We start from the raw sequence: 50,896 nt of genomic DNA, 5'->3' as shown, positions 1-50,896 counted from the left end.
CTTAGTTGCTGTTGGGTTAGCGTCTTCTACTGCTTTCTTAACGGCATCTTTTTCTGGTTGAGTTAAGGCTGATGTGTTTTGAACTGGTGTCTTAGCTGCTGGTTCTTGAACGCCCTTAGAATCTGCTGCTTTAACAGTTTGTGCTGGTGTCAATTTAGCTGTTGACCCATTTGAGTAAGTTAATGTTGTTGAACCATCATTTCCAACTACTACTGTTGTCGCATCTGGGTTCTTTGTTCTTACTGCTGCTTCTACAGCTTGTTTTTCTGGTGTAGTTAAGGCTGACGTATTCTTAACTGGTGTTACTGTAGGTGCAGTTGGTTCAATTGTGAATACTGAGTTTGCTGGAATAACATCTGTACTTCCATCTTTGTAGGTCACTTTAACATTAGTACCATCTAAGGTAACACTTCCAATCTTGTCACTGAACGTTGGATTGGCATCTTTAACAGCTTTTTCAATAGCACTCGCTTCTGGAACAGTGTTTGATGTAATTGGTGTTGATGGCGCTTGTGCGTTATATTTGAACGTTTGCGGTTTCCAAACAAAACGGATACGGCCAGGTGCGCCTGTATCTCCTGCAGCCCCTACGTTATCATAGTTTGTATTTCCTGCTAAATCTTCAGCATAAATATAACGAGTCATTCCTGTACCATCTGTGTAAGATCCATTTGGAATATTTGCTGTTAATTTGATGATAGCAGGATTTGCTTCAGTAGCTGTTGTTTCTGAACCAAATCTATTTGCTTTTAAGTATAAAGCACTTTTCGTTTTACCATTTAGGTATCCAGCATCTTCTGTTCCTAAACCTGTACGATTGTCTTGAGCAAATACTAAATATGCTTTAGAAATTTTACCTGAGTTATCAGTGATTTTTAGTTCTATATTATTTTCTTCACCAGAATATAAATAGATAATTTGGTTAGCTTTATCGTCGTATGGAATAGTTACCACAGGACGAACATTCTCTTTTACAATTACAGTTGTAGCATCTGATTTGTTATTTGCAGCATCCGTTGCTGTAACACTAATTTGATCATCAACACTCAAAGCTGGAACTGTGATTGAAAACTCACCATTGTCACCTGCTTTTGCAGAGGCTTTTTGTCCATTTGGAAGCGTTACTTCTACGGTTGAGCCTGCTTCTGCTGTACCTGTAATGGCAGTAGCGCCTGCCTTAACTGGGTTTACAGTTGGAGCTGCTGGTGGTGTTGTATCTGCTGGTTTTGCTTCTACATTAATTTCTTTCCAACCAACAGGACTTGTGTATTTATCTTCTTTAATGTTTGAAACTACCTTAGCCTTACCTGGTTGGATTTGCTCTTTCATTTCAAGGACAATAGTATCAAAGAAACCATCAGTAGAGTATGACTTAACAACTGCTTTTGATTCGTCTTTTGAAGTCCATGCCCCTGGAATTGAATCGCGTTTAATAGCGACTTCACTTCTAGCGTTACCAGCTTTAGGATAATCAAAGTAAGTAATTCCCGCATCATGTGGTACTTTCAAAGTTACTGTTGTAGTTTCTGCAACAAGACTTTGTTTATCAGAAGAAGATTCAGATGGTTGAACAACTGATTCACCAAGTCCAACTTTAACCTCTGTTTCAGCACTTTCTTCACCATTGATCGTTTGGGTAACTGTCAATGTATCTCTTGGAACCAACTGATCTTGCTCAGTGATATTACTGTTTACACCACTTGGAAGAGTTGCAGACCAAGAACCATCCTCAGCAACAGTCACATTATCAACAATTGTTTTACCAGCAGCAGCAATTTTGATTGTTGCGCCTTTTTTACCAATTCCTGAGATGGTATTGTCTGTTGACTTGATACCTGGCTCAGTCATAACACCGCCAACTTGTAATGTTGGAGTGACAGTAGGTCCAGCTGGTGCAAATACATAAGTCAACAACTGCCCACCTGGAGTTAGGGTAACGGTATTGTTTCCTTCGTTATATGAAGGTGCTTTGCTTGCATCGATTCTCTTTAATTTATAACCTTTAGCTTCGACTGCTGCAATTTTGCTGTCTTGGGTGCTAAGGTTAATAACCTCATTTTCATCACCTGGAATCGCACTACTTGCTTCGATTTCATTACCTTTTGCATCAACAAATTTCATGTGGACGATTTGTGGCGCTGTAAACTCAAATTTTTCAATCTGAACGCGTTGCAAGTTAGTACCAGAACCTGTACTTCCTAAGAACGAAAGGGCAAAGGTTGGATTACCAGTAGTCAAGGCACGCTTAGCATCAAATGTCATGATGCTAGTGTTAGCGTTTTTTAAGTTTGTTGTCCAAGTTTGTGAGCCATAAGTTACTGTAAAGTTTTTTTCTTTATCGTATTCAATTTTAAAGTCTACCCATTGGCCACTAGGAGCTGGATTTAGAGCTTTTGCTGCTGAGCTACTTGTCGTTACCTTACCAGCATTATTTGATGAGTAGAATGAACCGAAGGCATTACTTTCCCATGCTCTCCCACCATATTGTGGATCGGCTGATGCATTTTGGTTGGCATTTGGGTTAGAAGTGTTGTGCCATGAGTCTAGTTTGAAACCAAAGGCATTTTTGATAGTACCCATACCAATAGAGGCTCCAGATTGACCAATAGTATTTACCTTACCTGTATGGAAGACGAAACCAACTCCATCACCACCTGGTCGGCCATCTGCATCAGTTTTGCCTTCGTATTTATTACCAATATCGACCTTACCAGTGAAGGTAAAAGGTTGTCCAGAGTCAATTTTAAACCGAAGGTAAGCACTACCAACTTGACCTGATACGTCATCTGTCAACTTAATAGTACCTGTTGATTTATCATAGGATGCAGTTCCGCCTTCTTGGAAGAAACTTTCAAAGTTATCTTTGGTTACGATAGCACGAGCAAGGTTAGTTTCATCAATTGAACGTGTTGTACCTTCAGCAACAGCACGTTTGCTTCTGACTTTAGGAGTTGCTGAAGATTCTGTAGTTGCTTCAGATGTTGTTTCAACTGTTGTCTCAGCTGCTTCAGTAACTTCCTTCACACTTGCCACAGCTTGATTCATGCGTTCAAGGCTTTGGTTGATTTGATCTTGGCTTGCTGAACCGTTCGCAACTAGTGCTTCTGCTTCTGCAATTGCAGCTTCTACCTCAGCTTTAACTGAAGCTTCTTGACCATCCAAGTTTTTAGCTTTAGCTTGTGTCAAAACAGCTTCTAGTTGAGATTTGTCAGCTGAAACGACAGTTGTTGCTGAATTTGCTTCTACTGCTTCAGTCGCAACTGGGCTAGTTGCAGCTGGTGCCGCATAGGTCGTCGCCTCTGCAGTAGGTTCATTTTGTGTTGCTGAATTTGTAGCTTCTGTCTTAGCTTCTACACTGTCAGCGTGAACCGTTGGAGTAGCTAGTGTAGCTCCAACCGCAAAGACTAGCGAACAACCAAACAAGAAATGTTTTCCTTTTTTGATCATACGCCAATTCTTTTGTTCTGCATTTTTACGATTAAAACACATATTTATTTCTCCTTTTGTGTTTATGTAGTATTATAAATACAATTTTATTATAATCTTTTTACTTAAATAAATCAAATTTATTCTTTAGATTTCTTTCAGTTTATTACATTCCAAATATATACATATAAGTTTTTATAATATCTAAATACAGTTTTTCTCTATTTTGTTAGTTTTTTTCTTAAAAACTTGATGTTCTTTTAAAATCAAAAAGAGCAGAAATTTTAACTACACAAACATATATATTTTATGTTTTGTTAGAAACTCTTCCTTATCCTCCTAGAATACGTTGATTAGCTGCTAGAATTCCAAATTTACACACGGACTTAGATATTTCTTAAGCAGCCTGCTAACAAAAAGTGCAATTTTATTTTATAGTGTAATGAAATCAAATCTGAACAAATTGACTAGATAAATCAGATCGATTTTTATCCATGTTTTAGAAGCAACAGTGTACTATTCAATATTCAATCTACTATAACGGAGTATGAAAATATAGTGGATTGAAATAAGATATGAACAAATCGATTAGGAAAGTCAAAATAATTTTTAAAAATGTTTTAGAATTCGTAGCGTACTATTCTAAGTTCAATCTACTATAGAATCCATAGCCTACTATTCTGGATTCAATCCACTGTACAAAAAAGATACATGGTAAAAATAGTATTACAAGAAAAAACGCATACTATCAAGACTTTAAAAGTCTTGATAGTATGCGTTTAATGTTGGAGAGCGCTATTGGCCTTTCTTTTCAAATCAACCTTTGGACTACCCTCGCCATTTTTTACTTTTATTTTACTTCAAATCCTTCTGCGACTGCATCCGCAAAGTTTTCTTCTACGATACTTGCACAGTGGTCACAGATGGTTGCGTGGTAGCAACGTTCTGCTGTACTTGGATCAATACGGCGGCAACGATCACAAACTTCACCTGCAGCGCGTTCAACTGTAAAGGCTACATCTTCAAAGGCTACTGCACCTTCTGGAACTGGTCCTTCTGCGATAGTCAATTCTGAGACGATCAAGAGTTGAGCAACATTACTGTTAACCGCACCAAGAAGGGTTTGTACCACTTCATTTGGATAAACTGTCAAGTGAGCTTCAAGGGATTTACCGATGACTTTGGCATTACGAGCTTCTTCCAAGGCTTTTTGAGCTTGTCCACGGAACTCCATGAAGGCTGCCCATGTATCCAAGATTTCCTCTTGGTTAGCAAAAGTTTGAGCTTCTGGCAATTCTGACAATTGGACAAAGTCTTCAGCTTCAAACTCAAGATATGACCAGATTTCTTCCGCAGTGTGAGGAAGGATTGGAGTCAAAAGTTTGGTGATTTTTACAAGGATATCATAGAAGACAGTTTGCATTTGACGGCGTTCCAATGATTTGGCACCTTCGATGTAAACAACATCTTTGGCAAAATCAAGGTAGAAGGCAGACAAATCAACGTTGATAAAGTTCACTAGGGCTTTATAGATTGTCAAGAATTCAAAGTTTGCATAAGCGTCACGAATGGTCTTAACAAGTTGGTTAAAGCGGATGGTCATGTACTTATCAACTGAACGAAGTTCTTCGTAAGAAACTGTATCCTCAGCTGGATTAAAGTCAGATGTATTGGCAATCAAGAAACGAAGAGTGTTACGGATCTTACGGTAAGTTTCAGAAACTTGGCTCAAGATGTCCATAGAGATACGCACGTCATTGCTTGAGTCAACACTGGTTACCCAGAGACGCAAAATTTCAGCACCAAATTGTTTCTCAACATCGCTTGGAGCAATGGTATTTCCAAGAGATTTAGACATCTTCTCACCTTTACCATCCAACGCAAAACCTTGTGACAAGATTTGTTTGTATGGTGCCACACCATGGTTAGCTACAGATGTGATGAGTGATGAGTTGAACCAACCACGGTATTGGTCAGAACCTTCAAGGTAGAGGTCGGCTGGGTATTTGAGTTCTGGACGGTTAACCACGACCCCATTCCATGATGAACCTGAGTCGAACCAAACGTCCATGATATCTGTTTCTTTCTTGAACTCGCCATTTGGTGAACCTGGATGTGTAAATCCTTCTGGCAAGAGGTCTTTAGCATCACGTTCCCACCAGATGATTGAACCATGCTCTTCAAAAAGTTGAGCTACATGTTCAATCGTTTCAGCTGTCATGATTGGTGTGCCGTCTTCTGCGTAGAAGATTGGAAGAGGAACTCCCCAAGCACGTTGACGAGAGATGACCCAGTCACCACGGTCACGGATCATGTTGTAAAGACGGACTTTACCCCATTCTGAATGGAATTTCACTTTTTCGATTTCATCTAAAATATCTTGACGGAATTTTGATACTGAAGCAAACCATTGTGGAACTGCACGCCAGATGATTGGTTTTTTCGTACGCCAGTCAAATGGGTATGAGTGAGAGATTTCTTCTTGAGCAAGAAGGAGGTTGCCTAGTTTCTCGATAACAGTTGGAACCACCTTGTCATAGAATTGACCTTCGAACTCAGCGCCAGCATTAGCCATCATGATTCCGCGTTCGTTAACTGTCACAGCAACCTCAAGACCATTAGCAATACCAACATTGTAGTCGTCTTCACCGAAACCTGGGGCTGTATGGACAATACCTGTACCAGAGTCAGTTGTAACGTGGTCACCAAGGATAACGAGTTCATCTACTGCAGTATCCCATGGGTGTTCTGTCACGATATGGTTCAATTCTTGACCACGATAAGTCGCCAAAACTTGAACATCAGCCCAGCCAAATTTCTCAGACAAGCTAGTCAACAATTCTGCAGCAACCACAAACTTACGAGTTTCACCAGCAGGTTGAACCAAAACGTAATCAATATCTGCACCAACCGTCAAACCACGAGAAGCTGTGATAGTAAATGGAGTAGTTGTCCAGACAACGATATAAGTATCTGTATCTAGAACACCTTTGCCATCTTTAACCTTATTGGCATAGTACAGTGATGTTGAAACCAAGTCATGATATTCAATCTCCGCTTCAGCAAGAGCTGACTCAGATGACCAAGACCAGTAAACTGGCTTGGCACCACGGTAGATGTAGCCCTTGTTAGCCATCTCACCGAAGACACGGATTTGGGCTGCTTCATAGTCAGGAGTCAAAGTCACATATGGATTTTCCCAGTCACCAGAAACACCCAAACGCTTGAAGTCTTCGCGTTGTTTATCTACTTGAGAAAGAGCGTATTCACGGCAAAGTTTCAAGTACTCAACCAAGTCCATCTCTTTGCGTTTGACACCTTGTTTTGCCAAAACTTGCTCGATTGGCAATCCATGTGTATCCCAACCAGGGATGTATGGCGCATAGAATCCTGACATAGACTTAGAACGAACAATGATATCTTTTGAAATCTTGTTCATAGCATGCCCAACGTGGATATTTCCGTTAGCGTATGGAGGCCCATCATGCAAGACAAAATGCGGTTTCCCTTCATTTAATTCTTGACGACGTTGGTAGAGTTTTGCTTCTTCCCACTCTTTTTGCCATACTGGCTCTTTGGTTGGAAGTCCTGCACGCATAGGGAAATCTGTTTTCCCTAGATTTAAAGTTTCTTTGAGTTTCATGATATCTCCTTTATGATATAGACAAAATAAAAACCACGATTCGCTAAAAAGGACGAAAATCGTGGTACCACCTTTGTTCGGAAAAAGAACTAGTCTTTCTCCCTCTTTTCCCGTAACGTGGGCAACGTCAAATCCTACTAACTTCAGACTTGATAACTTGAGAGGATAATCTAATCAACAGGGATTGTAGGACTTTCACCATCTCCTACTCGCTGGAAATATGTTTGATTAGATTTTGTTCTCAGATTTTACAATTATAAATGTTGAGAAATTGTTATTCTGAATTCTCTTTAGACTCAGAACTCATTTCATTATTTACTAACGAAGATAAGTCAGATAAAGTTGATTCATCCTGTGCTTCCATCAATTCACGATTAGTTGCTTCTATACGTGCTTGGAGCTCAGCAACCTCTTCAGGTGAAAACTGACGAGTCAAATCATTGGCTTCCTCCTCATGAAATGCTGAAATATTTTCCCCCAAAGCCTCTCTAACCACCTCTTTAAAGACTTCATCACTAGTTTGTAAATAAGTTGCTGTTGGACGTAAAATTTCTTCCCAATCAGATGAATCAACGATGGCCAATTGACTTTCAATTGTAGATTTCAAGCGTTGATGGAAGACGCGACTCTTATTCTTCAGTTCTTCTGTCTCAATCGCAACCTTCTTAGCATTATCAGTTGCTTGACGTAAAATTTCATTTGCTTTGTACTTAGCTTCATCAAGCAAACGTTGTGATTCCTGTTCAGCATGATGAATGATATTATGAGAGCGTTCAGTAGCTGCTTGTTTAACTCGCTCAGCAGTATCTTGAGCAATTAACACAGACTGACTCAATGAATCTTTCATCTCATCAAAATAAGACAAACGCTCTTCTAAATTTCTAATTTGTTGCTCTTTATCATGGTTACTTCGAACCAATGTTTCATAGTCTCGAACTACAATATCGAGAAATTCATCAACTTCTTCAGGATCAAAACCTCTAAACTTAGTACTAAAGCTTTTATCCTTAATCTCTAACGATGTAATTGGCATATTTTCCCCTCACTTACTTAATAATAATTGTATTGTCAATTTCTTCTTATCCCTTTTTGTTTGACCATTTTCTCTCAGAACACTAATCCTTCCAAAACGTCTGACACTTACTAAATCACCAATCTTAACTTGATAATCAGATTTTTCAACCAGATGATAATTTACCTGAACATATTTTCTTTCTAACAAATCAGCTGTCTGCGAGCGAGACAATTTCAGAACATTTGACAAGAAAGCATCCAAGCGCATACTCGGAACCAAAACTTCCTTTTCCTGATAATCATTCTCGGCCTCTACCAGATCTTCAAAAGATACGACTTCTAGCTTGACAGGTAGTTTGGCAATCTTTTGAATCCCGTCTTGGAAGAGGGAAGTGAATTTCCGGTCCACAATGATTTGAGCTCTATTTTCCGTTACCAATATATCACCAAACAACTTGCGATCGATTCCCAGACGATTCAGAACAGTTCCTAAAATCTTGGAATGAGTCAATTGGTCAAACTTGCTAGAATAAACAATCTCAAGCAATTCCATTTCAAAATCCGCTAAATTCGTCGGTATGAAATAATCTGGTGCAAGTAGCACACGACTATATTCTGTAGCTACAAAATCATTGCTAGAAAAAACTTGAATCCCATGATTATTTCCCAATGTCTTTAGGATAAAGACCTGATGGGGATTGATAAAGGGAGTTAAGATGGGAGCGTAGTGCTCTTCAACCTGCCTAAGCCACTCCAAACCTTTATCAATAAAAGGAATATCCTCGACTGAAAAATGCTGATAGATATCTTTTCTCATGCTAGTATTAAAAGAAAACGGATCAGATAGTTTCCAAGTAAATGAACTAAAACGACAGCCACCCAAACTGAAAAATCTAAACCACCAATACTTAGCGGCAGACGTCTCAAGGGTTGAAGAATCGGTTTGACTAAATTAGTCAACAAACGACCTGCTCTAGTCTCATAGGCATTTGGAAACCAGGATAAGAGAGCAAACGCTACAAGTATCATAGAATAGATATCTGTAGCGTTTTGAATAAAGCGAACTAGAAATATCATTATCTCACTCGTTTTCTCTTCATATCGAAATCAAACTCTTCACCATGAGTTCCCTCTGGCAAACGAATATCTTCGATGTTAACTACAACTCCTACTGGTGTCAAAAGGTACATGGTATTTGCAACCTTTCTTAATTCACCAGCAAGTACATGACGAGCTCCATCTAAATAGTCTAGACAACGACGCGCTTGTACTTCAGTCATGTATTGGAAATCGATTAAAATACTTTCATTACCTGCTAGTAAATCAACGATATCCGTTGCATCTTCGTAGCGACGAGGATAACGAACATCAATGGTTACCTTTTCTGTACTACGATGACTCTTCATCGCTAATTCTTGCTGACGAGCATGAAGGCGCGTAATATTTTTTTCCTTTGAATTCACTTGTGAAGGCTGAGGAAGTTGTTGAGCTTGTGGAAGTTCTTCCATGGGGGCAGAAACTGATGTTAGCGTTTTTTCAGGCTTTAATTCAGCAACGTTTGGTGCCATTTCTTCTCCATCTTCAGTGAAATAATCTATAAACTTTTCAAATTTATTTTTTAGTGACATGGTTATTTCCTACTTAAAAAATGCTGTGCCGATTCGAACGAAAGTTGAACCACATTGAATCGCTTCTTTGAAGTCACGACTCATTCCCATACTGAGTTCTGTCATCGGCATATTTGGGAGATATTTCCCCTGAATGGTTTTTTGCAATTCTTGCGTTTCTTTAAATATCTCTAGTAATTCTTGACTAGTTGCATCAAATGGAGCCATGGTCATCAGTCCCACATACTCAATCTGGTCTAATTCTGAAAGTTCTGGTAAGAGGGCTAACAATTCTTCTTTCGAAAAACCGTGCTTGCTCTCTTCCTTAGAAATATTTACTTGCAAAAAGCACTTAATCTTGTGGTCTGCTCGTTTTTGAATTTCCTGAGCTAGCTTTAAGGAATCTAAAGCATGAAAATAATCCACATAAGAAATCACTTCCTTGACTTTACGTCTCTGTAAGGTTCCAATCAAATGCCAGGTAAGATTCTTATCACTTAAAGCATGATACTTGTCAAGAAATTTATCAACACGGTTCTCACCAATGTGTTGCACTCCTTGCGAAACCAAAGCTGAGGCTGTTTCAACATCTACATATTTGGTCACCGCAATCACAGAAACCGAGTCGTTTTCACGACCAGCTTCCTGAACTGCATTCGATATCTGTTGAAAAACAAGGTTCGTATTTTCTTTTAAATTCATCTTCATTAACGATTTTTAAAGAATGGTGGTGTTTCCAACTCATCTTCATCCGTAGCTGCTGGAACTTCAAAACGTTCCACTGGAGAAACAACTGGCTCTCCTTGACGAACGATAGCATCGCGTCTCAAGTCCCAGTCACCAAAAGCTGATGTCTTTGGAGCTTCTTGACGGCGATAACTTGGAGTTGGAATTTCTGCTGTATCAGCCATATCAAAATTACGATCAAAAGTTTGCGCATGACTAGTTCGAGCAGGTTCGCGGTGTGTTTCTTGGCGCGGTTGAGGAGTTACAACTTTCTCAACTTTATCCTGACGTACTCCTGTCGCAACAACCGTCACGCGGATTTCGTCTTTCATTGTCTCATCAATAGATGTTCCAAGCCAGATGTTAACTCCATGCCCAGCTGCTTGGTTAACAATCTCTGATGCTTCTTCAGCTTCAATCAAAGTCAAGTCCAAACCACCAGTTACGTTAACGATAACATCCTCAGCACCATCGATAGTTGTTTCAAGAAGTGGTGAGTAGATTGCTTTACGAGCAGCTTCTACAACACGTTCTTCACCGCTACCGATACCAATTCCCATAAGGGCGTTACCTTTATTGGCCATAACAGTCTTAACGTCTGCAAAGTCCAAGTTGATCAAACCAGGATTTGTAATCAAATCTGTAATCCCTTGTACACCTTGACGAAGAACGTTATCTGCTTCACTCAACGCTTCAAGAAGTGGAGTCTTCTTGTCAACGATTTCTAGCAAGTTGTTGTTTGAGATAATCAAGAGTGTATCAACATGCTCACGAAGTTCGTTAATCCCTTCGATAGCAAATTGTCCACGTTTGCTTCCTTCAAAACCAAATGGACGAGTGACAACACCTACTGTCAAAGCTCCAAGACTTTTTGCAATACGAGCGATAACTGGTGCAGCACCTGTACCAGAGCCTCCACCCATACCAGCAGTGATGAAGACCATATCAGCACCGCTGATTGCTTCTGTCAATACTTCTTCGCTTTCTTCCGCAGCTTTACGGCCAACTTCAGGTTGACCTCCTGCACCAAGTCCGCGAGTCAATTTAGGACCGAGCTGGATAACTGTCTCAGCTTTTGTACTGCTCAAAGCCTGTACATCTGTGTTGGCTGCGATAAATTCAACGCCAGAAACGCCTTCGTCAACCATACGGTTGATGGCATTTCCACCACCACCGCCGACACCGATTACTTTAATTACTGCACCTTGTGCTGCTGCTGTATCAAATGAAAATGTCATATTTATATTCCTCTATTTTATTCGTCAAACATGCTTCCAATCAAGCTACGGAAACGATCCGTTAATTTACCTTTGCTCTTTTCTTCTGATTGAAGAGGAGCTACTGGTTCAACAGATTGGTTTGTTTCAGGCTCAGGTGTTGTCACTGTATTAAATACTGGTCGTGGAGAAACAGGTGAAACAGGTTGAGCTGAACTTCTAAAGTCAAGTGGCTGGTGGCTTAAAGCATGTTCACCTCGAATTGCTCGCTGAGCTAGAACATTCACTTCAGTAAGGCTTCCAGCGAATTCTGACAAGCTAATGACATGGGCAAAAGCAGGATTGCGAATCCCAACTTGATTTGGTACGAATAACTTAACACGGACTCCAAATACTTCTTGGGCCAATTCAACGACACCTGGAAGGAGGGCATTTCCACCAATCAAAGCAATACCTCCTGGCAAGTCTAATAGGTGACGTCTTTCCAAATCTTGCTTAATTTGCTCAAAAATGTGCTTAAGTCTTGCCGAAATAATCTCAGCCAAGTATTCTTCAGTCACTTCAACTGGTTCAACTTCACCGATCACTTCAACTTGGAAAGTTTCCTTACTAGCTAGCGGTGGATAAGCTTCACCATAGTTCAATTTTAGACCTTCTGCAATTTTCTTAGAAGTCTTGAGAACTTTTGAAATGTCTTTTGTAACATAATCGCCACCCTCTTGGTTGACATTTGTATATTGAAGTTCTTGGTTGCGAATAGTGGCAACCGTCGTTTGGCCACCACCCATGTCGATAACAGTCGCACCAAACTCACGTTCACCTTCATTCAAGACAGAGTGAACCATTGCAAGAGGTGAAATAATCACGTTATCAACTTGAATGCCTACACGCTCTACAGTTTTACGAAGATTATGGAGAATCGTACGTGGGCCAGTGTACAAGAGACCGCGCATTTCCAAACGCACACCCATCATTCCACGAGGATCACGAATTCCTTGGAATCCATCTACGACAAATTCCTCTGGAATAAAGGTGATAACTTCACGGTCTGGAGTCATACTTTTAGTCAAAGCTGATTTAACCACATTTTCAACATCTTGATCTGTAATTTCTCTTGTATCTGATGTCACCGGAATCATGCCTTGAGTTGGCTCAACTTGTAGCAAATTAGCTGGCAAACCAACATTTACAGACTTGATTGAAATTCCTGCTTTTTCTTCTGCTTGAGAAATTGCAGACTTAATAGCAGTCGCTGCTGCTTCAATGTCAACGATAATCCCATCTTTGACACCTTTACTTTTGGCATTGCTTACGCCAATTACATTCACTTCACCATTTACAAGCTCTGCAACCAACACTTTAATAGAGCTAGTTCCAATATCTAAGCCTGTAAAAAAACCATTCCTAGTCATTACACTGCGTCCTCTCTATCTTACCAGTTTCACACTTCTATTTTTAATAGCTACACCAAGGCATAACTACTCACAGAATATTATAACACAAAAAATACATTCGTGCTCGAATTTTCTAACATTTAACCAAGCTTTTTCTTGAATTTTTATAATTATCCGACGATTTCATCGGTGGGTAAATAAAAAGAAAACGGCTGGGCAAACGCCCCCTTAAAATAAGAAAACGCATAATATCAGATGTTCAAAAAACTTGATACTATGCGTTTTATAACGGAAAGATTTACTCAATTTTATCTTCAAATTGAGTTTTTAGCTCCTCCGCCTTTTTATAAAATCACTGGAAAATTGGTCCTATTTCCTGCGACTGTCCAAAAGAAAATTCTATAAATTTATTTCCTAGTGCGAGTGTCTATCACACATAGTTCGGATTCTCTAATAAAACCATTTCATCCTTTAGCATGAGTAATAAGTCACTAATCCTGAAATAGCTCTAGTTCAAAATATACTTTATAGCAATATTTCAGCATTTATTTTTTAAGGTCTTGCTTATAAAATTCTTTCAAGGCATCTTGCCAAGTTGGAATGACAAATCCAGTAGCTTTAGCTTTAGAAAGGCTCATTGTTGAGTTTAGCGGACGTTTAGCTTTGGCAGGGAATTGGCTTGAGTCTACTGGCTTGACTTCGACATCTGTATCCTTCAAAATTTCAATTGCAAAGTCGTACCAAGTTGTGTCTTCCGTCGCATCATTTGACAAATGATAATAACCAAATTCCTTGCGGTTTTCAGCTAGGTAGGTCATGAACTCAGCCAAGGTACGAGTCCAAGTCGGACGACCGTGCTGGTCATTTACAACTGTTAAAGTCTTATGATTTTTCGCAAGATTTTGCATGGTAAAAACGAAGTTTTTGCCATAATTTCCAAAAACCCAGGCAGTACGGATAATATAGAAGTTTGAAACGTGTTTTTCTACAAGCTCCTCTCCCATACGCTTAGTACGACCATATTCCGTTTGAGGATCTGGTTTGTCATCCACTTCCCACTCTTGTCCAACTGGTTTCTTACCGTCAAATACATAATCTGTAGAGATGTAGACTAGAGTTGCACCATGCTTTTCGGATGCTTTGGCGACATTTTCTGTCCCCGTAACATTGATGGCAAAGTCCAGTTCTTTTCCTTCATCCTCAGCTGCATCAACAGCTGTGTAGGCTGCACAATGGTAAACTAAAGTCGGTTTCACCTCTTCAAAAACTTTCTCCACCATTGCTGCATCGGTAATATCCATCTCAGCCACATCAATGTTGAAAGTGAATAGTAAATCATCGGTTTATCATAAACCGGTATCAGTTGTTTTGATGCAGCTCGAGTCAAAGGATATAAACGTGTCCCCGAACCACCCGCGAGAATAATTCCTTTCATAGTAGAGTACCTTTATTTGTTGTTGTACAATAATTAAATTGTTAAAAATGCAAGTTTCAGTAACCAAACTCATCCGTTACTACACTAAGTGCACGTTCAATAACCACATGCATGTCGTAGTATTTATAGTCTGCTAGACGCCCACAAAAGATAACCTTATCATTTTTGGCTGCTTCTTCTTGGTACTTAGCAAATATAGCATTATTTTTGTCGTCATTAATCGGATAGTATGGCTCATCCCCACGTTTCCAATCTGCTGGGTATTCGCGAGTAATGACTGTCTTCGGTTGTGTACCATACTCGAAGTGCTTATGCTCAATGATACGAGTAAAAGGAATCTCACGCTCTGTGTAGTTGACCACTGCATTTCCTTGATGGTTTTCCTCATCCAAGACTTCATGTTCAAAGCGAAGACTGCGATACTCCAACTCACCATGTTTGTAATCAAAGTACTGGTCAATCATTCCTGTAAAGACAACTTTTTCAGCTGAAGCTTCAAGTTCTTCACGATTAGCAAAGAAGTCAACACCAAGTTCTACTTCTACATCACCTAGCATGTTTTCAATGATGACGTTGTACCCACCGATTGGAATTCCTTGGTAACGGTCATTAAAGTAGTTATTATCAAAAGTCAATCGAACTGGAAGACGTTTGATGATAAATGGCGGAAGGTCTGTTGCAGAACGGCCCCATTGTTTTTCAGTGTATCCCTTGATCAACTTTTCGTAGATATCTGGACCAATCAACTTGATAGCTTGTTCTTCAAGGTTTTTAGGCTCAACATCTTTCATGTCAGCCGTTTGCTCGGCAATCTTATCCTTAACTTCTTGCGGAGTCTTGGTTCCCCACATAGCGTAGAATGTATTCATATTAAAGGGAAGATTGTATAGACTGTCCTTGTAGTTGGCTACTGGTGAGTTGATATAGTTATTAAACTCAGCAAACTGGTTGACATAGTCCCAAACTTTTTTGTTTGAAGTATGGAAAATGTGAGCACCGTACTTGTGAACGTTGATACCTTCAACATTTTCACAATAGATGTTTCCACCAATGTGATCACGCTTGTCAATCACTTTTACTTTTTTGCCACGTTTTGTGGCTTCGTGTGCAAAGATTGCCCCTGACAAACCTGCACCAACGATAAGATAATCGTACATTTTTTCTCCTTTTTATAATTTAATGATTCGATTAAGATAAGGAACTTTCATTAACATTCTAATAACAATGAAACTTACACACAATGTAAATATAGAAAATAGTAAGTATGCCCCTACAAAACTAAAACCAAATAGTTTTTCCCACATCTTCATAACATAAGTGTGTACTATGAAAACCCCCATAGTTTGATTAGAAAGAGAAACAATCCATTTACTCTTATCTCCATTCAAATCAAGTGTGAATACTGTCAAGAAGATACCTAAAGTTACAATCTTTACAAATAGAATATCATAAAAATATTCAGCAAAAAGATTATGATAAATAGTTTTCGCTAGGAAAAACAATATTATCGGTGAAATCAAAAACAAAAGTAGGCTAATTATTTTCATCCAATTCTTAAACTTTGATTTGAGACTACACACATTAAATTGCGCTATAAAACCACCTAAAATATAATAGAAAAACCAGGTCCATAATCTGAAAGTTTGTACAACATATGTTTGTATTGGCATTTGAAGTAGAATATTTGATAACTCAAAAATCAATCCAATAGCGACCAATAAAGATAAAATGTATAAATATCTTCTTTTTGAATTTAGAAATTTTTTCAAAATCGGCAAACATAAATAGATAAGTATTAGTGCGCCGAAAAACCAAAACTGAAAGAAATAACCTTTTTGTAGCAAAGAACCTACAACTTTTTTGATTGGATTAGTTGTGAAATCCCGCTTAAAAAACCATACGATAAATGTCCATGATGACACTGTTATTAGAATCCATTTTACTTTCTGGAGTATGTAGGGATAAGTTATCTCTCTCTTTCTTAACAATAAATAACCATTAACCATTAAAAATAGGGGAATAGAGTAGGTACCTAAATAATATAAATATGCCAAAAGATTCCATGAGCCAGTCTCTTTAAATCCGCCCATTGTTGTATGAAGTAAAACAACTCCAACACAGGCAAGTACTTTTATTAAATCTAGGTTGATATTTCGAATTTTTCTCATTCTAGTTTTTCCTAATAAGTTGTTTTAGTTCTTTCACATTTATCACTTTCAGAGATAAAATTGCAAAAAGATAGATGATTCCACCAAGAACTGCAAATATTATAACATTTAAGGTTGGTGAAAAATGAATAACTGTTTTTGAACCTAACAAAAGGCCATACATGATAGCCGATGCGAGTACAATTTTTGCCATTGATCCAATAATAGGAACTTCTTTTAGATGTCCGCGGGTAAAGTACAATTGAATTGCCCACACTAACGCTTCTGTTAAAACAGAAACAATAGCTGCTCCGATATAGCCAAGTTTAGGAAGGAATAGCAAGTTCAAGCCTACACTGATTATTGCGGGAGCCGTTGTTGAAATCATGAATTCTTTATTTTGGTTATGAGGTATCAGTATCTGAATTCCCATTATATTAGTCCAACCGATGAAGAACATACGGAAGATCATAATAGCAATGGCATAACGTGCATCTTGAAAATCTTGACCAAGGAAAAATTGAACAAAATCATCATTTACAATTAACATCCCCGCCATTATTGGAAAAATGACTAAATTATAAATGAGGAAGGACATTTCATGCATCTTATTGACTGCTTTGCTGTCACCTGTCGCTAATAGATGCGAAACACGTGGCAACATAACACTTCCCAGAGATGTTACTAAGGTCAGAAGAATATTTACTAATTTTAAAGCCTGATCATAGATCCCTACATCTTTTGTAGAAGCCAATGCTCCAAGCATAGTACGATCTAGCGTCACGTACAAAGAAATAGCCACTTGGGGAAGGAATAATAATATGATAGGTTTCAAATGATGCCTAGCATAATCTATATCAAAATGAGGTCTACCTATAAACTCTCGAGCTGGTAACCACATACTGAGTTGCCCCAAGAGTTCAAAAATGGTTAGCAAAAAGACATAGAGATAAAGATCATTTGCAGACTTGACAAACAGGAAGATGGAGGTGACTCCAACTAGTTTAACAGTGATATTTCGAACTGTAATCTTTCGAAAATCCTCTAAACCTTGAAACAACCAAGAAATATCTAAGCCTTTAGAAACCAAACTCAATCCTAGAATATAGGCAACTGGATTTTGCATAAAGGGAAGTGTCAAACAAAGAACAACATACAATGATAAAGAAAGAAATGTTGCACCTAATTGCAGAGAATAGATTCCCCAAAAGTTTTTTCCAATTTCCTTGCGATTCCCCGAAATGACCTTGGTCCCATAGTTGGCAACCCCTAAAGTCGCTAAGAGGATAAAATAAGTAACAATGGAGTTAAAATAACCATAAGTCCCTAGATCATCCGATGAAAAAACCCGTGTTACATAGGGAGTCGTAATAATCGGGAGAATAATCACCAACAATTGATAAGAAAGATTGTAGGCGTAATTTTTTAAGATTTTCATTTCAAAGAGAGACTCCTACTTCGTTTTTATTAAATATATTCTATTTTACAAAATAAAAATAGATCATTAGAAATTTCAAACTACATATTTTAAAGTAGTCTCTAAAAATTCTTTTTTCTAAAGAAAAAAGAATTTTTTGGCTTTTAAATTTTTACATTTTGAGGTGTTTAGAAAAATCATCATGTTCCAAATTCTTGATGCAAAAACAGGTACACTTAAAAATGAAAATCTCTTATAATTTTTGCGATAATCAACGAAAAATCAACTTAAGTATCCTCAATAATATCTAATAATACAACCTCTGCCAAGAATAGATATTCTTTGATCCCTTATAAGTGAATATAGAAAAAATATATATTGTTTTTAAAACTGTTGATATACATAATTTTTTTCAATTATAATCCATAGAAATGACTTTTTTTATCTCATCTTCATTATATATAACATATCCTAAAAACAAAATCGCTGGATTATACATTATATCTATTAATTGAGGGTCAAACATAGAATGTAGTGACAAAAATACAATCATCATTGTATAATATGTATTTCTACTGAGATTCTTTGATCCAATAATATAATATCCAACTAATATTAAAAGTAAAATTATTGTTCCAAATCTAAATAAAATATTTAGATATGACGAATCTACATAATTATATGTTAACTCTGAAAACATATTTTGTTCAAAAATCCATCTTATTTTTTGTCCAAAAAACGTTATGTCAAAGTTATTGAAAGCAGCACTTCCAAGTCGTAATCTACCTGTTAATATTAAATTTAGCTGTTCCAAAATTGGTAGTCTATACCTATAACTCCATGACAAAACTCCAGCTATAATTGCTGAAAATAGCATACTGTACTTATTCAAAAAAAGACTATATGTTTTTATCTTAAATACCTTTAAAAACAAACAAACAATAATAGCAGCTGTAGAGTAATAAAATACTGCTCTCGTATCAGTTAAAGAATATAGATATAAATTTATGAGAAATAAAGCTATTAGTTCTACATATTTAATAATATGTTTTCTTAAATATAAATAGAAAATTGTCACATGGAAAAAGTAATTCGAGCTAAATGTTGAATATGTATACCCTAGAGCATATCGTATTTTCCCACCTGTTCTAACTCCTGAATTTATAACTTCCCCTACTATATTTAGTCTATAGCATATTGATAGAAAAATCATTAATGCTATAATCTCTATAAGCCAAATTTTTATAACCTTATTTATATCTATATTATTCATATTTAACATTAGTGCTACTATAGGCATTAAAATGAAAAAACTATCTGAATTATACGATACTGCTACTACTATCATCGAAATAACTATCGAAAAGATAATGAACTTTTTAGTATGTGGTTCTAAAATATATTTTAATAATAAAAAGATACATGCTAGAATTATTAAAATTTTTATCAATTCACTAAATAGAGGGTATTCATTTACAAAGGCCGTTTGCCCTAGATATTTTGAACCAACTATAATAATAAAAGATATGTAAAAAAGTAACTGATATATATTTACTTTTATACTCATGCTGGATGCTCCTATATCCCGTACTTGCTTAACCTATTTAATTTAAAACTAACTATTGGATATATTATAAATGAATATCTTCTATTATGTATTTCATTAAAATATAATAAGTAGCTTGTCTTCATACGAGAATCATAGGTGTATTCTAGTTTATATTTTCTAATATAATCTGTAGTTTCCTTTAATAATCGCTCTCTATCATCTGACAAGAACGCCAATAGATATCTCGTGTTCAGTAAACCTTTTAAAAGAGAGTGAACTAGATCTTTAAAATATACATCTCCCAATGTGCTATAGAATTCCAATATGCTTTCTGTAACTTTTCTACTATGTTCAATATTTTTCATTCTATTTTCTATAGTCATACTTTGATCAGGTCTACCTAAGAAATACTGATATACATCTAAATCCCAGTACTCCCAATCGTTAATATATTTCAAAGGAAATACTATATACTGAATATCTACATAAAAGATTTTTTCTGTCAATTTGATATTATTTTCTTTTAGGATACATGTTTTATATGTAACACTATGCATTGGAAAAATTTTGGGAATTTTATTATTTTTATAATAATCTTCAACATTGATTACCTTTTCTGATTCCACTCTATTTTCATAAGTAAATTGCTTGCTAAAATTCGTAACAACCATATCTACATCAGTTTTTTCTAATCTTTTTAAGTATTCTTCAAAATCTGATTTTTTTACCCAATCATCTCCATCTACTATCTTAAAATACTTTCCTTTAGCTTCCTCTATGCCTTTATTTACTGCTGAACCATGTCCACCATTACTCTTGTTTATTACTCTTATATTTAAACAATCTATTTTTTCTATTAATTCTGTTACTACTTGTAGAGTATTATCTGTACTTCCATCATTAATAATCAATACTTCAAACAAACTCTTCAACTTATCCTCTACATTGAGAAAAGACTCTATATTTCTCTCTATATATTTTTCTATATTATATGTTGGAACAACAATACTTAAAATCATTACTCCCCTCCTTATTTTTTAATTATTTATTTGTTGGTTAGATATTTTTTTAGAACAAAGGCATATAATTTAGGACTGATACTGAATAATATATGCTTTATTTTATGGTTTTTTGTAATTTTACTATTAAAAATTACCATGAGTAAATCTTTTCTATATTCTAAAGATTTAGCTTTTACTTCTTTAAACATTGCAGATTCAATCATAGAGTTTACTACTTGAAAACCTCCAGTAAACATTCTTGTTTTCAAAGCAATAGATAATTCTCTATTATCTGGAAAATCTTCTTCCAAATATCTATAATTTTTTTCTATAGCTCTGTAAAAATCTTCTAATTTTGATGTATATTTACTCTTCGTTGTACTTCCAATACGTTGATAATAATTATAATAATATTGATTCGACACAACTACCTTCTTAGCATCCATTAAATGCTTATAAGCTATAGCTAGATCTTCAAAAAGTTGATCTGGGAAAGGCCACTTTTCTAATATTTCCCTTCTATATAATTTTCCACATGGTGTAGCCCCCAAGAGTCTTCCGTAATACATTTCTTCTATCAATCTCTCTTTATTTAAGAAAACTATTTTTTCATCCTTGATTGAACAGACATTGCTATCCTGAGTGTGATCTCTTACAACTCTTAATGGAGTTACTACTAAATCTGAATCATATTGTTCAGCTAATTCTACAAGATATTCTACTGCATTATTATCATAATAATCATCTGCATCTAAAAATAAAATCCAGTCAGAAGTTGAATGTTTTAATCCAATATTCCTAGCTCTTCCTTGTCCGCCATTCTCAACTGAAATTATTTTAATTCTATTATCTTTCTTAGAATATTCTTCACATATAGCAAGAGAATTATCTTCGGAGCCATCATTTACTAGAATAATTTCTAAATTTTTATAGCTTTGTTTTAGAATACCCCCTATACTATATTTTAAATATTTTTCAACATTATATACTGGAACTATTACTGAAACTTTTTCCATTACTCCTCCTGCTAATATTTCTACTAAGATGATTAGGTTATTGTATATATTCTATGATGTTCTTTTGATTTTACTTCTATCTAAAATTTTATATGTACTCTCTAATCCTTCCTTAGCTTCAAACATACCTACCCATCCTAACTTTTCCAATTTTGTACTATCTAAGCTAGAATTATCCATAGGATTTTTTTGTTTTTCTTCTAATTCATTTGGTAATTCAAATAGCAACTTTACTCCAGCTACTTCAGCTATTATTGATGCCATCTCTCTTATTGAAATAATGGATTTTTTATTTGAAATATTGTATGCATCACCAGACTGGCCTTGCAAAAGAACTGTCAATATTGCACTTGCACAGTCCAAACTATGACAATATGATCGTAGTTGTTCTCCTTTGCTTTTCATTACTAAGTTTTGTCCTCTGATTGCATCATACATAAAAGCAGATGAAATCCTTTTATCTGTTATTTTTAAGCTAGGACCATAAATATGACCTGGACGAACAATTTTTATAGCTACGCCATATTGTTCAGAATAACTTTTACATAATGTCTCTGTTGCTCGTTTTGAACTTGAATAGGAAGCTCTCACATCTAAAATATTTACATATCCATACTCATCTTCTTGATATGGGGTATGATTCTCTTTTTTTCCATACACTTCACTAGATGAAACATAAACTACAGACTTTACTGATTTTTTCAAGGCATAATCTAGTAAATTTTTCATACCTAAAAAATTACTAAGCATTGTATCTACAGGATTACTGATATATAAATCTGGACTTGCATTACTGGCTCCGTGAATTATATAATCAACAGAGAAATTAAAATCAATATCTTTATTAGCATCATAAGGAACATAAACAATATTTTCATTATCTACATAATTTCCAAATCGTTTTTTTAGTCCTTCTTCATTCCTTGCACAAGCATAAATTTTAACTCCGAATTGGTGATTCTTATTCAGTATAATCAATTGATCAATAATAGTCGAACAAATAAGGCCTGTTGATCCCGTGATAAGAATTGATTTATCCTTTAAAGTCTCAACACCAACTATATTTTTTATAGATTTGTCTACATAATCCTTATATAGACTTATGTCAAATAAGTTCACAGTTTAATCCTTAATCCAATTTTCTTTTTTAGATTTGAGAAGGGCTTTAAAAATTTCGAGATCATCTAACGTGGTTATTTTTAAATTTTTTTCAGACCCCATAGAAAAATACGTCTCTTTTCCGAACATCTTCATTAATTCACAGGAAGCTGCAACCTCAGTTATTCCTTTTTCTATAGCTCTGTTATGAAGTTCCAGTATATCATCTAAATTATAAATATGTGGTGTCTGCGTTCTCCTCAATAACTCTCTTTTTAAAGAGCTAATAGAATGATTTTCAGTCTCGTTGTCTAATACAAAAGTAACCTCAACACAAGGAATTGCAGCCACTGCATTTCCATACCTACTATAAGTTGAAAATGCATCATCAATAATTTCGTTGCTTACCATCGGTCGATTACCATCATGAATTAAAACAGTCACTTGCCTATCTATATTATTTTTCTTTATTTCATTAAGACCATTATAGATAGATAACTGACCAGTTTCTCCACCATTTACTATATACTTTAATTTCGTAATATTAAACTGTCTAGCATATGTTTTCAACATTTCTTCCCAGCCTTTTAATACTACTACACATATTTCATCAATGTTTGGATGATTTTGAAATTTTTCTAGCGTATGAATAATGAGAGGCCTATTGTCAACATGTATAAATTGTTTCGGTATATCTTGTTTTATTCGGCTTCCTATTCCTGACGCTGTCAATAGTGCGATTTTCATAACAACCCTCCTTAGTTAATTCCAATTTTTTCTAACAATCTTTTACTATTATTTCCATCTCTATATTTATTTACTTTTTCATTAAATTCCCTTCGTTCTTCTTTAAATTTATCCACATTATGTGTAATTTCATTTATGAAATTACACATATCATCTAAGGATTTTATTTTATTTCCCTTTAGGTAGTCCATAGGTTTCTCTACTATAAATCCTCTATTTTTATTGTAATCATCAAAGTCTCTTATACAAAAAGCTATTGGTTTATCTAACAAATAATAATCGTAAAAAACTGAAGAATAATCTGTTATTAATGCTTTACTGTCTCTTAATAATTCATATAATTTTATGTTCTTTTTCCTACTATTTTCTTCTGATAGTATCTGAATATTACTATAGCTAGGCATTTTAGCAGGAAGGGTTTGAAGCGGGTGAAGCTTCACTATCATATTTAGATTGTCTTCTTTTAGGAGATTATTCACTTTTTTTAATTCTTCGAACGAATAATCTCCTATCAAAATTTCTTCCGAATTTGTATCACTATATCCTAATTTCTCAGATTGCCTAAATGTTGGCAACCAGACAATGTAATTAGAAGTAACTTTTTTTTCTCCATTAAAAAAAACATCTGTTCTACTTTGACCACAGATTTTAACAACTTCGATATCACAAGAATGAACTTTTGTAGCTAGTTCTTTAAACATCTCGCTTGTAACAATTACGTCTGTGTAGTATTTTTCTTTTTTTACAATTTTTTTCTGGTATTTATCAATATCTTTAAAAAACATACCATGCCACATCTGGACTACACGTTGATTAAAAGGAATAATAGGAATTTTCCCAAAAGAGTAAAATACGAAGCTACTTGTAAAGTATTTTAATATCCCATTAATTCCATTTATAAAATATACATTTTTTAGATTCTTATATTTCAAATTTAAATTATGATAGTCTGTACAAGAACAGTATATCTTATACTTTGTATAATATTCATTGTCTATCAAGTGTTCAAATAGAGATAATGAATTATCAGAGAGTTCTTTGGGGGAATATATAAGTATTTGTTTTTCTTTTTTTATATATTTATTAATAACAGAAAATACTTTAAATATTGTTTTTTGAGCAAATAAACGGAATGATTTCTTTAAATTCATCACAAGCTACCTATTATTTCTTCCAATTTCCTACAAAACTCCTTATTATTACTATTTATTGTTACTTCTGATTTATCGTTTCTTAAATTTGTAAGTAGTTTTTTTATATCATTAATTACAATAATTGGATAATACTGCTTTACTTTATTACAGAATTCTAACTGATGGTCATTCACATGTTCTCCAAATTTTTTTTGTCTTGGAACAACTATAGGAACTTTACCTTTAGCAATAACCCCCATAAACGTTGCTGGTCCACCATGAGTAATAATAATATCCGATTCCTCAATCATTTGATTCATTTTTTCATAAGAAATTATCTTTTCCCACTCACAATATTTCGGAACATAATTGGAATATCCTGTTTGAATAAATACTTCATCTTGAATAAGATTTTCTTTTTTCAGACGATCAACTTCTTTGATCAAACGATCAAATTGTTGTTCGTGTGTACCTACAGTCACAAAAATCATTAGAATATTCCTCCTAGGTTAATTGCTTTTGGGTATACTTTTTTCATTTCTTCCCATTGGACAATGAACCTGTCAGTTACTGGATAAACGAGTTTCCCTGTCATTGTCGGAGCATCAATTCTATCAAACACTTCTATATAGACTGTCTTTGAACCAAACAACTTTCCAATGTAAAAGAAAGGAACAGCGACAGCAGCACCAGAGGAAATAATTACATCTGGTCGCTCTTTTTTTATTATTTTAAAAGCAAGAAATGTATTTTTTATTAAATTTTTGATATTACGATTGGTTGGATAATAACAGGGGTATAAAACTTCCTCAGAGAGTACACTCCTAGCGTCCTCCTTATCAAAAGTAACCCAAAATCTTTCTCTATCCTTCCAGAAAGGTTTTAACAAATATAAATGAGCTAAATGACCTCCACTAGATCCAACTAGACATACTTTCATTCCTTACTTCGCTCCATCTCTCATCAACACAACTTTTACAGTTTTTAACAATATTTCGAAATCTTTCCAGATCGTCCAACCATCGATATAAGCCACATCAAGCTTTACAACATCATCGAAGTTTGTGATTGCACTGCGACCACTAATTTGCCACAAGCCTGTAATTCCAGGTTTGAAGCTTAGACGACGTTTTTGCTCAGGTGTGTACTTTTCGTACTCATCTACCGTTGGCGGGCGAGTGCCGACTAGACTCATATCCCCAATCAACACATTCCAAAATTGTGGCAATTCATCCAAGCTTGTCTTTCGAATAAAGTGTCCAATCTTAGTGATACGTGGATCGTTATCCATCTTAAACATCCCACCTTGCATCGTGTTTTGCTCCATCAATTGTTCCTTGATAGTTTCTGCATCAATACGCATTGAACGGAACTTATAGAAGGTAAAGTGACGACCGTTTTTCCCGATACGAGTCTGAGAAAAGATTGCAGGTCCCCCATCTTTACGAATCAAGGGAACTAAAAATAGACTAGCAATTCCACAAAGGATCAATCCAACAATGGCCCCACAAATGTCGAGAATGCGTTTAGCAATCACATGGCTCGACTTGTAAAAATTTGTAGAAAATGTCACTACGTTTAAGCCCGCCATCTCATGGATTTGTTTATCTCGACCTAAATTTTTATCGAAAGCATTTAAGTTAACTGTTACATCGATTCCCATTGTTTCAAACTGAGAAATAACAGCTCCAATATCATAGTCCTCACTTGGAAGATTGACAAAGACTTCATCCACCACTTCATGTGTCGCATAACTCAGTAATTGCTCCTTTGGTACCACAATCACCTTTTCATGAGTGAACTCTGGCATGTCTAAAACGCTTACTGCAACCAATTTCCCTTGAACATCATTAGCTGTTAATAATCGATCCAATACTTTTTCGGTACGTGACATCGCCGTAATCAATAAAATATTACGACTTCCCTTCAAATTATGTTTGAAGATTCTCCAATATCTCTTCACAAAGAAACTGAGTAGATAATTCAAAACACTGTACAAGGAAAGCAAGTATACCATCCCTCGCCTTGAAATTACAAACTTTTCCTTCAAGAAAAAACTTGAAAAACTGATCAGCAGAGCATAAAAGATAATATATTTAATTGTTTCTACTAACTCCACATACTGACCACGTTTAAAAAAATCCTTACCGTATCCACTGATGTAGAAGGCAACAAAGTGAAGAAAAAACAGAACAAATACTGTATTTAAAACAATGTCAGTTTCTGAAATTGCAATCAGTACATAAGCTAATAAACTAACAAGTATACTCTGCAAGAGGGCCAGAGTTATATTGTAGAGGCCTCTTCCTTCCATACTGAACTCCCTATCTTATTTTTTTCTTTTACCATAAGAACCGTAAGTTCCATAAGATCCATATTTTTCTCGTTTAACATCAAATTTATTTAAAATCACACCCAAAAACGGAACCCCTGTTTGTTCTAGCTGAACTTTAGCTTTTTGAATGTCTCTTCTTTTTGTTCTGCCAGCTTCTGTAACCAAAATGGATGCATCGCATTTTTGCACAATAATTGCTGCATCAATTACAACTCCGATTGGGGCTGTATCAACAATAATATAATCAAAATATTTCCGTAGTGTTTCAATCATCAATTCAAAATTGGTACTTTGAAGAAGAGCCGTTGGATTTGGAGAAACTGCTCCTGACTGGACCATAAATAAATTTTCAACGTTGGTCTCACAAAGGCCATTTGACAAGTCCTGAGTGCCAGCTAGATAATCTGTCAAACCAGTAATTTTTTCTCTTGACTTGAATACTCCAGACATAACTGAATTTCGGATATCAGCATCAATCAGGAGTGTCTTGTAGCCTGCACGCGCAAAAGCCAAGGCAATATTTGTAGAAGTTGTCGATTTTCCTTCGCTTGGTTCAACAGAGGAAATCGTTATAACCTTTAAGTTATCTCCACTCAACTGTATATTGGTACGTAAAGCATTGTAATATTCTTCTGCTTTTTTGACAGAATCAAGTTTTTGTTTTGTTAATTCTAACTTCGCCATAAGTTCTCCCTTACTTTAATTTATCAAGATCTGGAATGACTCCAAGGAGTGAGATTTTCATAACATCTTCGATATCTTCTGGACGTTTGACACGGTCATCGAGTAGTTCAAACAACAAGACCACTACAATCACTAATCCTGCACCAGCACCGATTCCCATCAAGGTATTGCGACGAATATTTGGTGAAGACGGTCCAGTTGCTGGACGTGCTTCCTCCAAGGTAGTTACGTCAGAAACACGGGTGACCGCAATAATCTTTTGTGCCGCAACATCTCGAAGAGCATTTGCAATTCGACTTGCTTCGTCAGGTTTGTGATCACTAACTGAAATAGATACGATACGTGTGTCTGCGGGAACCGTTACTTGAATCTTCTTAGCTAATACTTTCGCATTAATGTTTAAGTCAAGATCAGCAACTACTTTCTCTAGGACATCTTGAGAAAGAATGATCTCACGATAGTCCTTAACCAGATAAGTTCCTGCTTGTAGATCTTGATTTGTCAATCCCGGTTTATCACTTTGATTTCGATTAACTACATAGATCCGAGTTGTACTTCTATACTCAGGTTTAACAACAAAACTACTATATGCAAATGCAGCAGCTCCTGCTACGATGGCTACAAGAAGGATTAGCAGTTTCTTTTTCCATAGTGCCTTTAATAACTGAATAACATTGATTTCAATAGTATCTTTTTCTTTCATTATAACTCCTAAATAATTTGATCTTTAATGACTTTTTCGGGATTTAATATAAAGAGTTCCCGAGCCTTATCTTGGCCATACTTTTTACTCACTATTTCGTAGGCTTCCTTCATATAAGGAGGGCGACCATCTAGATTATGCATATCACTAGCAACTATATGAACCAAATCCCTATCTAAGAAATAGCGAGCTCGTTTTTTCATAAATTTATAAGTATCACCAAACAATTTTGGTTTAAGGATACTCGAACTGTTGATCTGTGTATAACATCCCATGTTGATGAGGTCTCGCACTCTTTTTTCATTATTTTCCAAAGCAGCGTATCGCTCTATATGAGCTATTACAGGTGTTATCCCCAACATGAGAACATTCGTTAGTGCATTATGAATGTCTCGGTAAGGGGTATTCATACTGAATTCTATCAAGGCATAACGGGTGCCATTTAGTTGTGGAATCTGCTGATTCTCTAATTTGTTTAAAGCATCACTGCTGTAATAAATCTCTGCTCCATACAAGATGGTTAAATCAGGAGCAACCTCTTTAGCTAACTCCTTGACAACTTTAAAATTTCTTAATATGTCCTCTTCTGGTGTTTCAAACATTCCCTTTCGACGATGGGAAGTCGAAACGATGGTACGGATTCCTTGAGCATAGGCCTCCTTCAGAAGTGCTATACTTTCTGCCTTATCCTTAGGACCATCATCTACATCAAAAACTATGTGTGAATGGATATCAATCATCTTATTTTCCTTCCATGATATCTTTAATTTCTGTTTTGAGTGTCTCTAAGCTATTTGGATCTACCTCTAGCATATAAAGGCTGCTGTCAGGCATGGCATAGGAAGGAAGATCCATACGACCAGTTCCCTTTAGATCTCGAGTGATGACAGTATATTTTCCTCCACTTACTAGTTGGGCGTTCACTAAACTAACCATTGTTTCAGGAGGCATATTAGTTTGGACAGAATCCTGTAAGCTTTGCATAATATCATCAAAATTTTTCAATGCTTCTGCCGAAGTTAGTTTCTGGACAATTGCAGAAATGACTTTCTGTTGATTACGCCCACGATCACCATCACCGTTTGCTAATGAATAACGCTCGCGTACAAAACCTAGGGCCTGCTCAGAGTCTAGATGAACATTTCCAACAGGAAAATGGTAATTGCCATGAAGCGAGGTGAACTCTTGGTCATTATAAACATCGACACCACCTAAGAGATCAATTAATTTTAAGAAGGAAGTGAAGTTGAGTCGTGCATAGTAATTTAGGTCAATTCCATAAAGATTTTCCAAAGTATGAATCGAAGCATCCACACCATAAATACCTGCATGGGTCAATTTATCATTTTGGTTATTGCCTCCATCAGCTATGGGCACGTAAGCATCACGAGGGGTCGTTGTCAAGAGAATTTTCTTGGTTTCTTGATTAACCGTCATGATGATATTCACATCCGAACGAGAAACAGAGCTAATCGGTCCGTATGTGTCAATCCCACTAATATAGATATTAAAAGCCTTGTTTTGAGAAGACTTAGGTGCCTCAACAGTTTTGGTTAGTTCTTTGGTATAAATTTTCTTGATTTTTTTGGCGTGATCCGGATACTCTTGTTCAATCAGATTTTCAAAGACACTATTCAAAACAATTGCCTTGGTCTCTCCAGCTAAGAGACTCTTATAAGCCGCAAGGTAAGAAGAACTATCCTCAACCTTTAGGTCTTTATTCTGACTTGTCTTAATATCATCAAGCAGTTTTTTGATATTCTCCGCATCTGTTTTTGTCGGAGCTGTCACACTGGATAGTTGGGATACATTACCAATCTCACTATCCGCCAAAACTGCAACACTGATAGAGTAACTAGAATAGTTAGATGTTGCATTTAAATGATTGGCCAAACTAACGAACTGATGAACTCCAACCAAAGCTAGTGAGCTGGCTACAATAGATAGCAAGAGCATGATTAAAGTAAACTTCTTAGCTTTTCTATTTGATATTAAAAATAAAGCTACTAGCGCAATGAACACCATAATAGCTGCTAGAATAAGATTGAAATAACTAACGGCTAAGATATGATATCTGAATATTAAAAACAGCAAAAAACAAGTGAGCACTATATATAGAAACAACAAAATAATATTGAAATTTTGCTGAAACTTGCTCGTTTTATTTTCTTTTAAACGTCTCCCCACCTTACACCTCTATTAATTATTTTATTTCTATTATATCACAAAGTAACACCGGATGCTATCAACACCTGAATTGCAACCGTTTTATTTTACCTTAAAACCAAAATTATTATATTTCAATCATTAAATACCTCATATCTTTTTTTGAAAGAAGACTTCCAACAAAAATACCAGGAGATAGAAATCGATTGACAAGTTCTCAATACCATACTCTCACACCCTAAAACTTTCAATAATTCCCAAGAAAGTTGAAGGTTGCAACTAGAGAAACTCAAGTTTTTACAAAAATATCCTTTTAGAGTCTCGAAAACAAAAACAACCCGCTATCGCAGTAAAGATTTATCGTTAATAAAAAGCAAGAGGCAGGGTAAAAGTCTTCAAAATAAAAAAAAACACATAGTATTAAGTGTTCAAAAACTTTATACTATGCATTTTATAATTGAAAGCTTTACTCAATTTCATTTTCAAATTGAGTTTTTACTCAACCTATCTTCTTAAACTTATTTCACGTGACTTTCAAAGTCTTTTTGACTCTTTTCGACAGAATTTTTACGTTCTTGTTCCCATTTAGCCTTAGCTTCAGCAAATTGAGAGCTTGTAACGATATCTGTCTGCAATCTCATGTACTTGTAGTTGCTTCCAGTTCCTTTGATCCCAACCAGTGAGTAAGCACGTGTAAATGGTATCACGCGTGTCACCGAAGCTCCACCACCGTTTGACACAACTGGGATTAGAAGGGAACTATCAATCAACCAAGCTTGTGCATCGGCGTAGTTTTCATAGCGTTTAGCTACGTCTGTATTTTCTGCATCTGCTGTCTTTAATCTTTGAGTAAATTGGTCCAAACCTAGACTAGTAATCTTACCAGTGTCCTTGCTTGGATCAAGTCCCAAAATTTTGAGATAGAATCCATCTTCAGAGTTGAAAGGATTGAGGTAAGTTGATGGATCTTGGTAGTCAGCTGACCATCCATCCAAGTTCAAATCATAGTCATGATCTGCCGGTGTTGGTGCTTGAGCTGTTGCATTTGTATAATCATCTGTCGACAATTGGATAACATCAACCACTACATTTTCAGAACCAAGTGTTGATTCGATTGATTGTTTGATAGAGTTTGTTCCTGAAAGCAAGGTCTTGTTTACTTGATCTACAGGCAAGTCCAAATGAATTGGGAAGGTCACACCTTGGGCTTCTAATTCTTTTTTAGCTTCTGCAAACTGGGCTTGTGCTTTTTCTTTATTGAAATAACCATCTTGAGCATCTTCAAGATTCATATTTGACCATTGTGTACCATAGTTGACCAATTTTGAAGCAACTGTTTCACCAAAAGTCTTGTCTCCAACTTGTACGAAAGTTGGTGGTACAAGCGAGTTACGAAGAGTGTTTTTAGCTGCTTCTTCACCGTTTGATTGAGCTGAGTAGGCTGTACGATCAATGGCGAAGTTAATTGCCTGACGGAAGTTTTTATTCGAAACTGCAGCTTGAGTTGCTTGTTTTTGCTCATTGCTTGTTTTTGCAGTATGGTTATAAGCACCACGGTTGACGTTAAAGTTATAGTACCAAGATGTTGCATCTTGCAAGCTATAAACGATATTGTCCTTGTACTTTTCCTTGGTCTTAGCGAAGTTTGAGCTATTTGGATAAACACCTGCAGATGAGTAAGCACCACTTTCAAAGTTACGGATTGTCAAGTCTTGGTCTGAACCATCAAAGTAGGCCAATTTTACCTTTTCAATCGTTACTTTTTCTTGGTCATAGTAATGTGGGTTTTTCACATATTCGATAGAAGACTTAGATGTAAAATCTTTTAACAAATATGGTCCGCTATAAAGAATGCTATCTGGTTTCAGGGTTCCGAAGTCTTTACCTTTAGAAGCAAGGAATTCTTCGTTTACAGGGAACAAGATACTGTTAGTTGTCTTAGAGTTCCAGAATGACTCTGGACGAGTCAAGGTATATTGCACAGTATAGTCATCTAAGGCTTTGACACCAACATTTGAAAAGTCAGTATTTGCACCTGTCACATAATCGTCCAATCCCTTGATAGAGTTCTGAATCAAGTCTAGGGCTTGACCCTTGTTATCAGCAGCGTACTTGATACCAGTTACAAAGTCTTGTGCTTTAAGGGGAGCGTATTCTTCACCGTCAGCTGTAAACCACTTGGCATCTTGGCGAAGTTTGTAGGTATAAGTTAAACCATCCTTAGAAACACTCCAATCTTCTGCAAGGGCAGGAATAAGGTTTCCGTAGTTATCATTTTCAAGCAAACCATCAACCAAGTTGGTTACAATGGCAGTGTTATCACCAGCGTAGTCCAAGAGATAGTTGAAGGTTGTCGGATCCGCACCAAAGGTCGACGAGTATGTTTTACCGTCTGATGCTGACTGGCCACATGCTGCCAATAGGACCGCAGCAGCAAGTGTCAAACCTGCTCCTAATAAGCGTTTTTTCATGCTCATGATTCATTTCTCCTTATATGTTAGGTTTTATAACATGGCTATATTTTAACAAATTTTGTCCAAAAAGTAAAGTTATATACTTATTTGACATCTCATTGGAAATCAAAAAATAAAGAAATCCCGCTTAAAAACAGGATTTCTTTATTCATTACAAAAGACTATTTAACGTGATTTGCTAATTCTTTTTGGTATTTGGCATTTGTTTCAATTTTCTCTTTTTGCCATTTCTTGAGAGCTTCTTCGTATTCTTTAGTGGTTACAATATCATTTTGCAACTCTAAACCTTTAAATACAAATGGATCACCCTTGATACCAACTTGAGAGTAAGCTTTTGTGAATGGCACTGTACGGCTAACTGTCGGAGAACCACCTGAAGAAGCTACAGGGATAAGAAGTGAGCTATCTGAAACCCAAGCTTGTGCTTTGGCATATTTTTCATAGCGTTTGTTAAGATCGCTTGTTTCTGATGCTGCATCATCCAAGAGTTTCTTGTACTCATCAAGTCCAACTTGAGCCATGACTTCTGGATCTTTACCTTTTGTGATACCCAAGTGTTTAAGGGCAGAACCCTTCTTAGCATCTAAGATATTGAGGTAGGTTGCTGGGTCTTGATAGTCTGGCCCCCAACCAGTTCCGTTCAAGTCGTAGTCTTTTTGAGAAGGCACTTTGGCTTGAGATGTGATGCTCATTTTCTCATTGTCAGTCATTTGAAGTACGTCGATAACAACATTTTCACTTCCAAGTGCTGCTTCGACAGACTGTTTGAGGGAGTTGGTCTGCTGTACAGCAATGACATCTGTCTGTTCAACTGGAATATCCAAATGGATTGGGAAGCTTACACCTTTAGCTTGCAATTCTGATTTTGCTTTTTCAAAGGCAGCTTTTGCTTTTGTTGGATTGTAAAGGGTATCTTTACCATCTGTCAAAGCTACATCCTTCCACTGGTCTCCGTATGTTACCAATTGTTCTTGAGCCAATTCACCGAAGGTCTTTTCACCAACTTGAACATAGTCATAAGGCACAAGGCTAGTACGGATAATCTTGTCTGCACCTTCTTCACCATTCATCTGTGCAGAGTAGGCGTGACGGTCTAGAGCAAAGTTGATAGCTTGACGGAAGTTTTTATTGAGAAGCGCTTCTTTAGTTGATGTTTTTTGGGCATCATCTGTCTTAGCTGTTTTATTGTAAGACTGACGATTTACGTTGAAAGTAAAGTAATAGCTTGTCGCTTCTTGCGGGCTATAAACAATCTTATCGCCGTATTCTTTCTTAGTTGAATCAAAACTTGAACTAGTTGGGAAGAGACGAGCTGTCGTATATGAGCCTGACGCAAAGCTACGAATCAATGATTCTTGGTCAGAACCATCGTAGAAGGTAAGCTTGACGTGATCAATTTTAACATTGTCTTTGTCCCAATAATTCGGGTTCTTTTCGTACTCGATCACGGATTTTGAAGTGAAGTTCTTCAAAATATATGGACCATTGTAGAGAATACCTGAAGGCGCTGCCGCACCGTAATCTTTCCCTTGAGAATTTAAGAATTCTTCATTAACTGGGAGCATGGTTGCTGTTGTTACCTTAGAATTCCAGAAGCTTTCTGGTTTGTTCAAGGTATACTCAACTGTATAATCGTCAACTGCTTTGACACCAACTGTTGAGAAGTCATTGCTTTCACCACTGACGTATTCTGCCAAACCTTTGATAGAGTCTTGGATAAGAGTTAGGCCATCTGATTTACCATCTGCAGCATGCTTCAAACCAGTCACAAAGTCTTGGGCCTTGACTTCAGCATACTCTTCTCCTTCAGAAGTATACCATTTGACACCTTTACGTAGCTTGTATGTGTAAGTCAAACCATCTTGTGAAACAGACCAGTCTTCAGCAAGCGATGGAATCAGGTTTCCATATTTGTCATTTTCCAAGAGTCCGTCGACCAGGTTGGCGATGACATCTGATGTTGAACTTTTACTAGTAACGCTATAGTCCAATGTTGTTGGATCAATGGCATATACATACGAAAATGTTGTTGGAGCATCTGCTTTTTTCTCAGTCTTACCACAAGCCGCTAAAAGAAGAGCTGCGCTCATCGTTATCCCTGCTACTGCGAGCCACTTTTTCGATTTCATCGGTATTCTCCTTTAAAATACTATTTTCACCATTATACCCTATTTTTATATAAAAGCAAGGGTTTACAGGGTATTTTTTAGAAAATTCAAACAAATATTTTTTAAAGAATTTTCTACACTTATTTTAGTAAAAATCCCAAGCGCCATGCGACACTTGAGATGGTAATTTTAAGCAACTAATTCGACACAGAAGGCATCCCAAGGAGCTAATGTTAATTGTTCTAAGGTAGCTTTGACATCTGTATTTGCAATCAAGACAGATGTGATTGATTCTTCAACTGCGAACTCTTGCTTTTGGTTGGACAAGTTAGCCACAACTAGGAACCGACGGTCACCATCTTTACGGATGTAAGCAAAGACTTTTTCAGCCGTTTCAAGGAGTTCAAAATCAGCTCTCACCAACCAGCTATTTTCCTTACGAATGTTTACCAATTTTTGATAAGTATAGAAAATAGAATCTGGGTTTTCCAGTGCTTCCTGAACGTTGATTGCTTCGTAGTTTGGATTAACAGCCAACCAAGGTTGTCCGTCTGAGAAACCAGCATTTTTTGTCTCATCCCACTGCATTGGAGTACGCGCATTGTCACGCCCAATCACACGAATGCTATCCATGATTGTTTCCATTGAAACACCTTTTTCAAGAGCTTCACGCGCATAGTTGAGGGATTCAATATCCTCTACTTGATCTAGCTTTTCAAATGGGAAATTGGTCATCCCAATCTCCTCCCCTTGGTAAATATAAGGAGTCCCTCTCATGAGATGAAGCAAGATTGCATACGCTTTAGCAGATTTTTCTCGGTATTCTCGGTCATTTCCCCAGATAGAAACAATACGAGGGAGGTCATGGTTGTTCCAGAAGAGGGAATTCCAGCCATCTTCAACTCCCAACTCTGTCTGCCATTTGTTGAAAATCTCTTTTAACTTCCCAACATTTAGCTCTTTTTGGTACTGCCACTTAGGTTTGCCCTCCTGATACTGAAGACAGATATGTTCAAACTGGAAAACCATAGACAATTCTTGTCCTTTAGGATCTGAATAGAGTTTAGCGATCTCTGGTGTTGCTCCCCAAGTTTCCCCTACTGTCAAGAGCTCTTTGTCGCCGAAAGTAGCCTGATTCATTTCCTTGAGATAGGGATGAAGCATAGGACCATTGTTGACAATTTTCTGATCAGGAATCTTCCCAATCATGTCAATAACGTCCATACGGAATCCACCAATCCCTTTATCAATCCAGAAATTCATCATCTCATAGATTTTTTGGCGTAGTTCTTCATTTTCCCAGTTAAGGTCTGGTTGCTTCTTGCTGAAAAAGTGCAGGTAATATTGACCTGACTTTTCATCATATTGCCAGGCAGATCCACTGAAAATTGACTCCAATTCGTTAGGTTCATCACGCCAGATATAGTAGTCTCGCTCAGGACTATCAGGATTTTCACAAGCTTCGATAAACCAAGCGTGCTCATCTGATGTATGATTGACCACCAAATCCATAATGATTCGGATATCTCGTTTTTTAGCCTCAGCAATCAGCACATCCATATCTTCCATGGTTCCAAAGATAGCCGCGATATCTTGATAATTGGCAATATCATAACCATTGTCATCCATGGGGCTATCATAGACTGGAGAAAGCCAGATCGCTGTAATCCCTAACTTAGCTAGATAGTCTAGCTTACTGGTAATCCCAGGCAAATCACCAATCCCATCTCCATTGCTATCCTTAAAACTTTTTGGATAGACCTGATAAACAACGGCATTGTGCCACCATTTTTCTTGCATCTTTGTACCTCTATTTAAAATTGACTTTACTCCATCATAGACCTTTTATCAAAATTATGCAAGCGTTTGCTTTATCTTTTTTTCTCACTTTTGCGACTCTCTAGTTTCTAATCTTCCATTTTTTTTATATAATAGAGCTCAGAGGTAAAAAAATGAAAAAACAAGCTTTTAGTTCTGAACAATATTTGAATCTACAACGCGACCATATCTTGGAGCGCATCAACCAATTTGACGGCAAACTCTACTTGGAGTTTGGTGGCAAAATGTTAGAAGATTTCCACGCTGCTCGTGTCCTTCCTGGATATGAACCAGATAACAAAATCAAACTCTTACAAGAATTGAAGGAGCAAGTTGAGGTTGTTATCGCTATTAACGCTAGCAATATCGAGCACTCAAAAGCTCGTGGAGACTTGGGCATTTCTTATGACCAAGAAGTGCTTCGTTTGATCGATAAATTCAATGAACTCGGTATCTTTGTTGGTTCAGTTGTCATTACTCAATATGCAGGCCAACCGGCAGCTGATGCTTTCCGTAATCAATTAGAGAAAAATGGTATCGACTCTTATCTCCACTACCCTATCAAGGGGTATCCGACAGATATGGATCACATCATTTCTCCTGAAGGTATGGGGAAAAACGACTATATCAAAACGAGTCGTAACTTGATTGTCGTGACTGCTCCTGGGCCTGGTTCAGGTAAGTTGGCAACTTGTATGTCTAACATGTACCACGACCAAATCAATGGTATCAAGTCTGGTTATGCCAAATTTGAAACCTTCCCAGTTTGGAATCTCCCACTTCATCACCCAGTCAACTTGGCTTATGAAGCTGCTACAGCAGACCTAGATGATGTCAACATGATTGACCCATTCCATCTCCAAACTTATGGAGAAACCACAGTCAACTACAACCGCGACATTGAAATTTTCCCTGTTCTTAAGCGTATGCTGGAACGTATCTTAGGTGAGTCTCCTTATGCATCTCCAACTGACATGGGTGTAAATATGGTTGGTTTTGCAATCACTGATAACGACGCTGCCATTGAAGCATCTAAACAGGAAATTATCCGTCGCTATTACCAGACAGTTCTTGACTTCAAAGCTGAGAAGGTTGGAGAAACTGCTGTGAAGAAGATTGAGCTTCTCATGAATGACCTAGGTATCACACCAGCTGATAGAAAGGTTGCTGTTGCCGCACGTCAAAAAGCAGAAGAAACAGGCGGACCTGCTCTAGCTCTTGAATTACCTTCTGGTGAAATCGTTACTGGTAAGAACTCAGAACTCTTTGGTCCAACAGCCGCTGCTTTGATCAATGCAATCAAGAAATCAGCTAACATCAATGCTGAAACAAAATTAATTGAACCAGAAGTGGTGAAACCAATTCAAGGTTTGAAAATCAATCACTTGGGTAGCCGTAACCCTCGACTCCACTCAAATGAAATCCTTATCGCACTTGCAATCACAGCTATGCAGAATCCTGATGCAGATCGTGCCATGAAAGAACTCGGAAACCTCAAAGGAAGCGAAGCTCACTCTACGATTATCCTAACAGACGAAGATAAAAATGTTCTTCGCAAACTAGGAATCAATGTAACCTTTGATCCTTACTACCAATACGATCGTTTATATCGCAAGTAAAATACGACACTCACTCCTCTAAGAGTTGGATCCTTATCGTCCAGCTCTTAGAGGTTTTTTATAGCTTTCCAGCCTTTCACAAGCATATCTTTCAAAAAGAATTCTAGTTTTAATAGAAACTGGGATAACACTTAATTTTAGATTTATAATGGATTGAATTAAGATATGAACAAAGAGATTGGGAAAGTCAACTTAATTTCTAGAAGTTTTTTTAGAATCCGTAGTGTACTATTCTAGATTCAACCAACTATATTTCTAATGAATCCTTAAAAGGAGTGATACTCAATGAAAATCAAAGAGCAAACTAGCCACAGGTTGCTCAAAGCTATTCTGTGAGATATCTACCTAAACACCTTAGTTTGGTCATTAATTTTCATTAAATATACAAAAAAGTGAACAAGATAGCATTCTGATTTCCAGAAAACTATTTAGTTCACTTTTGCTTATGATTTAAACTTTGGGTTTATTCTACCGTTACTGATTTAGCAAGGTTACGTGGTTTATCCACATCAAGGCCACGGTGGAGTGTTGCAAAGTAAGCGACCAATTGCGTCGGTACGACCATTGAAATCGGTGAGAGGTAAGGGTGGACGGTCGTAAGCACGATGTCGTCTGTCTCTTTAACAACATTTTCTTCTGCAATGGTGAGGACCTTAGCTCCACGTGCTGCCACTTCTTGGATATTTCCGCGAGTGTGGTTGGCAAGAACTGGGTCTGATAAGAGAGCCAAAACAGGTGTTCCTTCTTCAATCAATGCGATCGTTCCGTGCTTGAGCTCTCCAGCCGCAAAACCTTCACATTGGATGTACGAAATCTCTTTGAGCTTGAGACTGGCTTCCATGGCTACGTAGTAATCTTGACCACGTCCGATGTAAAAGGCGTTGCGTGTTGTTTCAAGAAGCTCACGGACTTTTGCGTCGATCGTTTCTTTCTCTGAAAGAGTTGATTCGATAGACTGAGCCACGATAGACAATTCATGAACCAAGTCAAAGGCTTTGGCTTTTTCATTGCCATTTGCTTCACCAACCGCTTTTGCGAGGAAGGCAAGGGATGCGATTTGGGCTGTATAGGCCTTGGTTGAAGCAACGGCAATTTCAGGACCTGCGTGAAGCAACATAGTATGGTTGGCTTCACGTGACAAAGTTGATCCTGGCATGTTCGTTACTGTCAAGCTTGGAATTCCCATTTCATTGGCCTTAACCAAAACCTGACGGCTATCAGCTGTTTCACCAGATTGGCTGATAAAGATGAAGAGTGGTTTCTTGCTGAGAAGCGGCATACCATACCCCCACTCAGAGGAGATACCAAGTTCAACTGGCGTATCTGTCAATTCTTCCAACATCTTCTTAGAAGCAAATCCTGCGTGATAAGAAGTCCCAGCTGCGAGAATGTAGATGCGGTCTGCATCTTGAACAGCCTTGATGATAGCTGGATCAACCACTACTTGACCAGCCTCATCTGTGTAGGCTTGGATCAACTTACGCATCACCGTTGGTTGCTCATCGATTTCCTTGAGCATGTAGTAAGGATATGTCCCCTTACCGATATCTGACAAGTCAAGTTCTGCAGTATAGCTAGCACGTTCACGGCTGTTACCATCATAGTCCTGCACTTCAACGCTATCAGCTTTTACGATAACCAACTCTTGGTCATGGATTTCCATATATTGATTGGTCTCACGAATCATAGCCATAGCATCTGAGCAGACCATGTTGTAACCATCTCCAAGACCGATCAAGAGAGGTGATTTGTTCTTGGCCACGTAGATGACATCTGGATTTTCAGAGTCGATCAAGGCAAAGGCATAAGAACCACGAATGATGTGAAGAGCCTTTTTGAAGGCTTCAAGAACTGACAAGCCATCTTCTTCCACAAATTTTCCAATCAAGTGAACGGCGATTTCAGTATCTGTTTGCCCCTTAAAGTGGTGACCTGCAAGGTATTCTTCCTTGATTTCAAGATAGTTTTCAATCACACCATTGTGGACCAAGACAAAACGTCCTGTCTCAGAGCGGTGGGGGTGAGCATTGTCTTCTGTTGGTTTCCCATGAGTCGCCCAACGAGTATGTCCGATACCAGTTGTTCCCTCAACACCAGCAGTTTTAGCAGATAATTCTGCGATACGACCAACTGCTTTTACCAAATGGTTTTCAGCACCACCTAGAACAAAAATTCCAGCCGAATCATAGCCACGGTATTCGAGTTTTTCAAGTCCTTGAATCAAAATATCAGTTGCATTTGTGTTTCCAACAACACCAACAATTCCACACATAGTATATACGACACAGGCTAGCTGTGCTTTCCCCTTAAAATTGGTATAGTCTAATTCTTCTTTTATAGAATCAGCAAAAACAGTATATACTTGTTTCTTTTACTTGTCAAGAGTAAAAATTGGTATAGCGTGATTCTACTGATTCTTTATACTAAAAATCTATCATATTTCACCTAAAGCAAGTATTTAAAAAGGGCTCTATCGCCCTTAATAACTACTATTTTGTAGCAAGCTTGTCTGCTTCTACTACTTCTTGAAAGGTTTTTTGATAATTCACTTTAATCGTCATTGTCATGTGAGAGTCCTCGTTTCTTTTTGATGAATCTAGTATAAAATCCCTTCCTAAAACATAGCTTATATTTTCCTTAGAAAAAACTAAAAGTAACTTCTGATTCAATAAAAACGAAAGAGCAAACTAGAAAGCTAGTCACAGCTTTCTCAAAGCACTGTTTTCAGTTTATCAGATAGACTAAGACCTTGTTTGAAGTGATGTTTAAGGTTATACATTCAGTAAATCGAATTAACATAAGCATTTTTCTAAATCCCTTAGCTGCGAATCCCATACAAAAAGAGCGTTACCGCTCTTTTACTTAGTATTTAGGAGAAGGTGCTTGCTCCTGTTGTTTTTTGGTAATTTACTTTAATCGTCATTGTCATGTGAGAGCCCTCGTTTCTTTTTGATGACTCGAATATAGGCAATAACCCTAAAAGCAAACTTAAGATTTTCTTAGAGAAAGCTTATACTCAATGAAAATCAAAGAGCAAACCAGGAAACTAGCCGCAGGCTGCTCAAAACACCGTTTTGAGGTTGTGGATAGAACTGACGAAGTCAGTAACACATATACGGCAAGGCGACGTTAACGTGGTTTGAAGAGATTTTTGAAGAGTATTAATCTAAATGTTCTTTCTTCTCTAGATTCAGGGCAACCACATGCCACTCTGGATCCTCTTGCCAGTTAGACAGTGAGCTGATATAACTAGCTACCTTACGTGCTTCTTCAAGGATTGGGAAGTCCTCGATAATATCAGCCACTTGAAACTCTGGTAGACCTGACTGTCTAGTTCCAAAAATCTCACCCGAACCTCGCATTTTCAAATCTTCTTCTGCAAGGACAAATCCATTAGTCGTTTCCGTCATGATGCGCATGCGGTCTTTTCCAGAGTCAGTCTTAGGATTGGCAACGAGAACTGCATAGGACTGCTTCTCCCCACGACCGACACGACCTCTGAGCTGATGAAGCTGACTAAGTCCGAAACGGTCAGCATCCATGATAATCATAACCGTCGCATTTGGCACATTGACCCCAACTTCTATAACCGTTGTAGAGACCAGAATATCAGTCTTTCTATCTTTGAACTCCTGCATAATCTGGTCTTTTTCATCGCTCTTCATCTTCCCATGCAAGAGAGCAACTTTTGCTTTTTCTGAAAAATGAGCCGTCAACTCTTCCGATAAAGCGATAGCATTTTTCAAATCCAAGGCTTCAGATTCTTCAATCAAAGGAGAAATAACATAGGCTTGAGACCCTTTTTGAATTTCTCCTTCCAACCAAGTCAAAACCTGTGGCAGTTGCTCATGCTTGATCCAGCGAGTTACGATTGGTTTGCGCCCAGCAGGCATCTGGTCAATAATGGAAACATCCATATCTCCAAAGGCGGTGATGGCTAAGGTTCGTGGAATCGGAGTCGCCGTCATCATGAGGACATCTGGATTTTCTCCTTTTTCACGTAAAATACGTCTTTGTCCCACACCAAATCGGTGTTGTTCATCGATGATAATCAAACCAAGTCGAGCGTATTCCACCCCATCCTGTATAAGAGCATGGGTACCGACGATCACATCAACCTCGCCCTTAGCAATCGTTTCCAAAACCGTGCGTTTTTCTGCAGCTTTCAGTGAACCTGTTAGGAGGGCTAGTTTCAAATCTGGAAAGAGACTCTCTAAACTTTCAAAATGCTGCTCTGCAAGGATCTCTGTCGGAACCATTAGAGCTGCCTGATAACCAGCCGTTATAGCCGCGTACATCGCTAGCCCCGCAACCACTGTCTTCCCACTACCAACATCCCCTTGTAAGAGTCGATTCATGTGATGGTCCGACTTCATATCTGATAGGATTTCTTGCAGGCTTTTTTCTTGAGCTTGTGTCAAAGCAAAGGGTAACTTTTCTTTAACCGCAGTTAGTTTTTCCTGGGACCAATTCAGAACCAGACCACTTCCGTGAATCTTATTCTCAGACTTGAGGGTCTGTAATTGCATTTGGAAATAGAAAAGTTCCTCAAACTTGATTCGACGGAGAGCCTGCTTGTATTCTGCCAAATTCTTAGGAAAATGCATGGCACGAACAGCCTGACAGCGAGACATGAGTTTGTATTTATCTAGCAAGGACTGAGGGAGATTTTCCTCTATCAAGAGATCTAGCCCCTGATCAAAGGCGGTTTTAATGACCTTAACAAGGCTTGCTTGACTAACTCCTTGTGCGAGACGATAGACAGGTTGAAGGTCGTCCTCCACTTGGGCTAAAACCTTCATCCCTGTGAGACTAGCCTTGGCGCGATCCCACTTACCAAAAACGGCTAGAGTCGCTCCTAGCTCAATCTTGTCAGCCAGGTAGGGTTGGTTAAAGAAGTTCACTGAAAACACAACTTCTCCCTGCTTGAGGCTAAAGCGTAGGCGATTGCGCTTAAAACCATAATACTGAACACTAGCTGGTGTTACTACCTGACCAGATAGGACAGCCTTTTCACCGTCTTCTAGCTCTAGCACCTGCTTGGTCTTAAAATCTTCATAACGGAAAGGAAAGTAGAGCAAGAGATCTTGCAGGTTTTCAATTCCTAGTTTGGCATATTTCTCTGCTGATTTTGGTCCCACGCCAGGCAAGACATGCAAGGGTTGATGTAAATTCATGCTCTTCTCCTTTCCTTCTTTCTTTTAATGATATTCTCTCGGAACTCGATCACTGAGGAGGCAAACCACCTCATAATTGATAGTTCCTCTGTAGACTGCTACATCTGTTGCAGTAATTTCTTGATCACCGTCTGCACCAATCAAAGTTACCTTGGTACCTAATGGATACAGCTTATGCAAACGAACCGTGATCTGGTCCATAGATACCCGCCCTACGATAGGGCACAATTGTCCATCCACCAGAACTGAGAAATTCTGCATGTCTCTTGTCCAACCATCAGCATAACCGATTGGTAGCGTTGCAATGACTTGCTCACCGTCTGCCTGATAAGTTGCTCCGTAACCCATACAAGCACCAGCCTCTACTGTTTTGATATGAACGATGGCTGTTTCCAAAGTTAAGGCTGGTTTTAGTTCATAAGGCAATTCTAAAACTTGTCCGCTTGGATTGAGACCATACATGGAATCTCCCATGCGAACCGCATTGAAAATCGTTTCTGCATGCCATAGAGTCGTTGCGGAGTTACTCGCATGGACTAGTTCTGGTACTTCTTGCAAGTCAGCTAGGATTCCCTTAAAGCATTCTAACTGTTGATTAAAGTAACTATCCGACTCTTCATCAGCAGTTGCAAAGTGCGTAAAGATTCCCTCAACATTTGCTCCATGTCCCTTGAGTAAAGTTTGAGCTTGTGCTGCCTCGCTTGCACTTCTAAAACCAATTCGTCCCATACCTGAGTCAATTTTAAGGTGAACGGTTAAGCCTGATAAATCTGAATCAGTAGCAAGGAGATTCTCAATCCATTCCAATCCAGCCACTGTCAAGGTAATCGCATACTGCTTAGCCAATGAAAGAGATTCAACCTCAGATACTCCCAAAATGAGAATCTTCTTAGAAATTCCTGCCTGACGAAGCTCGATGGCTTCATCGATATTAGAAACGCAAAAACCATTGACATCATCCTGGATAGCCGTAGCAACAGCTACCGCTCCGTGTCCGTATGCATTGGCTTTCACAACCGCCCATTTTAGGGTATCTTTGGGAATATGCGCACCCATTTGTTGGATATTGTAGCGAATAGCACCCAGATCGATGAGGGCCTTAGTTGGTCTATGTGGACTAGTTTTCATAATCTTCCTCCAAAATAACACTAGCTGTCACAAACTGATCTGTATGGCTGATCGATAGCCACACTTTTCCTGAAAACGGGGATTTACTGAAGTAGGGGGCTCCTCTCTCATTGTTCAAGACTTCCAAGTCCTGAAAACCTAATTTCCCAATTCCCGTTCCCATAGCCTTTGAAAAGGCTTCTTTAGCTGACCAACGACCAGCCAAATACTCGACCTGTCTTCGACCCTTGAGACTGGAAAAGCGCTCCATTTCCTTGTCTGTCAAGACACGCTGGGCAAAACATTTTCTTTTTTCAACTGCATTTTGTATGGAAGCTAATTCTTCGATATCAATTCCGTGTCCAACTATCATTTTCGTCAAAAGGAGTTGAGATACCCCCAACTCCATCCTTTTCACTTATTTTGTTAAGGTAGTATAAATTTCTTCTACCAAGGCAACTGTGTTTTCCCATCCTAGACATGGGTCTGTAATAGAGCAACCAAAGATTTCTGGTTGATTTTGGCGACCATCTGCCAAGTAGGATTCAATCATGAAACCTCGAACTGTTTTCTTAATCTTTTCATTCCAGTCACGGTTGAGCAGTGCTTGGCGAACAATTCGAACTTGCTCCATATATTGTTTCCCTGAATTATCATGGTTGGTATCAATCATGATAAAGGGATTTTCAAGCCCCATAGACTCGTAACGCCCGATAGCATTTAAGAGAGTTTCATAGTAGAAGTTTGGTTCATTCTTCCCATATTCATTCATAGCTCCACGAAGGATAACGTGAGCTAGGGGATTACCTGAAGTCTCAACTTCTTGTCCATGGTAAAGAAATGTTTGCTTGTTTTGTGCAGCATAGATGGCATTAAACATAACAGACAGATTTCCAGAGGTTGGATTTTTCATACCCACTGGTGCATCAATCCCTGAAGCTACAAAACGGTGTTCCTGATCTTCTACTGAACGCGCACCCACTGCATGGTAGCTCACCAAGTCGTCAACCAAGACTAGATTGGATGGATAAAGCATTTCATCTGCTGTGGTTAGTCCAGTTTCTGTAATAACACGATAATGAAGCTGACGAACAGCCTGCAAACCATTAATCAAACTTGGTGCTTTAGAAGTATCTGGCTGATGAACCAAACCCTTGTAGCCATCTCCATTGGTACGTGGCTTAGCTGTGTAAACACGCATGACCATGAAAATCTTATCCGCAACTTTTTTCTGCAAGTCTGCCAAACGACGAGCATATTCAAGCACTGCTTCTTCATTATCAGATGAACAAGGTCCAATGACCAAAAGAATACGGTCATCCTTACCAGATAGAATATCAGCCAGTTCTTGGTCTCGGCTTTCCTTATGTTGCAAGGCTTCTGCAGATAATTGCGTTTCCGCCTTAATCGCTTCAATATCGATTTCTTGACCTTTTTCAATAAATGCCATATTATTCTCCTAGTCTTTGGTAGATTTCGCGTACAAGAGTCTCAGTATTTTCCCATCCTAGACATGGATCGGTGATAGATTTTCCAAAGACCTCTGGTTCATTTTGACGACCGTCTTCTAGATAAGACTCAATCATGAAACCACGGACATATTTTTTAATCTTTTCATTCCAATCGCGGTTAATCAAGGTCTGACGTACGATACGAATCTGATCCATATACTGTTTGCCTGAGTTATCATGGTTGGTATCAATGATGATAAATGGATTTTCAAGGCCCATCTTTTCATACTGGGCAATGGTATCCATCAAATTATCATAGTAGTAGTTAGGAATATTTTTCCCGTATTCATTGAGGGCACCACGGAGAATGGCATGCGATAGAGGATTTCCAGTCGTTTCAACTTCTTTCCCTAGGAAAAGGAAACTTTGTTTGTTTTGAGCTGCATAAATACCGTTGAACATAACATTGAGATTACCAGACGTTGGATTTTTAAAACCTGTCGCAAAATCTGCTCCACTAGCTACAAAACGGTGTTGTTGGTCTTCAACCGAACGAGCTCCAACTGCCATATAAGAAATCAAATCATCTACCAAAGGAAGGTTTTCTGGGTACAACATCTCATCCGCTGTGGTCATTCCTGTTTCAGAAATAACACGGTAGTGCAGGTGACGAACCGCCTTGATCCCATTGATGAGACTAGGTGCTTCTTTGGCATTTGGTTGGTGAATCAAGCCCTTATAGCCATCACCATTAGTACGTGGTTTAGCAGTGTAGACGCGCATCACCATAAAGACGCGGTCTTTTACTTCTTCTTGCAGTTTTGCCAAACGCTTGGCATACTCAAGAACTGCTTCTTCATTGTCAGACGAACACGGACCAATCACTAACAAAATGCGTTGATCTTCACCACGAATAATCGCTTCAAGTTCTTGATCGCGTTGTTGTTTATTGGCAAGTGCTTGTCCTTCTAATTTAGACAAACTACGAACTTCTTCAATATTAATTTTAGGGCTTTTGGCTGTAAATACCATGATTCATCCTCCTTATAAAGCAAACGGATGCCAAGCGAAAATTCACTTTTCACTAGGCATCCGCCTGAAAATTAGTCATTCTTAACGTCGTTTACCGTGACAGTTTTTAAATTTCTTACCAGAACCACATGGACACAAGTCATTACGCTTAACTTTGCTAAGATCCAAATCTGCAGGAAGCTCAGTCTGTTGTGCAGCAATATTACGAGCCGCTGTAGTACTGATATGACGCTCTGCTTGTGGACGCTCTTGTTCATGAATTTGTGCTTTCATCATCAAACGAGTCACATCAAACTCAATGGAACCAATCATATCATTAAACATACGGAAACCTTCTGCTTGATACTCAACGACAGGGTTGTTTTGTGCGTAACCACGAAGGCCAACAGCATTACGCAACTGATCAAGAGCATCGATATGGTCTGTCCACTTGTTGTCTACAACACGTAGGATCAAGACTTTTTGGAATTCTTTAACAGCTTCCTCATCTCGAAGCTTAGCAACTTGGCTATCGTAGACTTTCAAGGCACGTTGATAAAGTTCATCTTTGATTGCTTGGTCTGATAAACCTTCTAGGTCTGAAAGTGAAATTGAATCTTCTGGAAGCAAGTTGTATCTTGCAAAATTCAAGATAGCTTCTAGTTTTTCATCCTGTTTAGCACGCGCATGATTATCAACAACACGATTAATAGTGCGTTTAATCATCGCATGAATCTCAGGAGCCAAGTCACGATCAGCAGTGATGACATCGTAACGTTGTGAGTAAATAATCTCACGTTGCTCACGCATGACATCATCGTATTGAAGGACTTGTTTACGTGTGTCGTAGTTGTTTCCTTCAACACGTTTTTGTGCTGCTTCAACCTGACGTGTCAACATACGAGATTTGATCGCTTCGTCTGACATATTGAGACGTTCAAAGACACCCTTCAAGCGCTCTGAACCGAAACGTTTCATCAAATCATCTTCAAGAGAAAGGTAGAATTGAGATTCCCCTGGATCCCCTTGACGTCCTGAACGTCCACGAAGCTGGTTATCGATACGACGGCTTTCATGACGTTCTGTACCGATGACACAAAGTCCACCAAGTTCACGAACACCTTCACCAAGTTTGATGTCGGTACCACGACCGGCCATGTTGGTCGCAATTGTAACTGCACCACGTTGGCCAGCATTCATGATGATTTGAGCTTCTTTGTAGTGGTTCTTGGCATTCAATACTTCGTGAGGAACACCTGCAGCTACCAATTTTTTAGAAATATAATCACTGGTTTCAACAGCAACTGTACCAACCAAGACAGGTTGACCTTTTTGGTAGCGAGCTTTTACATCTTCAACAACAGCCTTAAATTTAGCTTCAAGACTAGCATAAAGTACGTCTGGATGGTCAATACGTTGAACAGGACGGTTTGTTGGGATAGGAATAACACGAATATTGTAGATTTCGCGGAATTCTTCTTCCTCAGTCTTACCAGTACCTGTCATACCAGACAACTTCTTGTACATACGGAAGAGGTTTTGGTAGGTGATAGAAGCTGAAGTCTTGGTTTCATCTTGGATTGGCACACCTTCTTTAGCTTCAATCGCTTGGTGCAATCCATCAGAATAACGACGACCTTCCATAGTACGACCTGTAAATTGGTCGACAATCAAGATCTCCTGCTCTTCGCTGACCACGTAGTCAATATCGAGAAGCATGATGTAGTTGGCACGAAGGGCATTATCGATAAAGTGAGTCAAGGCTACGTTTTCGATATCGTAGAGATTTTCTAGTTTGAAGTAGCTTTCAGCCTTGTCAATACCAGAATCAGATAGACCAATTGTCTTAGACTGAATATCAATGATATAGTCATCCTTATCCAAAGACTTCACAAAATGGTCAGCCATATGGTAGAGTTGGCTGGTTTCAACTGCATTGGCTCCTGAAACGATCAAAGGAGTACGAGCTTCGTCGATCAAGATTGAGTCAACCTCATCGACCAAGGCGTAGTTGAGTGGACGTTGAACCATATTTTCAGCACGAACGACCATATTATCACGAAGATAATCGAAACCAATCTCTGAGTTTGTTGAATAAGTGATATCACACTCATAAGCTTCTTTTTTCTCCATTGGAGATTTGGCTGCCAAGTTAATCCCTACTGACAAGCCGAGCCATGAGTACAACTCACCCATCTCAGTCGCGTCACGTTCTGATAGGTACTCATTGACCGTAACTACGTGTACACCTTTACCTGAAAGGGCGTTAAGGTATACAGGCATAGTCGCTGTCAATGTTTTCCCCTCACCAGTACGCATCTCAGGAACGTCACCATGGTGAAGAACGATCCCCCCCATAACCTGAACCTTATAAGGGAAAAGACCAAGAACACGCTTAGCTCCCTCGCGTACAACAGCAAACGCCTCATACAAAAGTTGGTCAAGAGTCTCACCATTTTGATAGCGTTGTTTGAATTCTTCTGTTTTTGCTTTCAATTGCTCGTCTGTTAACGCAGCCATTTCATCTTCATATTTGAGGACTTTATCAGCCATCTTTTCTAGGCGGCGGAGTTCCCCTTTATCATTTTCGATGATTGTTTTTAGTAAATTTGCCATTTTTTTCCTTACTTTAAATTCTGAATATTTTAGAATGTTCTTTTTATTGTAGCATATTTGCCCAATTTTTTCAAGAAATATTCCGTTTTCCCTTAGGGCAAAAAAGGGCTAATCATCGAGATTAGTTCCCTTAAAATTCCTATTCCGAGGCTAGTTTTCTTCATTTTTCTTCATTAATGCTTCTAGCTAGTTTATCCATGAAAAAATTGCCATCATTTTCTATTAGGTAAAAGCTTGCCTATTTCTTTCAAGGAAGACTGGATTTCTTCTTTTCCAATCGTAGCTTATTCATAAATTTTAGACAAGCATAGATTTTCCAGTCATTGACTAAGGATAAAAAGACTAAAAGTAGCCAGATCATCCATCTAGCAAGATCCCTTGGTTCTTGTAAAATAAAGTTAAATAAGACTAGCGAAAAAAGAGTGAAGGCTAGACTAAACAAGGCTGCTAGAGGCATATAAAGCCAATAAAAATAGTAAAAGACAGAAAAGTACTTACTTCCTGGCTGTACCTTCCCTTGCCAACGAAAAAGTAAAAGTAGGGTGCCAAAATCAAGAATTTTAATAGTTTTTCCATCTCCTTACCTCTCCAACGCGTTCCTTATTTTATTATAGCAAAAAAGGCTCTATAATTTCTGTAGTGGGTAAAACCACCATAGGAATTATGGAGCCTATTTTGTTGTAGAAAAAAAGTCCCATAAGACCTATAATGAAAAGCGACCAAACCATCATTAGAAAGAATCTTATGGAACAATTAAATTTTATCACAAACTTACTCGGAATTAAAGACAAGAACATCAAAATCTTGGATTATCTTGATGCTGGAACTCATAAAGAAGTCATCGCTAAGCTAGATTATCCTGCTCCTAAGTGTCATCACTGCCTAGGGCAAATGACTAAATATGACTTCCAGAAAGAATCTAAAATCCCCTATCTAGAGTGTGCAGGCTATAAGACACTCATTCGATTGAGAAAACGCCGTTTCCGTTGTAAAGTCTGCGGGAAAATAGCTGTCGCAGAGACTTCCTTAGTCAAAAAGAATCACCAAATCGCGACCA

At 37.8% G+C, this 50,896-nt stretch carries 37 protein-coding genes and 2 pseudogenes; 2 read left to right on the top strand and 37 right to left on the bottom strand.

Features of this window, described 5'->3' with window-relative positions; genetic code table 11:
• The 30 genes and pseudogenes from QM867_RS08430 to QM867_RS08285 form a co-directional block, all read right to left on the bottom strand.
• Window positions 1–3,489, bottom strand: a 3,489-nt coding sequence (locus QM867_RS08430) for a lectin-like domain-containing protein (protein ID WP_414315559.1), incomplete at its 3' end; no start/stop codon positions are given.
• A gap of 787 nt (window positions 3,490–4,276) precedes the next feature.
• Window positions 4,277–7,069, bottom strand: a complete 2,793-nt coding sequence (gene ileS, locus QM867_RS08425; RefSeq protein ID WP_414273804.1) for an isoleucine--tRNA ligase — start codon at window positions 7,067–7,069, stop codon at window positions 4,277–4,279.
• A 274-nt stretch (window positions 7,070–7,343) separates the two neighbouring features.
• Window positions 7,344–8,102: a DivIVA domain-containing protein gene (locus tag QM867_RS08420; RefSeq protein WP_414273803.1), complete on the bottom strand. Its 759-nt coding sequence runs from the start codon at window positions 8,100–8,102 to the stop codon at window positions 7,344–7,346.
• Between the two features lie 9 nt (window positions 8,103–8,111).
• Entirely contained in the window at window positions 8,112–8,900 is a 789-nt protein-coding gene (locus QM867_RS08415) for an RNA-binding protein (protein ID WP_414315558.1), read from the bottom strand.
• The gene (locus QM867_RS08410) at window positions 8,897–9,160 is read right to left on the bottom strand and encodes a YggT family protein (RefSeq protein ID WP_248035607.1); all 264 of its coding nucleotides are present in this window, start codon (window positions 9,158–9,160) and stop codon (window positions 8,897–8,899) included. Before QM867_RS08410 ends, QM867_RS08415 begins: the two co-directional genes overlap by 4 nt.
• Window positions 9,160–9,711 (bottom strand): cell division protein SepF, encoded by a 552-nt coding sequence (locus QM867_RS08405; protein WP_414273801.1) that lies wholly within the window; start codon window positions 9,709–9,711, stop codon window positions 9,160–9,162. Before QM867_RS08405 ends, QM867_RS08410 begins: the two co-directional genes overlap by 1 nt.
• A 9-nt stretch (window positions 9,712–9,720) precedes the next feature.
• On the bottom strand, window positions 9,721–10,392 hold the full coding sequence (locus QM867_RS08400; RefSeq protein WP_414273800.1) for a YggS family pyridoxal phosphate-dependent enzyme: 672 nt from the start codon (window positions 10,390–10,392) through the stop codon (window positions 9,721–9,723).
• 5 nt (window positions 10,393–10,397) lie between these two features.
• Window positions 10,398–11,654, bottom strand: coding sequence for a cell division protein FtsZ (gene ftsZ, locus QM867_RS08395; protein ID WP_414315557.1), 1,257 nt, complete (start codon window positions 11,652–11,654; stop codon window positions 10,398–10,400).
• Window positions 11,655–11,671: 17 nt separating this feature from the next.
• Window positions 11,672–13,045 (bottom strand): cell division protein FtsA, encoded by a 1,374-nt coding sequence (ftsA, locus tag QM867_RS08390; protein WP_414315556.1) that lies wholly within the window; start codon window positions 13,043–13,045, stop codon window positions 11,672–11,674.
• A gap of 527 nt (window positions 13,046–13,572) precedes the next feature.
• Window positions 13,573–14,343, bottom strand: a pseudogene (rfbD, locus tag QM867_RS08385) (dTDP-4-dehydrorhamnose reductase); the annotation flags it as partial.
• Window positions 14,337–14,462: pseudogene (locus QM867_RS08380) on the bottom strand (sugar phosphate nucleotidyltransferase); the annotation flags it as partial. The pseudogenes QM867_RS08380 and rfbD, both read right to left, overlap by 7 nt.
• Before the next feature lie 56 nt (window positions 14,463–14,518).
• Window positions 14,519–15,619 carry a UDP-galactopyranose mutase gene (glf, locus tag QM867_RS08375; protein ID WP_315640759.1) on the bottom strand — a complete coding sequence of 367 codons (1,101 nt, stop codon included), beginning with the start codon at window positions 15,617–15,619 and terminating at the stop codon, window positions 14,519–14,521.
• Between the two features lie 12 nt (window positions 15,620–15,631).
• Window positions 15,632–16,630, bottom strand: a complete 999-nt coding sequence (locus QM867_RS08370; RefSeq protein ID WP_315640758.1) for an acyltransferase — start codon at window positions 16,628–16,630, stop codon at window positions 15,632–15,634.
• 1 nt (window position 16,631) lies between these two features.
• Window positions 16,632–18,047 (bottom strand): flippase, encoded by a 1,416-nt coding sequence (locus QM867_RS08365; RefSeq protein ID WP_315640757.1) that lies wholly within the window; start codon window positions 18,045–18,047, stop codon window positions 16,632–16,634.
• A 391-nt stretch (window positions 18,048–18,438) separates the two neighbouring features.
• The gene (locus tag QM867_RS08360) at window positions 18,439–19,593 is read right to left on the bottom strand and encodes a hypothetical protein (protein WP_315640756.1); all 1,155 of its coding nucleotides are present in this window, start codon (window positions 19,591–19,593) and stop codon (window positions 18,439–18,441) included.
• A gap of 11 nt (window positions 19,594–19,604) precedes the next feature.
• The gene (locus QM867_RS08355) at window positions 19,605–20,594 is read right to left on the bottom strand and encodes a glycosyltransferase family 2 protein (protein ID WP_315640755.1); all 990 of its coding nucleotides are present in this window, start codon (window positions 20,592–20,594) and stop codon (window positions 19,605–19,607) included.
• 26 nt (window positions 20,595–20,620) lie between these two features.
• The gene (locus QM867_RS08350) at window positions 20,621–21,592 is read right to left on the bottom strand and encodes a glycosyltransferase family 2 protein (protein ID WP_315640754.1); all 972 of its coding nucleotides are present in this window, start codon (window positions 21,590–21,592) and stop codon (window positions 20,621–20,623) included.
• A 51-nt stretch (window positions 21,593–21,643) separates the two neighbouring features.
• Window positions 21,644–22,711: an NAD-dependent epimerase/dehydratase family protein gene (locus tag QM867_RS08345; protein WP_053092315.1), complete on the bottom strand. Its 1,068-nt coding sequence runs from the start codon at window positions 22,709–22,711 to the stop codon at window positions 21,644–21,646.
• Between the two features lie 3 nt (window positions 22,712–22,714).
• Window positions 22,715–23,437: an IspD/TarI family cytidylyltransferase gene (locus tag QM867_RS08340; protein WP_049510368.1), complete on the bottom strand. Its 723-nt coding sequence runs from the start codon at window positions 23,435–23,437 to the stop codon at window positions 22,715–22,717.
• 11 nt (window positions 23,438–23,448) lie between these two features.
• Complete coding sequence (locus tag QM867_RS08335) at window positions 23,449–24,588, bottom strand: CDP-glycerol glycerophosphotransferase family protein (RefSeq protein WP_315640752.1); 1,140 nt, start codon at window positions 24,586–24,588, stop codon at window positions 23,449–23,451.
• Complete coding sequence (locus QM867_RS08330; protein ID WP_414315555.1) at window positions 24,588–25,061, bottom strand: glycosyltransferase; 474 nt, start codon at window positions 25,059–25,061, stop codon at window positions 24,588–24,590. Before QM867_RS08330 ends, QM867_RS08335 begins: the two co-directional genes overlap by 1 nt.
• Window positions 25,061–25,510: a PssD/Cps14F family polysaccharide biosynthesis glycosyltransferase gene (gene pssD, locus QM867_RS08325; protein WP_414315554.1), complete on the bottom strand. Its 450-nt coding sequence runs from the start codon at window positions 25,508–25,510 to the stop codon at window positions 25,061–25,063. Before pssD ends, QM867_RS08330 begins: the two co-directional genes overlap by 1 nt.
• A gap of 3 nt (window positions 25,511–25,513) precedes the next feature.
• Window positions 25,514–26,884, bottom strand: a complete 1,371-nt coding sequence (locus tag QM867_RS08320; protein WP_414315553.1) for a sugar transferase — start codon at window positions 26,882–26,884, stop codon at window positions 25,514–25,516.
• A 15-nt stretch (window positions 26,885–26,899) separates the two neighbouring features.
• Window positions 26,900–27,589 carry a tyrosine-protein kinase gene (locus QM867_RS08315; protein WP_414315552.1) on the bottom strand — a complete coding sequence of 230 codons (690 nt, stop codon included), beginning with the start codon at window positions 27,587–27,589 and terminating at the stop codon, window positions 26,900–26,902.
• 10 nt (window positions 27,590–27,599) lie between these two features.
• A complete protein-coding gene (locus QM867_RS08310; RefSeq protein ID WP_414315551.1) occupies window positions 27,600–28,292 on the bottom strand; it encodes a CspC family polysaccharide chain length determinant protein in 693 nt (230 codons plus the stop codon).
• Between the two features lie 8 nt (window positions 28,293–28,300).
• On the bottom strand, window positions 28,301–29,032 hold the full coding sequence (gene cps4B / locus QM867_RS08305; protein WP_414315550.1) for a capsular polysaccharide biosynthesis protein Cps4B: 732 nt from the start codon (window positions 29,030–29,032) through the stop codon (window positions 28,301–28,303).
• Between the two features lies 1 nt (window position 29,033).
• A complete protein-coding gene (locus QM867_RS08300) occupies window positions 29,034–30,479 on the bottom strand; it encodes an LCP family protein (protein ID WP_414315549.1) in 1,446 nt (481 codons plus the stop codon).
• Between the two features lie 497 nt (window positions 30,480–30,976).
• Complete coding sequence (locus QM867_RS08295; protein WP_414315548.1) at window positions 30,977–32,935, bottom strand: peptide ABC transporter substrate-binding protein; 1,959 nt, start codon at window positions 32,933–32,935, stop codon at window positions 30,977–30,979.
• Window positions 32,936–33,093: 158 nt separating this feature from the next.
• The gene (locus tag QM867_RS08290) at window positions 33,094–35,061 is read right to left on the bottom strand and encodes a peptide ABC transporter substrate-binding protein (RefSeq protein ID WP_414315547.1); all 1,968 of its coding nucleotides are present in this window, start codon (window positions 35,059–35,061) and stop codon (window positions 33,094–33,096) included.
• 168 nt (window positions 35,062–35,229) lie between these two features.
• Complete coding sequence (locus QM867_RS08285) at window positions 35,230–36,840, bottom strand: glycoside hydrolase family 13 protein (RefSeq protein WP_414315546.1); 1,611 nt, start codon at window positions 36,838–36,840, stop codon at window positions 35,230–35,232.
• 152 nt (window positions 36,841–36,992) lie between these two features.
• On the opposite strand from QM867_RS08285, the gene QM867_RS08280 reads away from it, so the two are divergent.
• On the top strand, window positions 36,993–38,477 hold the full coding sequence (locus QM867_RS08280; RefSeq protein ID WP_049503931.1) for a DUF1846 domain-containing protein: 1,485 nt from the start codon (window positions 36,993–36,995) through the stop codon (window positions 38,475–38,477).
• A gap of 463 nt (window positions 38,478–38,940) precedes the next feature.
• On the opposite strand, the gene glmS is transcribed toward QM867_RS08280, so the two are convergent.
• The 7 genes from glmS to secA form a co-directional block, all read right to left on the bottom strand.
• Entirely contained in the window at window positions 38,941–40,749 is a 1,809-nt protein-coding gene (gene glmS, locus QM867_RS08275) for a glutamine--fructose-6-phosphate transaminase (isomerizing) (protein WP_414315545.1), read from the bottom strand.
• An 889-nt stretch (window positions 40,750–41,638) separates the two neighbouring features.
• Window positions 41,639–43,654 carry an ATP-dependent DNA helicase RecG gene (gene recG, locus QM867_RS08270; protein WP_414315544.1) on the bottom strand — a complete coding sequence of 672 codons (2,016 nt, stop codon included), beginning with the start codon at window positions 43,652–43,654 and terminating at the stop codon, window positions 41,639–41,641.
• Window positions 43,655–43,678: 24 nt separating this feature from the next.
• Window positions 43,679–44,782: an alanine racemase gene (gene alr, locus QM867_RS08265; protein WP_315640736.1), complete on the bottom strand. Its 1,104-nt coding sequence runs from the start codon at window positions 44,780–44,782 to the stop codon at window positions 43,679–43,681.
• A complete protein-coding gene (acpS, locus tag QM867_RS08260) occupies window positions 44,772–45,134 on the bottom strand; it encodes a holo-ACP synthase (RefSeq protein ID WP_315640904.1) in 363 nt (120 codons plus the stop codon). Before acpS ends, alr begins: the two co-directional genes overlap by 11 nt.
• A 45-nt stretch (window positions 45,135–45,179) precedes the next feature.
• Window positions 45,180–46,211, bottom strand: a complete 1,032-nt coding sequence (locus QM867_RS08255; protein ID WP_075228792.1) for a 3-deoxy-7-phosphoheptulonate synthase — start codon at window positions 46,209–46,211, stop codon at window positions 45,180–45,182.
• 1 nt (window position 46,212) lies between these two features.
• Window positions 46,213–47,244 carry a 3-deoxy-7-phosphoheptulonate synthase gene (locus QM867_RS08250; protein ID WP_315640733.1) on the bottom strand — a complete coding sequence of 344 codons (1,032 nt, stop codon included), beginning with the start codon at window positions 47,242–47,244 and terminating at the stop codon, window positions 46,213–46,215.
• Between the two features lie 81 nt (window positions 47,245–47,325).
• Window positions 47,326–49,839: a preprotein translocase subunit SecA gene (gene secA / locus QM867_RS08245; RefSeq protein WP_414315543.1), complete on the bottom strand. Its 2,514-nt coding sequence runs from the start codon at window positions 49,837–49,839 to the stop codon at window positions 47,326–47,328.
• A 744-nt stretch (window positions 49,840–50,583) separates the two neighbouring features.
• Here secA and QM867_RS08240 point away from each other — a divergent pair.
• Window positions 50,584–50,896, top strand: a 313-nt coding sequence (locus tag QM867_RS08240; protein ID WP_414315542.1) for a transposase family protein, incomplete at its 3' end; no start/stop codon positions are given.

Source organism: Streptococcus infantis, assembly GCF_047463635.1.
GTDB lineage: Bacteria > Bacillota > Bacilli > Lactobacillales > Streptococcaceae > Streptococcus > Streptococcus infantis_W.
Note: the sequence above shows the minus strand (reverse complement) of the source record. Positions and strands in the feature narration are given on the sequence as shown.

Coding starts and splice junctions, on each gene's coding strand:
- QM867_RS08415 (WP_414315558.1), bottom strand. CDS start 8,900: ATGAGAAAAGATATCTATCAGCATTTTTCAGTCGAGGATATTCCTTTT.
- QM867_RS08250 (WP_315640733.1), bottom strand. CDS start 47,244: ATGGTATTTACAGCCAAAAGCCCTAAAATTAATATTGAAGAAGTTCGT.
- glmS (WP_414315545.1), bottom strand. CDS start 40,749: ATGTGTGGAATTGTTGGTGTTGTTGGAAACACAAATGCAACTGATATT.
- QM867_RS08420 (WP_414273803.1), bottom strand. CDS start 8,102: ATGCCAATTACATCGTTAGAGATTAAGGATAAAAGCTTTAGTACTAAG.
- glf (WP_315640759.1), bottom strand. CDS start 15,619: ATGTACGATTATCTTATCGTTGGTGCAGGTTTGTCAGGGGCAATCTTT.
- QM867_RS08310 (WP_414315551.1), bottom strand. CDS start 28,292: ATGAAAGAAAAAGATACTATTGAAATCAATGTTATTCAGTTATTAAAG.
- secA (WP_414315543.1), bottom strand. CDS start 49,839: ATGGCAAATTTACTAAAAACAATCATCGAAAATGATAAAGGGGAACTC.
- pssD (WP_414315554.1), bottom strand. CDS start 25,510: ATGAAAGTATGTCTAGTTGGATCTAGTGGAGGTCATTTAGCTCATTTA.
- QM867_RS08280 (WP_049503931.1), top strand. CDS start 36,993: ATGAAAAAACAAGCTTTTAGTTCTGAACAATATTTGAATCTACAACGC.
- QM867_RS08255 (WP_075228792.1), bottom strand. CDS start 46,211: ATGGCATTTATTGAAAAAGGTCAAGAAATCGATATTGAAGCGATTAAG.
- acpS (WP_315640904.1), bottom strand. CDS start 45,134: ATGATAGTTGGACACGGAATTGATATCGAAGAATTAGCTTCCATACAA.
- QM867_RS08315 (WP_414315552.1), bottom strand. CDS start 27,589: ATGGCGAAGTTAGAATTAACAAAACAAAAACTTGATTCTGTCAAAAAA.
- QM867_RS08370 (WP_315640758.1), bottom strand. CDS start 16,630: ATGAGAAAAATTCGAAATATCAACCTAGATTTAATAAAAGTACTTGCC.
- QM867_RS08295 (WP_414315548.1), bottom strand. CDS start 32,935: ATGAGCATGAAAAAACGCTTATTAGGAGCAGGTTTGACACTTGCTGCT.
- QM867_RS08350 (WP_315640754.1), bottom strand. CDS start 21,592: ATGGAAAAAGTTTCAGTAATAGTTCCAGTATATAATGTTGAAAAATAT.
- QM867_RS08355 (WP_315640755.1), bottom strand. CDS start 20,594: ATGATTTTAAGTATTGTTGTTCCAACATATAATATAGAAAAATATATA.
- QM867_RS08410 (WP_248035607.1), bottom strand. CDS start 9,160: ATGATATTTCTAGTTCGCTTTATTCAAAACGCTACAGATATCTATTCT.
- ftsA (WP_414315556.1), bottom strand. CDS start 13,045: ATGACTAGGAATGGTTTTTTTACAGGCTTAGATATTGGAACTAGCTCT.
- QM867_RS08405 (WP_414273801.1), bottom strand. CDS start 9,711: ATGTCACTAAAAAATAAATTTGAAAAGTTTATAGATTATTTCACTGAA.
- QM867_RS08340 (WP_049510368.1), bottom strand. CDS start 23,437: ATGAAAATCGCACTATTGACAGCGTCAGGAATAGGAAGCCGAATAAAA.
- alr (WP_315640736.1), bottom strand. CDS start 44,782: ATGAAAACTAGTCCACATAGACCAACTAAGGCCCTCATCGATCTGGGT.
- ftsZ (WP_414315557.1), bottom strand. CDS start 11,654: ATGACATTTTCATTTGATACAGCAGCAGCACAAGGTGCAGTAATTAAA.
- cps4B (WP_414315550.1), bottom strand. CDS start 29,032: ATGATTGATATCCATTCACACATAGTTTTTGATGTAGATGATGGTCCT.
- QM867_RS08335 (WP_315640752.1), bottom strand. CDS start 24,588: ATGAATTTAAAGAAATCATTCCGTTTATTTGCTCAAAAAACAATATTT.
- recG (WP_414315544.1), bottom strand. CDS start 43,654: ATGAATTTACATCAACCCTTGCATGTCTTGCCTGGCGTGGGACCAAAA.
- QM867_RS08400 (WP_414273800.1), bottom strand. CDS start 10,392: ATGAATTTAAAAGAAAATACGAACCTTGTTTTTCAACAGATATCGAAT.
- QM867_RS08290 (WP_414315547.1), bottom strand. CDS start 35,061: ATGAAATCGAAAAAGTGGCTCGCAGTAGCAGGGATAACGATGAGCGCA.
- QM867_RS08285 (WP_414315546.1), bottom strand. CDS start 36,840: ATGCAAGAAAAATGGTGGCACAATGCCGTTGTTTATCAGGTCTATCCA.
- QM867_RS08320 (WP_414315553.1), bottom strand. CDS start 26,884: ATGGAAGGAAGAGGCCTCTACAATATAACTCTGGCCCTCTTGCAGAGT.
- QM867_RS08330 (WP_414315555.1), bottom strand. CDS start 25,061: ATGATTTTTGTGACTGTAGGTACACACGAACAACAATTTGATCGTTTG.
- QM867_RS08360 (WP_315640756.1), bottom strand. CDS start 19,593: ATGAGTATAAAAGTAAATATATATCAGTTACTTTTTTACATATCTTTT.
- ileS (WP_414273804.1), bottom strand. CDS start 7,069: ATGAAACTCAAAGAAACTTTAAATCTAGGGAAAACAGATTTCCCTATG.
- QM867_RS08365 (WP_315640757.1), bottom strand. CDS start 18,047: ATGAAAATCTTAAAAAATTACGCCTACAATCTTTCTTATCAATTGTTG.